The organism is Paenibacillus sp. MB22_1 (genome assembly GCF_047200555.1).
Lineage (GTDB): Bacteria > Bacillota > Bacilli > Paenibacillales > Paenibacillaceae > Fontibacillus > Fontibacillus phoenicis.
The window spans coordinates 2,455,707-2,513,377 of sequence record NZ_JBLADV010000002.1 but is presented as its reverse complement, the minus strand read 5'-3'; the positions used below and the strand labels follow the sequence as shown (position 1 = coordinate 2,513,377).

The 57,671-nt window shown below is 54.7% G+C and carries 45 protein-coding genes and 2 riboswitches (2 of these 47 cut by a window edge); of the genes, 12 read left to right on the top strand and 33 right to left on the bottom strand.

Going from position 1 to position 57,671, the window contains the following annotated elements; translation table 11 throughout:
* Positions 1 to 1,296, bottom strand: the 5' portion of a protein-coding gene (locus tag ACL02P_RS23175) for an ATP-binding protein (RefSeq protein WP_412838168.1). The gene continues 624 nt to the left of window position 1, outside the view; 1,296 of the gene's 1,920 nt are visible here — the first part of the coding sequence; the start codon lies at positions 1,294 to 1,296; its stop codon lies off the left edge, out of view.
* A gap of 342 nt (positions 1,297 to 1,638) precedes the next feature.
* On the opposite strand from ACL02P_RS23175, the gene ACL02P_RS23170 reads away from it, so the two are divergent.
* Positions 1,639 to 2,832 carry a transposase gene (locus ACL02P_RS23170; RefSeq protein ID WP_016311143.1) on the top strand — a complete coding sequence of 398 codons (1,194 nt, stop codon included), beginning with the start codon at positions 1,639 to 1,641 and terminating at the stop codon, positions 2,830 to 2,832.
* Positions 2,833 to 3,070: 238 nt separating this feature from the next.
* Here the strand turns inward: ACL02P_RS23170 and ACL02P_RS23165 are convergent, their stop codons facing one another.
* The 3 genes from ACL02P_RS23165 to ACL02P_RS23155 form a co-directional block, all read right to left on the bottom strand.
* Positions 3,071 to 6,304 carry a cellobiose phosphorylase gene (locus ACL02P_RS23165; protein WP_412838167.1) on the bottom strand — a complete coding sequence of 1,078 codons (3,234 nt, stop codon included), beginning with the start codon at positions 6,302 to 6,304 and terminating at the stop codon, positions 3,071 to 3,073.
* Between the two features lie 36 nt (positions 6,305 to 6,340).
* A complete protein-coding gene (locus ACL02P_RS23160) occupies positions 6,341 to 7,684 on the bottom strand; it encodes a glycoside hydrolase family 30 protein (protein ID WP_412838166.1) in 1,344 nt (447 codons plus the stop codon).
* Positions 7,685 to 7,845: 161 nt separating this feature from the next.
* Complete coding sequence (locus ACL02P_RS23155) at positions 7,846 to 8,850, bottom strand: LacI family DNA-binding transcriptional regulator (protein ID WP_036646091.1); 1,005 nt, start codon at positions 8,848 to 8,850, stop codon at positions 7,846 to 7,848.
* Between the two features lie 385 nt (positions 8,851 to 9,235).
* Here ACL02P_RS23155 and ACL02P_RS23150 point away from each other — a divergent pair, with 385 nt between their 5' ends.
* Positions 9,236 to 9,487 (top strand): hypothetical protein, encoded by a 252-nt coding sequence (locus ACL02P_RS23150; protein ID WP_412838165.1) that lies wholly within the window; start codon positions 9,236 to 9,238, stop codon positions 9,485 to 9,487.
* 94 nt (positions 9,488 to 9,581) lie between these two features.
* On the opposite strand, the gene ACL02P_RS23145 is transcribed toward ACL02P_RS23150, so the two are convergent.
* Positions 9,582 to 9,896 (bottom strand): GGDEF domain-containing protein, encoded by a 315-nt coding sequence (locus tag ACL02P_RS23145; protein WP_050769805.1) that lies wholly within the window; start codon positions 9,894 to 9,896, stop codon positions 9,582 to 9,584.
* A 203-nt stretch (positions 9,897 to 10,099) separates the two neighbouring features.
* On the opposite strand from ACL02P_RS23145, the gene ACL02P_RS23140 reads away from it, so the two are divergent.
* The gene (locus ACL02P_RS23140) at positions 10,100 to 10,858 is read left to right on the top strand and encodes a threonine/serine exporter family protein (protein WP_260071813.1); all 759 of its coding nucleotides are present in this window, start codon (positions 10,100 to 10,102) and stop codon (positions 10,856 to 10,858) included.
* A gap of 28 nt (positions 10,859 to 10,886) precedes the next feature.
* A complete protein-coding gene (locus ACL02P_RS23135; protein ID WP_009226241.1) occupies positions 10,887 to 11,345 on the top strand; it encodes a threonine/serine exporter family protein in 459 nt (152 codons plus the stop codon).
* 15 nt (positions 11,346 to 11,360) lie between these two features.
* On the opposite strand, the gene ACL02P_RS23130 is transcribed toward ACL02P_RS23135, so the two are convergent.
* Positions 11,361 to 11,837 carry a GNAT family N-acetyltransferase gene (locus ACL02P_RS23130; RefSeq protein ID WP_009226240.1) on the bottom strand — a complete coding sequence of 159 codons (477 nt, stop codon included), beginning with the start codon at positions 11,835 to 11,837 and terminating at the stop codon, positions 11,361 to 11,363.
* 174 nt (positions 11,838 to 12,011) lie between these two features.
* On the opposite strand from ACL02P_RS23130, the gene ACL02P_RS23125 reads away from it, so the two are divergent.
* Positions 12,012 to 12,935 carry an AEC family transporter gene (locus ACL02P_RS23125; protein ID WP_009226239.1) on the top strand — a complete coding sequence of 308 codons (924 nt, stop codon included), beginning with the start codon at positions 12,012 to 12,014 and terminating at the stop codon, positions 12,933 to 12,935.
* Between the two features lie 63 nt (positions 12,936 to 12,998).
* On the opposite strand, the gene ACL02P_RS23120 is transcribed toward ACL02P_RS23125, so the two are convergent.
* From ACL02P_RS23120 to ACL02P_RS23110, 3 genes are all read right to left on the bottom strand, one after another.
* Entirely contained in the window at positions 12,999 to 14,330 is a 1,332-nt protein-coding gene (locus tag ACL02P_RS23120) for an extracellular solute-binding protein (protein WP_009226238.1), read from the bottom strand.
* Positions 14,331 to 14,467: 137 nt separating this feature from the next.
* Positions 14,468 to 15,265, bottom strand: coding sequence for a response regulator transcription factor (locus tag ACL02P_RS23115; protein ID WP_009226237.1), 798 nt, complete (start codon positions 15,263 to 15,265; stop codon positions 14,468 to 14,470).
* Positions 15,262 to 17,022: a sensor histidine kinase gene (locus ACL02P_RS23110; protein ID WP_009226236.1), complete on the bottom strand. Its 1,761-nt coding sequence runs from the start codon at positions 17,020 to 17,022 to the stop codon at positions 15,262 to 15,264. Before ACL02P_RS23110 ends, ACL02P_RS23115 begins: the two co-directional genes overlap by 4 nt.
* 201 nt (positions 17,023 to 17,223) lie before the next feature.
* Between ACL02P_RS23110 and ACL02P_RS23105 the strand changes: the two genes are divergently transcribed.
* Positions 17,224 to 17,955 carry an HAD family hydrolase gene (locus ACL02P_RS23105; RefSeq protein WP_009226235.1) on the top strand — a complete coding sequence of 244 codons (732 nt, stop codon included), beginning with the start codon at positions 17,224 to 17,226 and terminating at the stop codon, positions 17,953 to 17,955.
* A 58-nt stretch (positions 17,956 to 18,013) separates the two neighbouring features.
* Positions 18,014 to 18,211 carry a spore germination protein gene (locus ACL02P_RS23100; RefSeq protein ID WP_323075914.1) on the top strand — a complete coding sequence of 66 codons (198 nt, stop codon included), beginning with the start codon at positions 18,014 to 18,016 and terminating at the stop codon, positions 18,209 to 18,211.
* Here the strand turns inward: ACL02P_RS23100 and ACL02P_RS23095 are convergent.
* From ACL02P_RS23095 to ACL02P_RS23080, 4 genes are all read right to left on the bottom strand, one after another.
* Complete coding sequence (locus ACL02P_RS23095) at positions 18,159 to 18,446, bottom strand: hypothetical protein (RefSeq protein ID WP_412838164.1); 288 nt, start codon at positions 18,444 to 18,446, stop codon at positions 18,159 to 18,161. The genes ACL02P_RS23100 and ACL02P_RS23095 overlap by 53 nt on opposite strands.
* A 461-nt stretch (positions 18,447 to 18,907) precedes the next feature.
* Positions 18,908 to 19,657: an amino acid ABC transporter ATP-binding protein gene (locus ACL02P_RS23090; protein WP_311202306.1), complete on the bottom strand. Its 750-nt coding sequence runs from the start codon at positions 19,655 to 19,657 to the stop codon at positions 18,908 to 18,910.
* Between the two features lie 12 nt (positions 19,658 to 19,669).
* The gene (locus tag ACL02P_RS23085) at positions 19,670 to 20,329 is read right to left on the bottom strand and encodes an amino acid ABC transporter permease (protein WP_009226232.1); all 660 of its coding nucleotides are present in this window, start codon (positions 20,327 to 20,329) and stop codon (positions 19,670 to 19,672) included.
* Between the two features lie 87 nt (positions 20,330 to 20,416).
* Positions 20,417 to 21,202 carry an amino acid ABC transporter substrate-binding protein gene (locus tag ACL02P_RS23080; RefSeq protein WP_412838163.1) on the bottom strand — a complete coding sequence of 262 codons (786 nt, stop codon included), beginning with the start codon at positions 21,200 to 21,202 and terminating at the stop codon, positions 20,417 to 20,419.
* Positions 21,203 to 21,714: 512 nt separating this feature from the next.
* Here ACL02P_RS23080 and ACL02P_RS23075 point away from each other — a divergent pair.
* Positions 21,715 to 23,367, top strand: a complete 1,653-nt coding sequence (locus tag ACL02P_RS23075; protein ID WP_412838162.1) for a glycoside hydrolase family 9 protein — start codon at positions 21,715 to 21,717, stop codon at positions 23,365 to 23,367.
* Between the two features lie 347 nt (positions 23,368 to 23,714).
* Here ACL02P_RS23075 and ACL02P_RS23070 read toward each other — a convergent pair whose 3' ends face one another.
* The 3 genes from ACL02P_RS23070 to ACL02P_RS23060 all read right to left on the bottom strand — a co-directional run bounded on the left by ACL02P_RS23070 (position 23,715) and on the right by ACL02P_RS23060 (position 28,254).
* A complete protein-coding gene (locus ACL02P_RS23070) occupies positions 23,715 to 25,079 on the bottom strand; it encodes an ISNCY family transposase (protein WP_019007868.1) in 1,365 nt (454 codons plus the stop codon).
* 431 nt (positions 25,080 to 25,510) lie between these two features.
* Positions 25,511 to 27,196 carry an alpha/beta fold hydrolase gene (locus ACL02P_RS23065; RefSeq protein ID WP_412838280.1) on the bottom strand — a complete coding sequence of 562 codons (1,686 nt, stop codon included), beginning with the start codon at positions 27,194 to 27,196 and terminating at the stop codon, positions 25,511 to 25,513.
* A 32-nt stretch (positions 27,197 to 27,228) separates the two neighbouring features.
* A complete protein-coding gene (locus ACL02P_RS23060) occupies positions 27,229 to 28,254 on the bottom strand; it encodes an AraC family transcriptional regulator (protein ID WP_412838161.1) in 1,026 nt (341 codons plus the stop codon).
* Positions 28,255 to 28,410: 156 nt separating this feature from the next.
* Here ACL02P_RS23060 and ACL02P_RS23055 point away from each other — a divergent pair, with 156 nt between their 5' ends.
* Both ACL02P_RS23055 and ltrA read left to right on the top strand, forming a co-directional pair.
* Positions 28,411 to 30,546: a glycoside hydrolase family 52 protein gene (locus ACL02P_RS23055; RefSeq protein ID WP_009226226.1), complete on the top strand. Its 2,136-nt coding sequence runs from the start codon at positions 28,411 to 28,413 to the stop codon at positions 30,544 to 30,546.
* An 801-nt stretch (positions 30,547 to 31,347) separates the two neighbouring features.
* Complete coding sequence (gene ltrA / locus ACL02P_RS23050; protein WP_009226730.1) at positions 31,348 to 32,640, top strand: group II intron reverse transcriptase/maturase; 1,293 nt, start codon at positions 31,348 to 31,350, stop codon at positions 32,638 to 32,640.
* A gap of 49 nt (positions 32,641 to 32,689) precedes the next feature.
* Here the strand turns inward: ltrA and ACL02P_RS23045 are convergent, their stop codons facing one another.
* From ACL02P_RS23045 to ACL02P_RS23005, 9 genes are all read right to left on the bottom strand, one after another.
* Positions 32,690 to 33,001 carry a diguanylate cyclase gene (locus tag ACL02P_RS23045; RefSeq protein WP_412838160.1) on the bottom strand — a complete coding sequence of 104 codons (312 nt, stop codon included), beginning with the start codon at positions 32,999 to 33,001 and terminating at the stop codon, positions 32,690 to 32,692.
* Positions 33,002 to 33,129: 128 nt separating this feature from the next.
* Positions 33,130 to 34,146, bottom strand: coding sequence for a DMT family transporter (locus ACL02P_RS23040; protein WP_323075903.1), 1,017 nt, complete (start codon positions 34,144 to 34,146; stop codon positions 33,130 to 33,132).
* A 134-nt stretch (positions 34,147 to 34,280) separates the two neighbouring features.
* Positions 34,281 to 34,437, bottom strand: a riboswitch (FMN riboswitch).
* 106 nt (positions 34,438 to 34,543) lie between these two features.
* Positions 34,544 to 35,830 carry a LysM peptidoglycan-binding domain-containing protein gene (locus tag ACL02P_RS23035; protein WP_009226223.1) on the bottom strand — a complete coding sequence of 429 codons (1,287 nt, stop codon included), beginning with the start codon at positions 35,828 to 35,830 and terminating at the stop codon, positions 34,544 to 34,546.
* A gap of 112 nt (positions 35,831 to 35,942) precedes the next feature.
* Positions 35,943 to 36,812 (bottom strand): MetQ/NlpA family ABC transporter substrate-binding protein, encoded by an 870-nt coding sequence (locus ACL02P_RS23030; RefSeq protein ID WP_036646083.1) that lies wholly within the window; start codon positions 36,810 to 36,812, stop codon positions 35,943 to 35,945.
* Between the two features lie 17 nt (positions 36,813 to 36,829).
* Positions 36,830 to 37,498 (bottom strand): methionine ABC transporter permease, encoded by a 669-nt coding sequence (locus tag ACL02P_RS23025; RefSeq protein WP_036646124.1) that lies wholly within the window; start codon positions 37,496 to 37,498, stop codon positions 36,830 to 36,832.
* A 17-nt stretch (positions 37,499 to 37,515) separates the two neighbouring features.
* On the bottom strand, positions 37,516 to 38,280 hold the full coding sequence (locus ACL02P_RS23020) for a methionine ABC transporter ATP-binding protein (RefSeq protein WP_260069808.1): 765 nt from the start codon (positions 38,278 to 38,280) through the stop codon (positions 37,516 to 37,518).
* A 335-nt stretch (positions 38,281 to 38,615) separates the two neighbouring features.
* Entirely contained in the window at positions 38,616 to 38,762 is a 147-nt protein-coding gene (locus ACL02P_RS23015) for a hypothetical protein (protein WP_412838159.1), read from the bottom strand.
* Between the two features lie 69 nt (positions 38,763 to 38,831).
* A complete protein-coding gene (locus ACL02P_RS23010; RefSeq protein WP_316010094.1) occupies positions 38,832 to 39,593 on the bottom strand; it encodes an SDR family NAD(P)-dependent oxidoreductase in 762 nt (253 codons plus the stop codon).
* Positions 39,594 to 39,682: 89 nt separating this feature from the next.
* Positions 39,683 to 40,021, bottom strand: a complete 339-nt coding sequence (locus tag ACL02P_RS23005; protein WP_339301620.1) for an ArsR/SmtB family transcription factor — start codon at positions 40,019 to 40,021, stop codon at positions 39,683 to 39,685.
* Positions 40,022 to 40,153: 132 nt separating this feature from the next.
* Between ACL02P_RS23005 and ACL02P_RS23000 the strand changes: the two genes are divergently transcribed.
* Positions 40,154 to 40,351, top strand: a complete 198-nt coding sequence (locus tag ACL02P_RS23000) for an MFS transporter (protein ID WP_232282344.1) — start codon at positions 40,154 to 40,156, stop codon at positions 40,349 to 40,351.
* Between the two features lie 266 nt (positions 40,352 to 40,617).
* Here ACL02P_RS23000 and sdaAA read toward each other — a convergent pair whose 3' ends face one another.
* On the bottom strand, positions 40,618 to 41,499 hold the full coding sequence (gene sdaAA / locus ACL02P_RS22995; RefSeq protein WP_009226215.1) for an L-serine ammonia-lyase, iron-sulfur-dependent, subunit alpha: 882 nt from the start codon (positions 41,497 to 41,499) through the stop codon (positions 40,618 to 40,620).
* Between the two features lie 17 nt (positions 41,500 to 41,516).
* Entirely contained in the window at positions 41,517 to 42,188 is a 672-nt protein-coding gene (gene sdaAB / locus ACL02P_RS22990) for an L-serine ammonia-lyase, iron-sulfur-dependent subunit beta (RefSeq protein WP_009226214.1), read from the bottom strand.
* Between the two features lie 163 nt (positions 42,189 to 42,351).
* Positions 42,352 to 42,478: riboswitch (glycine riboswitch) on the bottom strand.
* Between the two features lie 496 nt (positions 42,479 to 42,974).
* Between sdaAB and ACL02P_RS22985 the strand changes: the two genes are divergently transcribed.
* Positions 42,975 to 48,407: a S8 family serine peptidase gene (locus ACL02P_RS22985; RefSeq protein WP_412838158.1), complete on the top strand. Its 5,433-nt coding sequence runs from the start codon at positions 42,975 to 42,977 to the stop codon at positions 48,405 to 48,407.
* A 136-nt stretch (positions 48,408 to 48,543) separates the two neighbouring features.
* Here the strand turns inward: ACL02P_RS22985 and ACL02P_RS22980 are convergent, their stop codons facing one another.
* The 6 genes from ACL02P_RS22980 to ACL02P_RS22955 all read right to left on the bottom strand — a co-directional run.
* Positions 48,544 to 48,753 (bottom strand): hypothetical protein, encoded by a 210-nt coding sequence (locus tag ACL02P_RS22980; protein WP_323075894.1) that lies wholly within the window; start codon positions 48,751 to 48,753, stop codon positions 48,544 to 48,546.
* A gap of 419 nt (positions 48,754 to 49,172) precedes the next feature.
* On the bottom strand, positions 49,173 to 51,281 hold the full coding sequence (locus tag ACL02P_RS22975; protein ID WP_412838157.1) for an alpha-galactosidase: 2,109 nt from the start codon (positions 51,279 to 51,281) through the stop codon (positions 49,173 to 49,175).
* A 7-nt stretch (positions 51,282 to 51,288) separates the two neighbouring features.
* Entirely contained in the window at positions 51,289 to 53,367 is a 2,079-nt protein-coding gene (locus ACL02P_RS22970) for an alpha-galactosidase (RefSeq protein WP_412838156.1), read from the bottom strand.
* 173 nt (positions 53,368 to 53,540) lie between these two features.
* Entirely contained in the window at positions 53,541 to 55,178 is a 1,638-nt protein-coding gene (locus ACL02P_RS22965; RefSeq protein ID WP_036644921.1) for an ABC transporter substrate-binding protein, read from the bottom strand.
* A gap of 159 nt (positions 55,179 to 55,337) precedes the next feature.
* Positions 55,338 to 57,164, bottom strand: coding sequence for a sensor histidine kinase (locus ACL02P_RS22960; RefSeq protein WP_009224681.1), 1,827 nt, complete (start codon positions 57,162 to 57,164; stop codon positions 55,338 to 55,340).
* A protein-coding gene (locus tag ACL02P_RS22955) for a response regulator transcription factor (RefSeq protein ID WP_009224680.1) crosses the window boundary here: on the bottom strand, positions 57,142 to 57,671 show its 3' end. Its footprint extends 1,072 nt past the window's final position; 530 of the gene's 1,602 nt are visible here — the last part of the coding sequence; the start codon falls outside the window, past its right edge; the stop codon is at positions 57,142 to 57,144. The genes ACL02P_RS22960 and ACL02P_RS22955 overlap by 23 nt, the downstream gene beginning before the upstream one ends.

Below are 57,671 nucleotides of genomic sequence, written 5' to 3'. Positions count from 1 at the left end.
CTCGTGGGCGACCGAAGCGGCTAATTCGCTGATGATCTCCATTTTCTCCGAACGCTGCAGCTCGTTATTAAACATCTCCAACTGCTTGGAGTATTCCACGACTTGCCGGTGATTCTCCGCAAATCTTCGGCCCAAGATGATAATCAACGAGGTCAGGAAGCAAACGATGCCTAATTTCCACAAAAACAGCTTATAGTATCCGTCGTAATAGTAATACCAAATCAATTCGCCTGCGGATAGCAGCGTGAACGAGAGTACCCCGGCCAGAAAGATCAGCGCCTCTTTGTTCCCTTTCGCTACATAAACGGTTAAAATGCCAGCCAAGATCAGAAATTGCGCAATAATCAGATAACCTGCAAATTGAGTCGTAATGAGCTTATAGACATCATAGTAGCGATTACCGGACAACTCGTTCGCTAACAGCAATAGCATACAGAGCGCGGAGAAGACCACAAACACTTTGCGCGAACGCCGGATTAAAGCAAAATATCCGGGACCAAAGATTTTTTCAAAGAAAAAGATAAACGAAGGAAGCAGGATGAACAAAGCCAGGTCAAACATCACCACCAGTATTCTGCCCGCCGTCGTATAGTCAAACAGCCAAAATACAAACGGAGAATACGTCAGCACAAGCAAGCCGCTGGAAAAAATGACCGCACACAGCGAGAACCACATCGGCATATTCACATACTTCAGAAAAACAGAACAGAACAGCATAATCACCGCGATGAAGATCAGCGTGCTGCCCAAAATTAAGTCGGTGATGTTGCCGCGCACAAAGCTCTTGATCAATTCCTGGTTATTTCCGATTCGAATCGGGTCAAAGATCCCGATCGTATTTGTCGTCGAGGATACGCCGATATACAGCGTTTGACCCGAATTGTGCGAAGACACCGGCACCAGCACGCTGTTGATGCTAAAGTTAAATTTGCGCTGGGATTCGAAGACTTTGGCTCCATCCAAACTTACCGTAATGTGTTTACCATATATTTTATCGATCAATACGACCTGGGAATTTTCCGTTATTTGGGGAAGCGTGATTTTGATCCACTGAACCATACCCTTATCCGGCTTCACCGGGCTCTCTTCTCCCGCGCTTACACTCGTCCAGCCGTCCAGTCCCTCAAGCCATCCCTTGCTCGGATTAGGATCCAGCCGGTCCGTCCAAGTGACCTGCCAGTTTCTGATTTGCTGTACCTCCGAGCCCGCTGCACCCGAATTTCTAAAAATGATGCCGTAAAAAGCAGCAATGAATATGACAAACAAGACGACAAATCCTTTGATCAAAGACTTCATTAGAGCACCTCTGGAGATATTATAAAGGGTTAACCCGGTTGACGCGCCTCAGTTCGAAAGGATCTGAGTAGGGCTACTTTAAACCATTCGATTAAAATCTCGCAATAACCTTCAATTTATGGAAATAGTGATAATTTTTTTTAGAAGAAACGTGCCACAGTTATTTTACCTTGGATAAGTGGTTTTATCTATGAATAGTTTTCATTTTCTATTAGAGCGTTTTGCAGTAATCTGAGGCCTTGAGCCGTAAGGATTTTCGAACATAAAAAAGGGACTTCACCCCAACTTGGAGAAGTTTTCAAGTGACCAAACCCAAAAACCTCAAGGATGGAGGAAGTCACTTTGTATATTCTCCAAGAATGTCTGTTTTCCTTCGAAGAACTTTTAAAAATTCAACCCAAGGAGAGATTGCCGATCTTCTTCAGCTCTCTCGATCTGAGACCGTATGCCAAGGAACTGAGAAGCCGTTCACCCCGAGGCGCTGAGGGATACTGCAGACAAGGTATTCTACGAGCACTCTTGGCTGCGCCGCTTGAAGGAATAAGTACCTTTTCAGGGTTGCATAAGCGTTTGGATACGGATCTCCGGTTTCGTTATCAGTGTGGTCTTCCGCTGGATCGAGAAGCTCCTTCCATATCCACATTAAGCCGAGTTTTCTCAGAACTGACGAGAAAGGACTTGGCAAAACGGCTTTTTGAGGATTTGGTCACACGCTGTCAGCAGGAAGGTATCATAGAAGGCAGTAACGTCGCCATAGACAGCGCCGCTCTCCGCGCTTACGAGAAAAAGCAGCCCAAACGCAAAAGCGAGCAAACGGGTAATGCGAACTGGGGCGCAAAAATTGATTCCTTCGGCAATAAAATCACATGGTTTGGTTACAAAATTCATCTGGCGGTCGATACGAAAAGTGAATTGCCGATCGCCTTGGAAGTAACGCCGGCGCATGTCAATGATGGAGAAATGGCGCCGGGCCTGATCGAGAAAACAGCGTCCAGGACGAGCACACGATTTTTCATACTCGATGCGGGCTATGACCAAATGAAAGTTTATGAGGCCGCCCGCAACGTCAAGGCACAAGCCATCATTCCCCTTAATCTTCGGGGGGAGAAGGAACCGCCTGCTGGGATGACCTCGAACGGAACACCGTGCTGTTCCATGGGTTATGCGATGACATACTGGGGAGTTGACGGCGATATGCATAAATTTCGCTGCCCGCATGCCACGGGTAAAGTCGACTGTCCGCTTGGCATGGCTGCCTGCTCGTCTTCAAACTATGGAATGGTCGTCAAAGTAAATGCGAAGGATGATCTCCGGCGATACAGCATCCCTCATCGGGATACAAAGCGTTGGAAGGAACTTTACAATGAACGAACCAGCGTAGAACGCTGCAACTCCCGATTGAAAACCTATTTGACGGCAGACGCCGCACATGTCCGGGGCATTCAGAAAGTCACAACTCACCAGTATTTGAATGCCATTGTTCTGCTTGCATCTGCGCTCGCCGTTTCTCATCATTCAAAACGGGCTGCCGCTTAAAAAAACGAGCTGTTCTAAAATTCTGCAAGTCTGCCCTTTTCTTCATCCATATAATACCATTTTCGAAAATTACCCCTTAACGACAGTGAATATGCTATCGCTTCTTCTCTGAAACGGAATTATGCAAAACACTCTATGAATAGTTTTCATTTTCTATTAAAAAAACTCCGGAAGGTAGCAGGCATTGCTGTCCATTACCTATCCGGAGTATTTATTCATGACGCTGTTATCCGTTCTGTTAAGCCAACTCCGCTTCAATCCGCCGCACCTTGCCGGTGCGGATCTCCTCGGCCAACTCGCCATCGATGACAGCACCGTCTACCGCAAGCTCCGATCCATCGTGCTTCTGCACCATCAACCGGCGAATCACTGCAGCATTCGGGCCATAAGTGTCCTTCTTCTGCGGGTTCCGGTAGATGACCTCCGTCGTACCCAGGAAGCGGAACGACACCTCGCCTTGCGCATCAAAGAGCCAACCGGGCAGGCGCGGATTCAGCGCAAGCCGGAGCTTGCCTTCATGCAGGCGGAAGATCCGTTTCCCCGCCATCATCGTCATCCACATGCTGAGGAACTCGGCGGTGGATCCGCTAAGCCGGGCGACATACCCGCGGCCATGGGTATCCGGATCCGGATTTACGCTCGTCGCGATAAAGGAGGAGTTCTCCAGCGTGCTGCGGCCATACACTGCCGGATCGAGGAACGGAATTAACGAGGTGCGAAGCTCGGAGAAGAACTCCTCGGTCAAACCGCTCTTAAGCAGCGCCAGTAAGTACTTATAGCTCATATGCAGGAACACCGATTCCCGTTCCAGCCACCCCGGCGTAAAGGCGCGAATGCGGCCAATCTCATGGGTCTCCGTATCCAGGCTGACGGAGGTTTTATACATTTGAAGCTGGGTGTCGAACAAGTCGCTGCGGCGAATTTGCTCATAAGTCCGCTTGGCTTCGTTAGGGTCCTCAACCGTCTTCAACCATCGAGCAGGACCTTCCAGGAAATGCGGCAGCGGGCGCACTGTAAATTTCTTCACGACCGCCTTCGGCAGACCGTATCCGCTGATCACCGGGTTTCCTTGGGCATCGGTCACCGGCTCAAATTCCGCTGCTTCGTAGGCGAAATACGTAGGTGTCACGCCGCCGCCCAGTCGGATCGCCTCCCGGATGCCGCGCTCGATCTGCTCCAGCATGCGATCCGCCAGCCGGCCGATCGCCTGAAGCTCCAGCGGAGATTCCGTCCCGCTGATCCCGAAACGAATAGCATCCCGGTATTTCTCACGCGCCGTCGTCACCTGATCCCAATAGTCAAACGCCTCCAGGCTCCCTGCCAAACGCGCTTCCAGCAGCCTTTCCACTTCGCTGAGCAGCGCAGCAACTTCCTCGGGCACTTGCACGACTAGGTCGTTGCCAGCGGCTACAGCTTCAGTACAAACTTCCTGAACGAACTTCAGCAGCCGCTTTAACTCAAAGGTTTCGCTCATCCCCGAGCCAAACAGCCCAGGCAAGCCGTTCATCGCATCGTTCCATCCCGGCTTGTTCGCTTCCATCTCCACGCCCATGCCAAACGGATCTAAGGTGGCAAATTTGACCAGTCCCAGCGACAACAGCTTGACGAACAAGGTCGTTCGGTAAATTTCACCGCGGCCGTGTTCGGTTTTTAGCCAGTTGGTGCTCTTGAGTGTCAGGCCGAATTGGGCCATCTTCTCTTCATCGTGCACCAGCGAGCCGTATTGGCGTACTTTACCACCGCTGATGACATATTTCTCACTGCGCGGCAGGACGCGGGCCGGACTGTCGAAGTACGTATACTCCCGTTCTCCAAACAGCAGCTGTTCTTTACGATCTGGAAAAATATCAAGATAACTGTCAATCAAGTCCATATTGTAAGTCCAATGGTCCGTCCAGTAGCCTTCTCCAAAAGAGGCTTCAATTTGCTGTTCAGCGAGCGACAGCACGCCGGTCAACAGCTCATTCTCCTGTACAAACAGCCTTACGCCACGATGATTCACGAGCGAAATCAGCTTGCCCGGAGTAAACGATCCCAAGCACAGAGCAGCCAGCTCCTCTCGATGATCGGCCGCCGCCTTCTCCAGGAAGGCGGATAGCTCTGCCGCCCGTTCAGCCGGAACCCGGAAGGTAGTGCCTTCCACGCCCAGCGGATTATAACCATCTGCCTGTATCAGGCTGAAGAACGTGCGGATATTAAACGTTCCAACCCGAGGATTAAAATAGACATCGTTGCGCCGGTTTTGGTTGGCATCGCGGAAATTGCCGTTGCCCTGCGAATAATATTCCGGCGCGATCGAGAAGAAGTTGTAGTCCCGCTCCAGATCCCCGTGCTTCCGGGAATACAAGTGAACCACGAACCCTTCCCGGCCATTCTCGAAAATAAACGGATACCCGCCGCGCAGAAAATTGTCCAGATAGCTCTGCCGGCAGTAAGCATCAAACAGCGGCAGAGCTGTTTTCGTGGCGATGTCTGCGGTCAAATCCTCGGTTAACTGGCTTGCCTCCGCATGCTTGTGGGCAATGTAAGCCGGGTTGGCAATCTCGGCCGCTTTGCGATTTAACCGTTCCACGCTTTCGATATGCCCGATCAACGTGTAAATGTGGCGGCTTTCGCCGGGGGCAAGCTCGGCAGCAAATGCCGAAAATCCGCAAGGTACCTTATTGGTACAATACTGCGGTGCCGCCGTTAATGCGGCCAGCGGCTGCTCGGCAAAACGGTCGGGATACGCCAGCGACGTATTATCGCCGAAAATCACCGCAAAGTCGGCTATCGTCTGCAGCAGCTTCCCGTCTTCTCCAAAGGTGAGGTAGAAATGTCCGCTTTGCACCTCGCTCACTTCGGCCTCATCATGGATGCTGGAACGGACCCGATAGAACGGAATCCCATTCTCGATATTGTCGACCTCCATCCAGCTGCGTAACAAATTCCCGATTTCCTTGTAGCCGGCGTTCTCTACCCCGTACGGAAGAATCTCCGGCATCCCATCCAGCATTTCCAGCTGCACCGGCGTTCCGGAAATATTCGTAACCTCTACCTGACGGGCCAGTGCCGCATAATCATCATTAGGAACCTGAAAATAACTCACCTTCACCCGCAGCCCCTGCGCTTCATGGGTTTCCTCAATCGTCAGCTCATTGGTCAAAATGTGCATACGGCGAACGGCTGACGCATCAGGGAAGGCACTTTGGAACGGCTCATAGATCCCCGCTTTCCCTGCGGTTTTGATAAACGTCCGGAAGCCTTTCATCGCAACCGATTGATACGTAATGCTGGCCGGGGAGAATTCCATGATCGGGCTGTTTTTGTCCCGGATCCCGAAGCTGCAGACCGCCTGCCCCCGGTTCACATAAAACGTCCACATTGGAATCCCCTTCAAGCCGGCAAGGCCGGGAAGGAAGCTGGAGAACGGCTTGGCCCGGTCAAACTGCTCGATCACGAACGCCTTTCCCTCAAAAGAATAATTCGACATAAGGACTATCCCTCCGTTCATTAAATAAGGATGTAACTAACCTTGGATGATATAGGTCGCAATCGAATGCGCCGGCAACGTTTCGCTTGCAGCCTCGCCGCCCAGTTCCAGGGCAAACGGCTGTGCCTCATCGCTTTCGTTCTGCACGACAACCGCAATGCTGCCGTCCGGATTGCGGAATGAGGTAGCCAGCAGCGCCGGAGCGTGGGCTTCTAAACCGATGCGTACCGCCCCCGGTTTGATGTATTTGCTGAAATGTCCGATGTAGAAGTACGAGCTGTTGTAGTGGAGCGTATCGGTTGTGGTATCCGCGATGATCGGCGCATCACACAGGTTGCCCACATGGTTCGGACCGCCCGTTTCGTCCAGCACCAGGTTCCAATCCAGGAATCCTTCGTTCCAATTGTTCAAGTCGCCGATGATGTTCCGGCCATAACGCTCGCCGGTGAACCATTTGCCAAGCTTCACGCCGCCTTCCTGGCAGCCTTCCGTGAACAAGAGATGCTTGTCAGGGAACAGCTCATGCACTTTGCCGACGTTCTCGAACGCTTCGCTGACGTACCAGTGGAAGCCGGTACCCCACACGTATTTAGCCGCTTCGGGATCGCTCAGCACGGCGGAGGCCCGCTCGACGATAATATCCCGGTTGTGGTCCCAAATGAGAATTTGGACGTCCGCCAGGCCTTCCCGATGCATCACCGGCCCCAGGTAATCGCGTACGAAATCGCGTTCTTCCTCGCCGCTGTAAATACAGGAATCCCAGGTTTGCACCGCCGCCGGTTCATTCTGTACCGTGATCCCCCAGATCGGGATGCCTGCTTCACGGTAAGCTTTGATGAACTTCGTATAATACAGCGCCCACACCTCGCGATATTCCGGCTTCAGCTGGCCGCCGTGGTTCATATCGCCATTCGTTTTCATCCAAGCCGGAGGGCTCCAAGGAGAGGCCAGCATGGTAATGTTCTTCCCGGCTGTTTTTGCCGCATCGTGAACGAGCGGGATCACCCATTTGTGATCGCGGGAAATATCGAACGTTTTCAGCTCCACGTCGCCGTCCTCGATATACGTGTAGTTCTCCAGCGCGAAGTCGCAGCTGTGGATGTGCACGCGACCCAGCGTATACCCCAGCCCCTCCTCCGGATCGAAATACCGGCGAATCACTTCTTCCCGCTTCTGCGGGCTGATCCGGGACAACGTATAAGCGGCCGCTTCGGTGAACGCACCGCCAAACCCCATCACCGTTTGGTAAGTCTGCTCCGGCAGGACCTTCAGCTTCTGTCCCGCGCCAGCTGCTGCGCTAGATTGAACCGCCACTTCCCCTTGCGGCTGCAGACGGTCCGCCGAATCACGCGAAGTGAGCACCTTCACCCATTTTGCCATCGTTAATCCTCTCCTTGGTTTCCGAAATTGGTGTTTCTGTAATCGATTACAAAACATACAAGAGCAGCGCCGGCAAAACGCACCCAATCTTCAACAAATTGAAGAAATACGCGGGACGAAACCGGTTTCGATCTCTTGTAAAAAAATAGAGGCCAAGCTGTCTACAGCGATCGGCAAGAATCGCGAATAATCAGCTCCACCGGGATTACGCCTTGTTGCACGTCTTCCCCGCCTTCTATCGAATAGATTAACATGTCGGCTGCCCTGCTGCCAAGTACATCTGTGTTTTGTCGTACCGTCGTTAACGCAGGTGTTAAATATTTCGCCATTTCGATGTCGTCGAAGCCTACCAGCGAAATGTCTTCAGGCACGCGCAAGCCATGCCGCTTCATCGCCATCATGGCCCCAACCGCCAAATTGTCGCCGGCTGCAAACACGGCGGTAGGCCGTTCGTCCGCCTGCAACAGCTCCTCCATCGCTTTGCTGCCGCTCTCTACGGTATAATCGTAGCTTCCTTGTACGATATGCTGGGGATGGATCGTCAGCCCAAGCTCTTGCATCGCTTGCCGAAACCCGTTTAACCGCTGCTCGCCAGCGAAGGTTGGACCACCGCCGATATGCGCGATTTTCCGGTGGCCCAAGGAATGCAAATAAGCCACGGCCTGCCGGGCGCCTTCCATATTGTCCGAATACACCGTACTCTTGTCGGAAGATTCCTGATCCAACAGCACGCAAGGAATGTCGGACTCCAACAGCTCCTGAAAATACGGATCGGTTGCATCCGGCAACACCACGACCACGCCGTCGATACCGCGGATTTTACAGTGCTCCAGATAGCTGCTTTTCTTGCCGCCGATATCCTTGGAAAGAAACATCAGATCATAACCCTTGGAGGTAGCCACCCGCTTGAAGCCTTCGATCACACCGCCAAAAAACGGATGCAGGATGCCCGCGCCGGAAGGCTCAATAAACAGCACGCCAATCGTCCAAGAGCGTTTGGTGGTCAGCGAACGGGCGTGAGCATTGGGCACATAGCCGAGCTCATCCGCAGCGTCCAGAATTTTGCGGCGCGTCTTCTCACTGACGTCGGAATATCCGTTAAACACCTTGGATACGGTCGTAGGCGAAAAACCGGTCCTTTGTGCGATATCATAAATGGTTATCACATTTCTCATCTCCTCTGCCCGGATCCAAGCCAGCTCGAAACCGGGATTCACAGGCCATTGTAGCCGCAGCTTGGTCGGAAGTCAACCAGTCTATGTCAAGCGCATGAATCCTTCGGTCAGGAAAAAATCGCAAGGCCCGGGAATTTCCTGAACCTTGCGATTGGGTTTCGTTTTACGGTGATGCCTATGGCATGATGGCCCGACATAGAATATTTCCGGAAGCGTCCGCCGCCAGTCAGCATCTGGAACGCAGATTCCTCCTGAGGACCGTCAAGGAAGCCGCCGATCGGTTCTTTCGGTAAAATCTTCCTCAAAGTAATACTCTTTATTTTGGGGTAAACTTTTGGGGGAATCGCAATTTAAAAAAGAAAGGCGCTGATCTGACGTGGACCCCAATATCAACAAAAACTCCGCGGACTTCGAATATGAGCGTTACAAGCTGCTCAAGGAGTATCGCCCGGAGAATGATATTCCCGGCGATGACCTGCTCCCGCATGATACGCGAATTGTCCAAGGCATCAGTGAACCTAACGATGCGTTCGTCAGCGAGGATGATCCGCTTCCCGATGTGCCCGATGCGGACGCGATCCAGAAGGACAGTCCCATCGACCCTGCCGCTCCCGATTTTGACGAATGATAATGAAATCTGTCGACTCACGATGATATGCCTCCTAAAATCGCTTCAATAGTCATTGGAATCCGTCTTGAACAGGTAATTCTTAGCGCGAGATCTAGGTCACGTACACCCGGTTTCGTCCATCCTCCTTCGCTTGATAAAGTGCCTGATCCGCCTTGACGAACAACTCCACCTCATCAACATTCGGGTAGGTCGCACTCCCTCCCGAGATCGTTAGCTTTAATTCCCCTCCATCCGGTAAAATAAAACGATGGTTCTCCACATTGCGGCGCAACCGTTCGGCGATCACTTTAATTTGCTCGGCATCGCAACGATCGACCAAAATCACAAATTCCTCGCCGCCCTTGCGGGCAATATGATCCCGCGGCGAGAACGTCTCCCGCATCACATCAGCGATTTGCAGCAGCACAGCATCACCTGCCCAAATGTTCCTCTCAGATGGATAAAGCATTATGTAAGTAGTGCTAGCATAACATATAAATGCGACAAAAATAAGATATTTTTACTAATTTTCGATTATATTCGACACATTTAGACAGGTTCTGTCGAATCCGTTTTTCTGCTCTCCTGGTCATGATATAATGGCGTCAGATTGTTGAAAGGGTGACGGTGATGAACGACATGGCTGCGGTACAAGGACAGGAGCCTGTACAGGTGTGTCTATTGGCGGGAAAAATCATGCTTCAAAGCGGAGCAGAAACATACCGCGTGGAGGATACGATGACCCGGATGGCCAATGCGCTGGGACTCTCGGGCTCGCATAGTTATGTGACGCCGACGGGGATCGTCTTTCAATCCGGAGAAGCGGAATCCGCCAAGCTGATCCGCATCGTGGAGCGGACAACCGATCTGCAGAAGGTGTCCGCGGTGAACGACATCTCCCGGAAGCTGCACAACGGGGATATCACGGTAGCAGAAGCGCATGCCTTGCTGCGCGAGATCGAGTCGGAGAAGCACGCCTATCCGATGCCGCTGCAAATGGCGGCTGCAGCCTTGTCCAGCGGCTGCTTCACCTTAATGTTCCGCGGCCAGGCGGAAGATTTCCTGCCGGGCATATTGTGCGGCGGTGTGGGGTTTGCCGCGTATCTGCTGTTCCATCGGTTGGTGAAGGTAAAATTTTTCGCCGAGTTTACCGCTGCACTGATCATCGGCCTGTTGGCCACGGGTTTTGTGCAATTATCGCTAGGCCGGGACTTGGATAAGATCATTATCGGTTCGGTGATGCCGCTCGTGCCGGGACTGCTCATTACCAATGCGGTCCGGGACCTGATGGCCGGACATCTCGTATCCGGGTTGTCCCGCGGAGCGGAGGCCTTTCTCACCGCCTTTGCCATCGGAGCCGGGATCGCCGTCGTATTTACTTTGATTTAATTCGTATGTAAAGGGGACCTACCGTCCGATGTATATACTCGTTCATCTGCTTATTAGTTTTATTGCTTCAGGGGCTTTTGGCATCCTCTTTAACGCTCCTAAACGAACCCTGCTCCAATGCGGCCTGTCCGGCATGCTTGGCTGGCTCGTCTACATCCTGCTGGAGCCAAGGATGGAGAGTGTATTTTCGACCGTTGCGGCTACGTTCTTGGTTGGCGTCCTTAGCCAGCTGTTTGCCCGCGTTTACAAGAAGCCTGTCATTATATTCAGCGTGGCCGGGATTATCCCGTTGGTTCCGGGCGGGCTGGCGTATGACGCGATGCGGCGGTTCGTGGAGAACGAATACAATTTGGCTGTGGAGCTTGCCGCTAAAGCCTTCCTCCTATCCGGTTCGATCGCGATGGGGCTCGTCTTGTCCGAGGTGCTCGGCCAGCTCTTGATCCGGCGGATCCCGCAGCGGCTTCGCAAGCGAACAGCCAAACCATAAACAAGCGCTAACCGCTTATCGCGGCAGCGCCGTTTTCATCCAAAACGTATTGACATACACCAGCTCAAAACCGCATTTCAGCATGTTCGCATGGCTGGCCGATGCAAACTCCACATCGGTGTAAACCCGCTTCAGTCCGAGCTCCCTTGCCGTTTGCAGCCGGTGCCGGATCAGCGCCGTTTGGATGCCGCGCTTCCGGTACGCTGGGAACGTAAAATCGTTGGCCAAATACCCGGTATCGCCGCGCATAAATAAAGAACCCATTCCTGCAGGCTCCCCGCCAAGATAAGCGACGAAATTTTGAAAATCGTCCCGGTAGTAGTACCGGATCTTCCGCTTCACCATTCCCTCGTCCAACGCAGAACCGTCCCCGCCGCGCGACTGCTCGATCAGCGAGCGTTCGTTATTAAACTTCGTCAGCTCCGTCTCCAACTGAACCAATCGTTCCACGTCGCGAAGGACGGGATGGGACTGTCTGGAGAGGGTCATCATAGGCGTTTACTCCTTTTCAGGTTCTCGCGCAATTCAGCAGCAGTAGATCAATTTGCATCTTCTACGCAGCGGCAGGCGTGATATAATAACTAGCGACTGCCATTAAACGGTATTCGATTCCATATAAGCGTCTAATTCCATATTAGCGCATAAGAAAGAAGTGAACAGCAAGAGATGATCGGCGATATTGTATTGGATGTCGTTTTGCCCATTTTTATCCTCATCGGATTAGGCGCCTTGATGCAGCGAGCCTTTAAGCTTGATTTGTATACGCTGGCCAAAATCAACTTCTACTTCGTGACGCCTGCCGTCGTCTTCGTCAGCATGTACGAATCGGAGATGTCCGCGGATCTTCTGGGAAGCGTTACGGGGTTTTATATTTTGTACGTCCTGCTGCTCTATGGGGTCAGCCGGCTTGTCAGCTGGCCTCTGAAGTTTGGACCCGGCATGCGGGCCGCCTTCACTAACAGTCTGATCCTCGACAACTCCGGCAATTACGGGCTGCCGATTAATCAGCTGGCCTTTAAAGGCGATCCATTGGCTGCTTCCGTTCAAGCGCTGGTAATGACGTTCCAGAGCCTGGTCACGTTCACCTATGGCGTGATGTCCGTGCAACGGGCCAAGTCCGGCGGCACGCTGAAGGCCGCGTTGATCGGGTTTCTTAAGATGCCCGTCCCTTACGCCTTGGTGCTTGGGATGGCGCTGCATTTGCTTCAATGGCCAATCCCTTACTTTGTGTCCAAGCCGCTTGGGTACATCGCCGACTCGATGGTGGCGATCGCCTTACTAACGCTTGGCGCACAAATTGTAAAATATCCGCTGCGGCTCGATCGGATTGACGTCTACGTCAGCGTCGCGCTGCGTCTGCTAATTGGCCCGGTGATCGGGTTCATTTTGGTATGGGCGCTGGGCCTCAAAGGAATTCCAGCCCAAGCGCTGCTGATCGCTTCCGGCATGCCCACCGGCGTCAACAGCACCATCCTTGCGGAGGAGTACGACAACGAACCGGATTTTGCCTCGCAAACCGTGCTGATCTCCACGCTGCTGAACATCATTACGATGACTGCCCTGATTTCCTTATCCAAATACGTCGGATAGTCCCCAAAAATAAAGAACCTTGCGCCATTAGGGCGGAAGGTTCTTGCTTTATGCTCGGATGCTTTATTCGTCTTGCTGCAGCGCGGCTTCATGCTCCTTCACGAATTGCTCCGGCGTCACCGCCTTACCGAACAAGGCTTGAATCATATTTAAGTGCGTCTGGGCCGCATTCCATTTCATTTGCACGTCGGCAAATAAGGTCAGGTTGCTGGCATTGTTCAGCTCATCCAGCAAATCGATGTAGAGCTGAGGCAAATCCGAAGCCGCCGTATCCACCTTGGTTGCCGGAATCACCCCGGCCGTACTGACCGATTCGGCCCCCCACTTGCTGATGAAATATTCCACAAACTTCTTCGCTTCGTCTTTGACTTTGGAGTTCTCCGCAACGAACAAGCCGACCCCCGGTCCGCCTACCCAGCTGTTAATGTCCCCTTTACCGCCGGTAAAGGTTGGGAATTTGAAGAACCCGACATTGTCTTTAAATTGCTGAGGCACGTCCGGGTTACTCGTAAAGTTAGGCACCTCCCAGGTCCCAGCCAGGAACATGGCAGCTTGTTCTTTCATGAATACCATTTTGCCTTCCTCATTGGACAAGCCGTTAAAGCCTTTATTAAAAGCGTTCATATCCACCAGCTTCTGGATTTCCGCCGCCGCCTGAATCAGCGCCGGGTCCTCGAAGCTGCGGGAGCGGTCGATCGCCTGCTTCATCGTTTCCGGTCCGCCGATCCGGTCGGCCAGGTACATATACCAGATCGAGCCCGTCCACCGGTCCCGGTTCCCCAGCGCGATCGGGGTTACCCCCTTGCTGTTCAGCGTGCGGATCACGTCCAGGAACTGATCATAGGTTTGCGGCACTTCCAAATCGTATTTGTCAAAAATCGCCTTATTATAATAAATCGGCGAGATGTTCAGTTCGATCGGCAAGCCGTACGTTTTGCCCTGCACCGCATAAGCATCGGTCGCCCCCGGGACGAACTGGTCCTTCAAGCCGCGTTCCAGCAAATCGTCAAGCGGGGCGAACAGGTCACCCTTCACGTAGGGGTCCATGAAGCCGGCAGCCCAGGTGACGCCAACGTCAGGAAGCTCGTTCGCCGCGGACAAAATTTTTAATTTATTTTTGTATTGCTCATTTTCCATCACTTCTTGCTGAATTGTGATATTCGGATGCTCGGATTGATATTGGTCGATGATCTCGTTCACCAGTCTATTTTGCTGCGGAGAGGCACCTGCCGGCCACAAATGCATAAATTGAATCGTTACCTTCTCGCTGGCCGCCGATGCTTCTTGGTCATCCGCCCCGCCGCCCCCCGCCGCCTTGTCGCCGACGCAGCCGGAAAGTCCCAGCAGCAGGAGAAGCGCAATCCACAGGGTAGATGCTGTTTTCTGGTTGGACATGCTTTAGCCCCCTAGTTATCCCGGCTATTCGTGTAACCGCTTCAACCCAAGTTTATCACGTTGATGATTCCGCTTCCATAGCAAGCAGAGGGCAACAAACCGTTCGCCGCAAATATCCGTGATTGAACGGCTAAGGCTTAGGCGTCATCTTCCGTCTCTTTCGTCCGGCTGCGGTATTTGCTGGGACTCATCCCTTCATAGTTTTTGAACACCTTGATAAAATATTTGTCGCTTTGATAACCTACACGCTCAGCGATCTCCCCAACGGACAACGTCGTCCGCAGCAGCAGCTCCTTAGCGCGGAGCACCCGCAATCGGGTGATATATTCGCTGAAGGTAAGGTCGGTCTGCTCTTTGAATAGCACGCTGAAGTAACTCGGATTCAGATGCAGATGGTCGGCCACCTGGCGCATCGTAATCGGCTCGTGCAAATGCTCGTCCAGGTAATTCAGTGCCTCCCGCACCTGGGGCGTATATTGCGTATCCGTATCCTTTGTCTCCAGCAGCCGCGGGTCAACCAGCTTCTCCATCGTTTCGATTCGATGCCGGTCGTCCTCCACCCGCAACGCCTGCTCTACGGCCTGAACCAGCTTGTGCTTGTCCACCGGCTTCAGCAAGTAATTGACGACGCCGAGCTGCATCGCTTTTTGCGCGTATTCGAATTCCGCATAACCCGAAATGATAATCGCCACCGGCTTGAACTGCTTATGGCGCTGCTGCATTTCGATCAGCTCCAGCCCGCTGATGCCGGGCATGCGGATGTCCGTGATCAGCAGATGAGCGACATGATTCTCCAGCCAAGCCAGCGCCGCCTGCCCGCTGTCCGCCGCCTCGATCCGGTACCGGCCGGCAGACCAGGCTTCCAATGTTTTCGTAAAGCCCTGTCTTGTTCTCGGTTCATCTTCCACCACAAGTATGGTTTTTGTCTGCTTCATACCGTTCCCCCGTAATCACTAGGTATTTCAAAGCTTACGGACGTTCCTTCGCCCGGGCGGCTGGTCACTTGCAAACCGTGCTTCTTCCCTTGCTCCTCATCATAATACAGGCGAAGTCGCCGTTGTACATTTACAATCCCGACGCCTGTCCCCTTCGAGGAAATGGAAGGTCCGCCTTCCATCGCCTGCAGTAGGCCGTTTAACGTTTCCTCATCCATGCCGGGACCGTTGTCCCGCACGGTGATTTTCACGTAACCTTCCTTGTCTGAGGATTCGACGCATACGCTTACTTTGCCCTGGCCGAGTTGCTTTTCAACCCCGTGCAAAATTGCGTTTTCCACCAGCGGCTGAATCAGAAGCTTTGGAATTTTAACATGGCGGAATTCGCCGGCATCAATGGACCAGGTTAACCGTTCCGCAAGTCGGATAGTCATCAGCTGCAGGTATCGTTCCACATGCTCCAGCTCGTCCTCGATCGTCACCCACTCGTCCTGGTTGGGGCTGCTGATAATGTACCGGAACAAGTTGGACATGCCGACGACCAGGTTGGCCAGCTCCTCCTCCCCCTTGTCCTCCAGCGACCAATAGAAGGCCTCCAGCGTATTAAACAGAAAATGAGGGTTGATTTGAGCTTGCAACGCCTTTAATTCGGTCCGGCTTTGCAGGAGCTCCTTCTCGTAAACGACACGGATCAATTCGTTCATATTGTCGACCATTTGGTTGTAGGAATTGTTCAGCTCGTTGATTTCCATCGTGCTCGAGAACATCGGGTTCCGCTGCAGCACCCCGAATCTCGCCCCGCGCATCGCCTTGATCAACCGGAAGATGGGCCGGGTGATCATCGTGGACAGCGACAGCGACATGATCAGGAACAGCAGCACCCCTATGGCTCCCGAAGCGAGGACAGCTGTTCGCAGCGCGGAGATCCCGCTGGTGACGTAGCTCATGGGCGTGAAGAAGACCAGCGTCCACCCCGTAGCTTTGGAGGCTTGTTTGACCTCAATAAACCTCTGCCCGCCGATGGTGATATTTTTTCCTTCGTTGCTCAGCAGCTCCTTCAAATTTAATTCTTCCGCAGGAAAGCTGAAATTGGATGCCACGGGACGCTGATTCCCGTCAACCAGCAGGATATACTCCCCAACCTCTTCGTCGATCTGCTCATGGATTTGAAAATAAGTCCGATCGAGCCGCACCATTAAATATCCCCCGGACGAAAACCAGCGGTCCAGCAAGCTCACCCGGCGCAGCGCCAGCACGGTAGACGGATCGCGCGGATCGATGCCAATCCAGACGAGCGCACCTTTGCCCCAATTCGCGGCGTTAATCCATTCCGAATCGATCGTGTCGATCAACTCGGTTTCGTTCAGCGGGAACAATCGGCGATAATCGTTAGTATATAACTCAAGCGACTTGATGCCGGTCACATAGGCCTGATAGTCACTAAACAGCGGCAGCAGCGATTGGCGCGAGCTAAAGGGCGTCTCCTTCCCTTGCACCTCAGCGAGCAGCAGCTTCTGGACGTAATCATCGGTGGCGACCTGCGTGGTCAGCGTATTGATCTGGGCAATCAGCGCATCCAATCGGCCGTTGGCCTGCATCGCGGTTTGACTGATATGCTTCTCAGCATTGGTTTCCAGCAGTGCGGACATCCGATAATAAGTGAGTACGCTGGCGATTCCCAGGACAAAAATCATCAGCAGCATAAAACTGATGAAGATTTGATTTCTTAAGGTAAACCATCGTTTCGGCTTTTTCACGTCCGCTCCAAACCTTTCCACCCAAAGTATACAATCCGATCCCATCATATCCGAAAAGGACCGGGTGAACTATGGATTTTTCGAAATTGTCACGTATAATGGGAAGGCGACGGCTCCCGTAGCCAGTACAATACATAAGCATTTTATAGGAAAAAGCCAAGGTTTTCTACTGCGGCTGGTAAAGAGAAGGGGATCATCACAATGAACACAATTACGCCAAACCACGCGGTCTTTTTTGACGTGGATGATACGTTATACGACCACCTGCAGCCTTTTCGCGAGGCACTGGAAGAGATCCTGCACACCGGGCCGAACTTCCCCTATGAATCGGCGTATCACCGGATGCGCTATTACAGCGATTATCTTTCCGCCCAAGCCGGGGGTACGCCCACCTACGGGCAGGTGCTGGAATCGATGCGCACCGAACGTTTCGTGCGTTCTCTAGGGGAGTTTGGGCTCTCGCTGACAACCGAACAAGCCGCGGCGGTACAGGCCGCTTACCTAGGCCGTCAATTTGACATTCGGCCGTTTCCCGGAGCGCTGGAGCTGATCGGCGAACTCCAGGCGCGGGGCGCCGTCGTCGGAATCATTACGAACGGACCGCCGGACCACCAATGGCGAAAGATCCGGGCACTGGGGGTCGATCGGCTGATTCCCGCCGAGCTGGTGTTCATCTCGGGTGCGGTTGGCTTGACGAAACCGGATGCACGCTTGTTCAACCTGATTGCAGGGAAACTGGGCATAGCACCGGATCAGTGCTGGTATATCGGAGATTCCTGGCGCAACGATGTCGTAGGGGCGGCCGGCGCCGGCTGGCACTCCATTTGGTTCAATCACCGCGGAATCCCGCCCGAATCCGATCCGCATCTCCCCCATACCCCGGTTGCCAGTTATGCCGAATTATCCCGGCTATTATTGAGCGAATCCATGTAAAGACGATCACGCACAGAATGCTGCGAGCAAAGGGCAGCATTCTTTTTTTGCGGAGACCGTGATCGTCGGACCGCATGACGCCTTTAATGAATCAATAGGGACCAATCTGTCCATTATCCGTCGCAGGCTGAAAGTCGAACAATCCGAAGTCGGCGAAGTTTTCAAATCGAAGGTATCCATGCTTTATATTGATCGGCAAAGCGTTAGCCCGCCGCGGATTCTGGCAGTATTTGGATACCTTTATGCGCGACCCTAACATTTTTGGTATACGAACTAAGTTCAATCGGGTAATCGAGCGAAGTCGAGAGCGGCACATGTCCCTCAATCAATACGCGTTCCCCTTGCCGCTGCGGCGGCTCGAAACGGCCGCGCATCTGCACGAGGTCGTTCATCACCCGGCCGGCATTCTCTTCAGGAACAACGATACGGCCATGCAAAATGGGCTCCAGCAGTTGCGTGCCGGTATTGGCCAGCCCATTCATCATTCCCATCGGTGTGGCGACGGCAAAATCCAGCGGATGGGTATGCCAAACATGATGCTGGCCATAGGTAGCGAACGGTCAAGTTCAAGGTGAATAGCACGACCATGCTTGTTAACGGCGAATCGGTGACACCCGGATACGCTGGCGGTCCACCGGCCAGGAGAAGAAGCTGGCTGCCCTGGCGCCCGGAGCTACTGCTGATACGACCTTCGAGGTCAACAAGTCCGGCGGCTACTATGTATCCCATGGCTACGAGCCCGGCATATACCATATTGCTGTCGACGGCAAACAGCGCCGCTTGTCCAAGGATGCAGTGGACCAATACGTTCTGACCGACTCTGGCATGATCTATACGTTGGTTTACAAAGAAGGGGTTTACTCGGTGAAATAAAATAGGGTGGCAAAAAAACGGCGGCAGCCTCGGAACTTCAACTACGAAGTTTGAGGCTGCCGCCGTTTGAATTTGTACGTCACAGTACCCGCTGCAAAAAAGACCGCGTCCGCTCATGCTGCGGCGCACTAAACAGCTGCTCCGGCCGGCCGGATTCGATCATCTCCCCGTCCGCCATAAACATCACGCGGTCGGCCACCTCCCGCGCAAAGCCCATCTCATGCGTGACGACGATCATCGTCATCCGCTCTTCGGCGAGCTGCTTCATCACCTGCAGCACCTCGCCCGTTAGCTCGGGATCCAGCGCAGAGGTCGGCTCGTCGAACAGCAGAATCTCCGGATTCATCATCAGCGCCCGGGCAATGGCGACCCGCTGCTTTTGCCCCCCGGACAGGTTAGCCGGATAAACCTCCGCTTTATCGGAGAGCCCGACCTTCTCCAGCAGCTCCGTGGCCTTGGCGCGGATGTCTGCAGCCGGCTGCCTTTTCACCAGCTTGGGTGCGAGCTCCAGGTTCCCGCGCACCGTGAGGTGCGGGAACAGATTGAAATGCTGGAACACCATGCCCATACGGGCGGTAATTTCCTTGAGCTTGGCACTGCCGGCATACCGCCCATTGTCCACCAGCGACTCGCCTCCAATCCGGATCGTCCCCCCGTCGATTTCCTCAAGATGGGCCAAGGCACGCAGCATGGTGCTCTTGCCCGAACCGGACGGCCCGATCACCGCCAGCACCTCGCTCGTAGCGACGTTAAAGGAGACGTTTTTCAGCACCTCCAGCTGGCCAAACGATTTTCGTAAATGCTCGACTTGAACGATTGCTTGATCCATGATTCCAGCCCTTTACTCAAATTTGAACTTCCGTTCCAGCGCCTTAAACAGCACGGTCAGTACCAACGTCATCAACAGGTACAGCACGCCCGCAAGCACAAACGGTACGATCGTAAAATCCCGGTTGACCGCCGTTTGCGCAAAATGCAGCAGCTCGGGAACGGCCACTGCATAAAGCAGCGCTGTATCCTTGACCAGCGTAATCGACTCATTGGAGACAGCGGGCAGCGCGATGCGCAGCATCTGTGGCAGCACGATCCGCGTTGTCGTCTGCCAGCGGCTGAGCCCCAGCACCTTCGCGGCTTCATATTGACCCTTATCGATCGCCAGCAGGCCGCCGCGGAAGATCTCAGCGAAGTACGCCGCGTAATTCAGCGTAAAAGCAACGCAAGCGGCGACGAACCGATCCATCACGAGATACTCGCCGATCACCGGGATGACCGGCAGCCCGAAGCAAACGAACAGCATTTGCAGCAGCAACGGCGTACCGCGCATGACATAAATATAAGCCCCGGCAAACCAAGCGACTGGCTTGATCCGGCTGCGAACCATAAAGGTAAAGGCGAAGCCCAGCGGAATCGATGTCACGATGGCCAGAAGAAACAGCCAAATCGTGGTTTTCGTCCCTTCCAGCATCGGCCCCAGGATACTTAACAAATACTCCAGACTCATGATCGCTCTCCTCGGAACATCTTGGATTTTAACACAACCAGCAAAAAACCGGATTCCGAAGCAATCCGGTTTTTACGCGTTTCGTTTCTACTTCAGCACTTTGTCTTCGCCAAACCATTTCTTCGAAATTTCCGACGCGGTACCGTCCTGGTTCAGCTCGTCGAGCGCCTTCTGCAGCTTGTTCAGCAGCTCCTCGTTCCCCTTCTTCACGCCGATGCCGTATTCTTCAGGCGCCAGCGACTCATCCAGCAGCTTAAACGTACCTTCTTCCTTCGCCATATAGTATCTCGCCACAACTTCGTCGATCACGACCGCATCAAGCCGTTTCGTTTTGAGATCCGTAAGCGCAAGTACGTTATCCGGGAATTCCGAGATGGTTTTGATCTCGCTCTTGATCGGAGCCGCGTCCAGCGCATCCGCTGCGGAAGACAACGCCTGCAAGCCCACCGTCTTGCCAGCTAGATCGCTGAGCTGGGTGATTTCCGAATCGGCCAGCGTTACGACCACCTGGCTATTTTTCAAGTAAGGCTTCGTAAACAGGACCTTGCCCTTACGCTCCTCCGTAATCGTATATCCGTTCCAGATCAGATCGATCCGTCCGCTGTTCAGCTCAGATTCCTTAGCCGACCAGTCGATCGGCTGGAAGGTGGCCTCCATCCCCATTTTCGCCGCCGCCGCTTTGGCGTAATCAATGTCGAAGCCGACAATTTCGTTATTTTCGTCGCGGAACCCCATCGGTGCGAATTTATCGTCGATCCCGATGACCAGCTTGTTGTCGTCCTTCCCGGAGCCCGAGCCCGAACAGCCGGCCAGCATCGTCAATACCAGCGCCATCACAAGGCCCAACATTGCCATCTTTTTGTTTGTTTTCATCCTGTCTCTCTCCCCCTGAAGTTAGCCACTATGTGTGCAAGCATATTTTAGCGCGCTTCTTATCATGTACCTTTACCTTGTGCTGCTTCCTGTGCTGGTTCATCCTGCACATGCTTCCACGCACACTTGTATCGTGCACCTTTAACCTTGTGCATGTTTCTTTCGCGTGCACGCTTCGATCATGCTGCTTTTTCTTGTGCTTGCTTCTACAAGTAGGCCTTTCGTTTGCTTTAGTTCGCTAATACGTTATCAGACTATCATGATACCATACTACCAAGAAAGAGTCGATAGGATGTATAGCGTTTGTCAGAATCTCCCGGTTATTGTGACAATACTTCGAACGTTCCAACAACGTTAAAATTATGACGATCGATCCCTAAATTTCGAGTCTTGTTATTCGGGTCGGAACATGCAAGGATAGAAGAGTAGGTAGAGACAACACGACTGTCGGCCAAAGGATATGCCGTATTTTTGTAAACGTTTACTTTACTGATCGAAAAGAGGGAAATGTCATGAATCAATCCAATACCCCTGCATTGCCGTGCCGGAACATCGCCGTCAACCAGCTCGGTTATCCGTCCGAAGCCGCCAAATCATTTGTTTGCGCCGGACAGGGGGGCGAGTACGAAATTGTGGATACCGCTTCGGGAGATGTGGTTTACCGGGGGATCACCGGCCCTACGCAGCCGGACGAAGCGTCGGGAACAAGGGTCTGCCGGGGCGATTTCGGCGATCTGAGAACGCCGGGAACCTACCGGATTTTCCTGAACGGCGAGAGCTCGGCGACGTTTGCGATCGGCAGCAATCCCTATGCCGATTTGCAGCAGGGCCTGCTGAAGGCTTTTTATTATTTGCGCTGCGGCATGGAGTTGGAGGAGTCCTTCGCCGGCCCGTGGAAGCATCACGCCTGCCATGCTTCCGAAGGCATCGTGTACGATGATCCTACCCTCCGTCTGGACAGCCGGGGCGGCTGGCACGATGCCGGCGATTACGGCAAATACACCGGGCCGGGAGCCAAAGCGATTACCGATTTGCTATTGGCTTACGAAGGGAATCCCCTGGCGTTCGAACGGCCGATCCCGCTGCCGGAGAGCGACGGCCGGATGCCGGATGTGCTGCACGAATGCCGTTATGAGCTGGATTGGCTGTTTAAGATGCAGGATCCCCGGTCGGGCGGCGCCTTTCACAAACTGACGACGAAGCAATTCCCGGCGCTGGACATCATGCCGGAGGACGACCGGGCAGACCTGTATTTCCTGCCGGTCTCCGCCACCGCTACCGCTTGTCTGGCCGGCGTGATGGCGATGGCGGCGCGGGTTTACCGCTCGTTCGACGACGCCTTCGCAACCCGCTGCCTGCAAGCGGCTGAACGCGCCTGGTCCTGGCTGGACCGTACGCCGCCTCACCCGGACGGGCCCGGTTTCAAGAATCCGGCCGACGTCGGCACGGGAGAATACGGCGATGCCAGCGACCTGGACGAGCGGTATTGGGCAGCGGCTGAGCTATTCCGCACGACCGGTGAAGCGAAATATCACGAAGCCTTCCGGGGGCTGGCAGCCCAACCCTTCGCCAAATACGAGCTGGGCTGGACCAATATGAGCGGCTACGGGACGATCGCTTACCTGCTCGGCGCAGAAGCGGGAGCAGACACGGATGCCGCACTGCTCGCCGCGCTGCGGCAGGGGCTGCTCGAAGAAGCCGAGCGATTGGCCCGTCGTTGCGCGGAAGATGGCTATCTAACCTCCTTGCGCCCGGAGGATTACATTTGGGGCAGCAACATGGTGCTCATGAATAACGCGATGCTCCTCATCCTCGCCGGCCGCATTGGCGGAGAGGAACGTTACCGGGAGCTGGCGCTGGAGCATATCCATTATCTCCTGGGCCGCAACGTGCTGGATCTCAGCTACGTGTCCGGATTCGGCGACCGTCCGGTCAATCGCCTGCACCATCGCCCGTCCGTAGCGGACGGGGTCGAGGCGGCCGTTCCCGGCCTGGTGTCCGGGGGCCCGAACCGCAACCTCAACGATGACTATATGATGGAGCATCTGCAGGGCCAACCGCCGGCAAAGTGCTTCGTCGACCATGAGTTAAGCTACGCCGGCAACGAAGTGACGATTTACTGGAACTCGCCGGCCGTATTCGCCGTATCTCAGTTTGTGAAGTAACCTTTCACTTCAAAGGACGCCGCAGCGCTTGCGCCTGCGTGCGTCCTTTGTTTGTTTGGCTCGGTTGTCTGCGGTGTCCCCGCAGGCGTTATTCATGGCTCCGCGTTCGTGGCCGCGCCTAGCCCGGGCGATCTATATGAAATTTCATTCTCATTAGGCCGTGATGACGCCAAACGCCAAGGATATGTATGAAATTTCGAGCATACGCTTGATTATCGTCAAAACGAGGAATTGTATATGAAATTTCACACTAATTAGTTGCTCCTGAAAAAGTCGATTTTCAAAAATAGTTTCGGGTTGCTGGCTGGGTTGTGAGGGGGAACTTTCCCTAATGATCGGTTTCCATGTTAGTTTTGGAGCATTTTTGCCGCTCTTTGCAGGTTGTGGGTCAGAATCCCGAAGCCGACCCAGCATTTTGAGCCGACAAAGCCCCGATACCTGCTGCGGTTCAAACCGTACTTCCGCTTGAGAAGACTAATCTTCGCTTCTCCAGCTGCACGGTAACGCTGCAAGTCTTTGAACCATAATTCGTTTTCGTACTCGGATCGGGCAATGCCTTTTTTGCCCTTTCGCGGCAAGCTAGCTCGCTTCACACCAAGTTCGGTAATGGCCGTTTCGTTCTTCTTGCTTGAGAAACCGCGGTCGGTCGCTACAGCTTGCGGCGCTTTGCCGAATTGCTTGATATGCGCCTGTACAGCGGGAACGAGCAGTTCATCATCCGAGGGGTTCCCCTCGTAGACAGCGTAGCCGGTCACAAAGCCGCTTTCCGTCTCGTCGATTCGCACCTTGTAGCCGAACTCAGTTCCTTTGGCCAGCTTACCTTTCTTAATCGGTCTTGCTTCCGGGTCAAAGAAACTGACGATCCGATCTGCGATGATTCGATTGCCGGAAACGACCTGTTTGGCTTGTTCCAACAACTTGCCGGTTAGCGTGACCGCCTCGGTCAGTTTGGTTTTACTTTGTCGAAGAGCAGCTTTGCCCTTGTCTTGCAGTTTCTCGATAACGGCTTGCGCCTTGTTCACAACGTTCTCGGCTACTTCGATTACGCTCCCAGTGATCCGGTCAACTTCTTCCCAAGATTCACGGGTGCGGCGACGTAGAACTTTCGCGATGGACAGAATCTTTTCCTTGATTTCTGCCGTACGATCTTCAAAGCCTTGAACAGTGTGGGAGGCGACTTTCCGGATTTTCTGAATCGTTCGAGTGATGACTTTTACGCCATCTTGCAACAGCGTAGCGTCTGTCGGGTGATGGATGTCGGATTCCACAACCGTCGTATCCGTGCGCAATTTGCGGGTTTTCAGAACGGCTTTTTCCTCACACTGCTTTACGAGTGCGGCATTGATGTCTTCGACGATCTTGTCGCCGTAGCGTTTGCGGGCATAGATGAGCGTAGACGGGTCGGGCATCGGTTCGTCGATGGCAAACCGGCAGAACATTCGCCATGTGATGCTGTCACCGACTTCCTTCACGAGTGACTCGTAGCCCAAATTGTATTTATGCTTCAGGACCATAAGACGGATGTACTTTTCAATTGCAAGCGTAGGACGGCCGCTTTTCTTGCCTTTCGGGTGCAACTCAGTAAACGGTTGAAGAAAACGGTCGTCGTCCAGTAATTGATCTATGATTGCAAGCTCGACCGGCAACTTTCTAACAGATTCCGGGAGAATGGCATCCCAGATGGTCAATTGCTCGTCTCGAAGTTTCAACATTTTCTTCACCTCTTGGAAGGATTCCCGAGGGCTTCTGTTGAACTCCTATAGCAAAGGAATTCTTCCCTCGGGGTGTGGAACTTTGTTATCTCGTCAATAACAATTTCCATTTTGAGGTGCTGAATTCCTTTTAATTATGCTCAAAACACCCTGACTTTTTCAGGGGAAACTAATTAGTCTGTATAGGCGCCTAACGCCATAGATATGTATGAAATTTCGAGTATAATCGCTTGTTTGACGGTCAAATGTAGAAGTTCATGACTTGTGCCTTAAGCGGCGGGCGGTATCGGGAATCGATAGGTTCTTCTTCCATACCAAATAACCCGTCGCCTACCCCGTCGATCAACTTGCGCAAGCAAGCCCTTCTCCCCTCCTGTCCCTCGTATGCAAAAACCGCCCGATTCGCATCGGACGGTTCTCGGTTGCTGCTGCTAGCGGTTCGTAACCGCGGCAAGGGCAAACTGCACGATCGGCGTGACGTCGGGCAAGCTGTGGGGATGATGGCCCCCACCCGGCTTGAGGATCGTCGTCACCGTGCCGCCATAGGCTTGGTAGGCGCGCTCCAGCACCGCGCCGTTCTCGTCGAACGGCACGTCGACGTCGGCGTCGCCGGAGACGAGCAGCACCGGCACGCCGGCACGGGCCGGTGCGTCCAGCCCCGCCAGCAGGCGCTCCGTCTCCTCGCCGGCAAGGCGGGCGACGTCTGCCGGAGAAGACGCGGCTTGGGCGATGCCGTACGCCGCCAGACAGTCGCGCCACTCCTCCGGCGCGCCCCGACCCGCACCCTGGCCCCCCGGCCAGCTGCGGATGTCCACCACCGGCGCGTCGAGGTACAACGCTGCGACGCGATCCGGGTACAGCGCGGCGTAACGCAGCGCGTACAGGCCGCCCCGGCTGAAGCCGAACAGCACCGGCTTCGGGGCGAGCCCGTATTTCGCGGCCAACTCGGCGCGAAAGGCTTCCATCTGCCCGGCGGCGAACGGGCAGCCGTAGAGGTGGCTCAGTCGGCAATAGGCGACATGCCAGCCTTGCTCGAGCAGGGCCAGATCGGCGTCCGCGAACGCGCCGAAGAACTCGCTCCGCCACACCCACGGCCGACCGGGCGCGGCCTCCCGAGGAGCGACCGCCACGCATTCGCGGCCACCGAAGTAAAAGTCGGTGCGCGTGAATCCTTCCCATTCGCGCACCTCCTTGCTCTCCGCGCCGCCTTCCGCCGCGGCCGCCCGACTGATCGCCGGCAGCAGCGCCTCGGCTTGCTGCAGCGCTTCCGCCAGCGGCGGCGTCTCCATCTTGTTCGGGTTCGTGTGCCCGACATGCTCCCGCCATGCCGCGTTCAGCACGGCCCGGCGCTCGCCGACGAGCCGGATGAACGCGCTGTCGCCGCCGTCCGCCCAAGACGGCATCCGCTCCAGCTCCAGATGGAAGACGCGGCTCAGGATCGTCCGTGCGATCACCCAATGTCCGTCTTCGTTCGGATGGATGCCGTCCCCGTAACGATAGCCGGGGTCCGCTTCGCGGCGCGCGCGAATCAAATCGCCAAGCGGCCCGCGGAGATCCACCACCGTCAGCCCTTCCGCCTCGCCGTACTCGCGCACCCAAGCCGCATAACGATCCAACACAGCGTTATAATCGATGTAAGGAAGCTCAAACGAGTAGTCGTCCATGCCTTCCGGCACTGCCTCCCCGCCGATCGAGGCAACGTCGAACGGCGGCGGCGTCATCAGGATGACGCGGGCTCCCGCGCCGCGCACCCGCTCAACGGCCCGGCGCACCCCGTCGCGATAAGCCTCGAAACGCTGCTCCCCAAACGGATGGTAGATGCCGTCGTTCATTCCGTAGCAAATGAACGCCCAATCCGGCTGCACTTCCGCCAAGGCGCGCTCCAAACGCTCGTGCACGCAGGGACGGGGAAACGGATGATCCGCTTCGCTGGTTCCCGCCGCGGTTTCGCTGCTTACCCCCAAATTGATCCACTCCAACCGGCGTTCCGGCAGATGCTTCAGGAAAAAAGCCTCCAAATTACGGATATACGTCCCATTCTCCGTGATGCTGTCGCCAAAAAAGGCGATCCGCTTGCGGAGCGGCAACGCGAGTAAGTCAGCGCTTTCAATTTCCATGGTCAAAGCAGCCAACCCCTTTCTATATAAAGTTAAATATGAAACCGGCTCCGGAATTTGCCGGGCGATTCGCCGGTCCAGCGTTTGAACTGCCGGCTGAAATGGGCAATATCCTTGTAGCCAAGTCGTATCGAGACGGCTTCGACCGATAGCTCCGGCTCCATCAGCAACAGCTTGGCCTTCTTTAGCTTCAGCGCCGATAAATACTGGCGCGGCGACATCCCGTACACGCTGCGGAAGATCCGATTGCAGGAGGACGCGCTGTACCCAAGTCCAGCGGTAACCGCCGCAACGGTCTCACGCGACCGGTCCCCGTCCAGAACGTCGACGGATCGACGACCGTGGGAGCCGTTACCACGGGAGACGCTACTGCCGGAACTCCTTCCGCCGGTGATGCTGCCATGGGAGCCATCCCCGCCGGCGCCATTGCTGCCGGAGCTTGCGTTCCCCAACGTTGACGCGCTCCAGGCCGTCTCCGGCTCCTCGACGCTGCGCTCCAGCGCGGCGGCGATCTCCGCCGCGATCCGGTTCATCCGGCTGCTCGGCGCGCCGGACTCCTGCTCTGCCAGCCCTTCGCTCAGGCCGGCAAACAGCTCGAACACCGCAGCCATCGCCCGCATCTTGTCCGCCAGCTTCGCACCTGACCCGTCCGAGGTAAGCGCGATCAGCTTGTCCAAGCTCGGCCGAATGACTTGGGCCAGCGGCCCGTCTGCGGTGTGAAGCGGTGTCTCGCCTCGGCACAACAGCTCGCGAAGCACGGGCTCGTCGACGTTAAAATGCAAGCAATAATACGTCATTGGCTCCGTCCCCAGCGCCCGGCTTTCATGCACGTCTTCAGGGCGAAGCAGCAGGAAATCGCCGGGCTGCTGCACATAACGTTTGCCGCCGACGATCATCTCCTGGCTGCCTGCCAGCAGCAAGTTCACCTCAAACAGCGGGTGGCTGTGGCGCGGATACGACCACTCCGGCGTTACCGTACGCAAATGCGCGGCAAAGAGCTTAAACGTCGAATCCATATTTGGCAGCATATACTCGGTAACCTGATGCTCTCTAGCCACCCTTATCCCTCCGCTTTTCTATGATCGCTTTCCCCCGCCTCGCCACCGTGAACGTTTTGGATAAATCAATTGGCGGTTTGGACATGGGCGTTCCTCCAAAGCCTTGTTATAATCAAACTAGCATAACCGCTGTGAATTGAACAGGAGGTAATTAACTTGGGTAAAAATATATTTTTTAACGCGCATCACTCCCCGATGGGAGCGTTCGCCAGCTTTACGCTAGGTTATCCCGGCCAAAGCGGCGGCTTCGACCTTGAGCTGGGCAGCCCGCCAAAACAGAACATCTACATTGGACTGCAGGATGATGGGCAAGAGCGTTACCGGGCTTTACCGTTCTTCGGCGAAGGTCTGGACGAGCGGGATCGTTATACGACCGAGGAGAGCGGTTCAGGCTCCAGCCAGCAGCATTCCGTTCAGCAAAAAGAAAGCGATCTCATCACCCCGTACAACCGGAGCGAAATCGACCGCCGGTTTGGTGCGGCGATTGACGAATGGCAAGCCGGCGATTTGACGTTCCGCCTGATCTCTCCGTTTGAAGGCGTGCCTGACCCCGAGACGGCAACGGAAGAGCAGCTGCGTTTCGCGCTGATGCCGGCCGTGCTTGCAGAGATCACGGTGGACAACACCCGGGGAACGTCGACGCGCAAAGCCTTCTTTGGTCTGCAAAACAACGACCCTGTCAGCGCCATCCGCCGCTTGGAGGACGTGACGGGCGGACGTATTTGCGGCATTGGCCAAGGCCGCCATACCGCTATTGCGGCGAGCGATCCGCGGATTACCAGCGCCGGATTTTTTAAGATGGAATCGATTCTTAAGCCAAAGGTTCCGGAAAACCTCCGGTTTGGCCTTGGGCCGGTGGGCGCGCTGCTTATGGATACCCCGGCCGGCGAGAAAGCCACCTACCGCTTTGCGCTTTGCTTCTACCGTGCCGGTTACGTCACGACCGGGATGGATGCGTCCTACTACTATACGCGGTATTTCGCGAACATCGAAGAAGTGGCTGAATATGCGTTAGCACAATTCGACCGCAAGCTGGAGGTCGCCCGCCAAGCGGACGCGCTCGTTAACGACGCCAAGTTAAGCGAGGACCAGAAGTTTATGCTCGCGCATGCCATCCGCAGCTATTACGGTTCCACTGAGCTGCTGGAGCATGACGGCAAACCGCTCTGGATCGTCAATGAAGGCGAATACCGGATGATGAATACGTTTGATTTGCTGGTTGACCAGTTGTTTTACGAGCTAAAAATGAATCCATGGACGGTCAAAAACGAACTCGACCTTTACACCAGCCGCTACAGCTATCGGGATACGGTGCGGATTCCCGGGGATCCGACCGAATATCCTGGCGGCATCAGCTTCACGCATGACATGGGCGTGGCTAACTCGTTCTCCCGTCCCGGCTATTCGTCTTATGAGCTGCATGCGATCGATGACTGCTTCTCTCACATGACTCATGAGCAGCTCGTCAACTGGGTGCTAAGCGCCACCGTTTACGTGCATCAAACGAACGACCGCGAATGGTTGGACCGCAACCTGCCGATCCTAGAGCAATGTCTGGAAAGCATGGTGAACCGCGACCATCCTGACCCGTCCCAGCGTACCGGCATCATGGGCCTCGACAGCTCCCGAACGATGGGCGGAGCGGAGATTACCACCTATGACAGCCTGGATGTCTCGCTGGGGCAAGCGCGGAACAACATCTATTTGGCCGGCAAGAGCTGGGCGGCGTACGTCGCAATGGAGAAGCTGCTTCGCGACAACAGCCGCGAAACGGCGGCTGCGCTGGCCGGACAACAAGCCGAGCTGTGCGCAGGCACGATTACCTCGCACCTGTTGCCAGGCGGTTACATTCCGGCCGTCATTCAAGAGAACAATGACTCCAAGATCATTCCTGCGATCGAGGGGCTCATCTTCCCGCTTTACACCGGCTGCGAGGAAGCGCTGGATCCAAACGGTCGGTTCGGCGCATATATCGCAGCGCTCTCCACGCATCTGAACACGGTGCTGCAGCCGGGGATCTGCCTGTTCGAGGACGGTGGCTGGAAGCTGTCCTCGACGAGCAACAACTCCTGGCTCAGCAAAATTTATCTCTGCCAGTTCATCGCCCGCCGGATCCTCGGCCTCCCTTGGGACGAACGAGGGCAAGCAGCCGATGCGGCGCATGTGGCCTGGTTGACTTCCGAGAAGAACGCCTACTGGAGCTGGAGCGACCAGATGATGGCCGGCGTGATCTGCGGCAGCCGGTATTATCCGCGCGGTGTAACAGCGATTTTGTGGCTGGACGAGAAATAAACCCGCCTGCAACATAAGAAAAACGTCTGTCGACGTACATTCAAAGTAGACAGACCGCGTTTAGCGGAAGTTTTTCTTGCGATATCAGGATGCCAGTGCCCCGAAGTTTATACTTTCTGAAATCTTAAGAAAAACGTCTGTCGACGTACATTCAAAGTAGACAGACCGCGTTTAGCGGAAGTTTTTCTTGCGATATCAGGATGCCAGTGCCCCGAAGTTTATACTTTCTGAAATCTTCAAAAGCCGGGCCCTAATGGGCCCGGCCTTTCGCTGTTATGGCGTGCCCAGCTAAGCACGCATCTTCTAGCCGGTGAAAGTCCGGTCGCGGGAAGGGCCAAGCCCCCGCGTAGCTAGGATACCTACGTATGGCGAAATCTGTACGTAGAAGCGTATCGACGAAAGTACCTGTCAGAGGCAGGGCGAGCAACATACCAGGCCGTAACATGAAAGTGAATCCTGCCGCGTCGTCAAAAAGGCCTCGCAAGAGGGAAAAGAGGAAGCCGAGTCCCGCGTACATGGACGAAGGCCATGGAAGCTGCCTAGAACTTGGAGCGGCAGTGAAGAATCCTCCGGCGTAGAGGGAACGGCATGGTATGAAAGAGGATGCAGTGAACTGGGGAGGCCCTCCCCTGCACGGTTGCAGAAACCGTAAAGAGGCCTTCTATAAGCCCCAGAGGTGAAGTGAACGGTCTGCAGGAAGGGAGTCCGAGGGGCTCATAGTACCGTGGAACGCAGGACAACACAACCTGCGGGAGGGAAGGAGCCCTGCTTTGTTCAAGTTTCTTGAGGAGGTACGAGTCAGTGAATGCCAAACGGCTAACAACACCAGAGGAAAACGTTCAAGAACTCCAAGGGAAACTCGGTCATGCGGCCAAGGAGAACAAGAAGCGAAGATTTCACGCGCTGTACGACAAGGTCTATCGGGTAGACATCTTATGGGAAGCGTGGCGAAGGGTACGAGCCAACGAGGGCTCGGCAGGAGTGGATGGAGAGACGTTGGCAGACATCGAGAAACAGGGAGAAATGCGTTTTGTGCTTGAATGTCAACGGCTACTGAAAGAAGGGAAGTACCATCCACAACCCGTTAGACGCCACTACATCCCGAAGAAAGATGGCAAACTGCGACCGCTGGGGATCCCGACGGTGAGAGACCGCGTCATCCAGATGGCGACCAAACTCGTCATGGAACCCATTTTCGAGGCGGATTTTCAGGACACGTCTTTCGGTTTTCGGCCTAAGCGGAGCGCGAAACAGGCGTTGGAGCGAATCCGGAAAGCATGCAACCGCAAAGGAAATTGGGTGGTCGACGTCGACATCCAAGGCTACTTCGACAACATCAATCAGGAGAAACTGATGAAGCTGATCGAAATGCGGATCAGTGACAGGCGAATCTTGAAGTTGGTGAGGAAGTGGTTAGGTGCGGGAGTGATGGAAGAAGGAAACATCCGACGCTCAGACTTGGGTACACCGCAAGGGGGAGTGATCTCACCACTGCTGGCGAACATCTACCTGAATTACTTTGATCTTCTGTGGGAACGACATGGCGGTAAGCTTGGGGAACTGACGCGTTATGCAGATGATCTGGTGATCATCTGCAAGACGAAGAAGGACGCACAGCGGGCCTATGAACTCATACGAGCGATTATGGAACGCCTGGAATTAACCCTGCACCCCACGAAAACGCGCATCGTTGGACTTTGGACTGGGGAAGAAGGCTTCGATTTTCTGGGCATGCATCATCGAAAGACGAAGGCCGAAACATCCAAAGGCCAAGTGTACTACACAACCCAGCAGTGGTTGTGCCGGAAGGCGGAAGAGCGAATACGGGAAGGGGTAAAAGAGCGATTAGCTCCGCCAGGTATGCGACGCCTGAGTTTCGAAGAGCACGTGGAGTACCTGAATCCAAAGATTCAAGGCTGGCGCAATTACTACTACACAGCTTACAGCCAGAGGAAGATGGCGAAGTTGGATTGGTATATCCGGCAGCGGTTTGCGAAGTGGTATGCTAAGAAACACAAACGCAGACGATGGTTGAGTTCGCTGCGCGAAGTGAAGTCTTTGTCTATTCAATATGGACTTAAAACGCTCTTGTAATCTGCATGCTCATGATGACGAACATCGGAAAGCCGTATGAGGGAAAACCTCACGTACGGTTTGATGAGGAGGGGCTGGGCCCCGCCCAGCCTTTCACTCTAGCGCCAAACAAATCCCCCTCCCGCAGTCGAGGATGGACCTTCCCGGCGAATTCCTGCAGCAGCTCGTTTCCGATATGATGGCCAAAGGAGTCGTTAATCGTCTTACAGTGGTCGACATCGATCAAAATAAACGAGGCGGGAATCCCCTCCTTCCAGCATTGCCGCAATGTCTCCCGCGTATGGTGCATGAAGGCCCGCCGATTCTTTGGAAATCCAACATGAAACTTTCCACCGTCTCCATCCCGCCAAATGATCTTCATCCTTTTTTGATACTTTTTATTATCACATAACAAATTTTACCAAAGAGGGGTGTGGAGAATGAAAAAAAAGCGAGGATTTCCATCCTGTGGGACAGGAGGAAATCCCGCTTTTTCATCGACTTGCTGGATTATTGGTTGGTATCTCCCTGACGGGAGATCAGGAATAACGTGCCCCAAATCAGCACGAATCCACATGCCTGGGCTACTGTAATCAACTGCTGGAACGCAATCCAGTTGATCAGAACGCCAACCATTGGGAAGCTCAGCTCCGCCAGAGTGGCGACCGACGCTTTGGTTGTTGTCAGCCCTTTATAATAGACGAGCAGGCTTAGCAGCCCCGGCAACAACGCTTGTCCAAGCATATTGAGGGAAAATGCGGCGATTTGCGAGGTGCCGGTCGGCAGGCTCCAGGCGGCCCCTTCATTCCAAGTGATAGCCAGCAGCAGCGGCAGTGCCAAAATAAACCGCAACGATGTCACCGTCTCATATTTCATCGTCCCTACCATCAACCGGCCCATCACCGTGGATCCGCCCCACAATGCGGCAGCGCCTAGCGACAACAGGCTGCCGATCTGCACAAAATCGCTCCAATGCCCAATCGGCATCGTAAACCCGAAGGTCAGCAAATACGTTCCAAGCAACGCGATCAGCAGATATCCGAAAAAGTGGCGCGGCAGCTTCTCTTTAAGCAGCAATCCGGCCAGCAGGATGGCAAACAGCGGCTGCATTTTTTGCAGCAGCAGGACTGCATTCAGGTCACCGCTTGACAAGGCCAACGTAAACAGAATCGTGGCGATGGCCGAACCGCCCCACGAAATAAATAGCAGCGCGCCCCCTTGACGCCAACCAAGCCCTTTAAGCTCGGTGCGGTTTTTCCATAAGACCGGTATGGCAAAAAGCGCGATAATCAGATGCTCAATCAATACGATTTGCGCCGAGGTCAGCGACTTCAGCAGGATCACCCGAAACAACGGGTCTACGCCCCACAATGCTGCACCCAACACGACAAGCCAGAAACCGCTGCGCGATTTGCGTGCTTGAGCCGTTCTGGGCGAGTGCTGAATCTGACCGGATGCGCCCGTAAGTGCCCCTGCATTCAATCCAGCAGAAATTTGGATACCACTGCTTACTTTGACTTTCTCCATGGTGTCTGTCCCCTTCTTGAATAGAGGGTCTACGTAGAAAACCCCCGCATCGACCTTCCTAAAGGCTTTGCGGGGGCTGACCAAATAAGCTTGGCAGGCGACCATGGCAGGTCCCTGATTCAAACTTCAGCTTCATTGATCTCCTCCCATCCGGACTTTACCGTCGGCCTTGGATTCTCACCAAGTCAGTCGCTTCGGGCCGTGAAGGCCATCTGCGAGTCGCGGGCTGCGGTTCCCTCTTGCCGAAACCTCACCGCCGGTCGGGAATTTCACCCTACCCCGAAGATCTCTATTCATTTAATTTTGGATTACTTAAGTTGTTTCTATCATAACGCAGGTTGTCAAGCGACTCTGTTGCAAAAATCACAAAGCCTGATCATGTCCCAACAATTCATCTTTATCCCCGCTTGACCACCTCGAAATTGTCTTCGAGCAGCAGCCAATTTTGCGGAAAACTTAAACCCAGCTTCCAATAACTCATCCCGCGCAGCCCCAGCTCCTTGATCAGGTTAAACTTGGCTTGGATCGAGCGGGCGTCCTCGAACCAGACTTCATGTTCCCTTCCTTCCGCATCCCAATAATGGAAGAACGGTGCCTGATCCCGCTCGCTGTATTGAATGGCGACTCCATGCCGCGCGGCAATTTGGATCGCCTGCTGCGGACTAATCGCCCGTGCGGTGCTTCCCGGCACAAATGGCAACGTCCAGTCGTACCCATATAAGTTTTGCCCCATCATGATTTTGGAGCCTGGCATTTCCGTCAGCGCATATTCAAGAACCCGGCGGACTGGACCAATAGGCGACACCGCCTGGGCCGGTCCACCGCTGTAGCCCCATTCATAGGTCATGATCACGACAAAATCGGCAATTTCACCGTGGGCCCGGTAATCATGTCCTTCATACCATTTGCCTTGCTGACCGGCACTGGTCTTGGGCGCCAAAGCCGTCGACATCAGCCAGCCCTGCTCCGCGAACCGCGCTTTGGCTTTACGCAAAAAAGCGTTGTATGCCTCCCGGTCTTCGGGCCGCAAATACTCGAAATCAAAGTGGATGTCGCGAAATCCGTATTTGTTTGCTGTCGTGACGATGTTGTCCAAAAAACGATCTTGAATCGGGATATCGTTGAGTAAGATCCGGCCAAGCTCGTCGCTGAACTGATCATTCTCCTGATTCGTGATCACCATCATCAGCACGACCCGGTTCGCCCGGGCAATTTCCGGAAATTGATTTAGCGGAGGCTCTCGAAGCGATCCGTCCCGTTGCGCTAAGAAGCTAAACGGAGCCAGGTATGTCAGGTGCTGCGCTGCTTCCCGCGCACTTTCCTCCAGCGCCGGAGAAACCGTTCCGCCGCGCGGTTCTACATAAGCGTTAAATTCAGCGCTTCTTCGCGGCCGCGGCGGAATGTACAGCCGAAACCCGATCGAAAGGGGGCGCTCTACGCTAATGGCGTTAACGCGGGCTAACTCTTGATAACTTAATCCAAATCGCTGGGCGATCGACCATAAGCTGTCCCCAGGCCGAACCCAATAATAGCTGCCGACAATCGGGATGACCAAGGTTTGTCCAACCACGAGCTGTTCCGGATTCGGCAATTCATTGGCTTCAACGATATCCTCATAAGGTACGCCATAGGCTTGTGCGATACTATACGTCGTTTGGCCTGGCTGGACGATATGAACCTGCATCGACTCCCCTCCTCCATATGGATCATATGCTAACATCATCCTATGAAGAGGGAAGTTTGACCTATTCCGATCAGCAAGGCGCCGTGTCGAGATTTCGTGTCAGGACACTGAATTAGAACGCCGGAATCGCAATCTCGTCGTAATTGTCCTCGAGAAACTTCTTGACCTCCGGACTGGAAATCGCCTTTGCCAGCTTCTGAATCGGCTCGGAATCACGGTTGTCCTCACGAGCCACCAAAGTGATTGCAAATGCCGATTCGACGGTTTCCGTCAGCAAGGCATCCTTCTTCGGCGTAAGTCCCAGCGGGCTGGCATAAGCCGGGGTCATCAGCACCAAATCGGCATCGTCCAGCATCCGGGCCAGCATGAGCAGGTCAACTTCCTCGAATTTATAGTTATGCTTGTTCTCTACGATATCCGCAAGAGTCCCGTTAATCCCTACGCCTTCCTTCAGCTTGATCACGCCGGCTTTGTCCAGCATGTCAAGGGAGCGTCCTCCGTTAGACGCGTCGTTTGCGATCACGATCGTTGCTCCGTCCGGGAGCTCTTCCATGGATTTATAACGTTTGGAGTAAGCGCCGTATACCGCATGATACACCGGCTGAACCGGAACGAGGTTGGCGTTTTTGTTTTTATTGTACTCCTCCATCCAAGGGACGTGCTGGAAGAAGTTCGCATCCACTTCCTTGTTCGCCAGCGCATCATTTGGCTGCACATTGTCGGACAAGATCACAACTTCCAGGTTGATGCCCTCTTCCTTCAGCTGCGGTTTGATCAGCTCCAGGATGTCCGTCATCGGCGGAATCAACGAAGCCACCTTCAGTGTAGTTTCCGTGGTTCCGTTCTCTGTCGTCTCCGTATCCGCCGCTGCCGGTGCTCCCACACCTGTCCCGTTATTTGAGGTGTTGCTGTTATTACCGCAAGCGCTCAGCACCAACATCAGCAGTACGAGCGACATGATCCATTTTCCTGTTTTCAGCATGGTTTCTCCCTCCATTGTTAGCGTTTATCCAACCATCGGGACAACGCATTTCCTATAAATTGAATTCCTTGCACCAAAATTACCATCAGCACAATCACCACAGCCATCAGCTCGGTTTCGAACCGCTGATAACCGTAACGGATGGCAAAATCGCCAACCCCTCCGCCGCCGACCACACCCATGACCGTCGAAAAGGAAATGAAGCTGATCGTCGAGGAAGTTAACCCCAACACCAGGCCGGGACGGGCTTCTACATACAAAAATTTCGTGATGATCTGCAGCTTGGACGCCCCCATGGACCGTGCCGATTCAATTACGCCGCGCGGCACCTCCAGCAGCGATTGCTCGACAAACCGCGCATAAATAGCGATTGCCACAACGGCCAGCGGAATCGAGGCGGCCAGCGTCCCGATCGCCGTGCCAACGATCAGGCGGGTGAGCGGAATCATAAACACCACCAACAGCAGGAACGGAAAAGAGCGAACGACGTTCACGATCCCGTTTAGCAGGCCGTACCTCAGGGAGTGCTCATATAGCTGGCCTTTACCGGTCAGATACAAGGCTGTACCTAGGGGCAAGCCAATCAGTAAGGCCGCCAGCAGCGCGATCCCAACCATCACGAAGGTCTCGCCGATCGCTTCGCCAATTTGACTGCGATACTGGACGAAACCATCCCACATCATCATGAGAAAATCCAACGCCCTTACACCTCCATCCCGCCAAGCAACTGCTCCCGATACGAAGCGTGGTAACCAGCCATTGCGGCGGTGCCCACTTCCGCATCGTTCCGCTGGAGCGTAAACGCATCGGTGATCCGGCCCTCTTCCATCACCGAAACCCCTTGGCAAATGCTGCGCACCACGTCCATTTCATGCGTGACGATCACGATCGTCATCCCTAATGTCCGGTGGATATGCAGCAGCACCTCGAGAATCTCTGCCGTGGTTTTCGGGTCCAGCGAGGAGGTCGGCTCATCGCACAGCAGGATGCTTGGCCGGCTCGCCAGCGCCCGTGCAATCGCCACCCGCTGCTTCTGCCCCCCGCTGAGGGAAGCCGGATATTGGCCGGCCTTGTCCTCCAGGCCGACGAAACGCAAACATTCCCGCACGCGTTCGGCGCGCTCCTTCTTGGGCAAGCGGGCGAGCTCCAGCGGTACCGACACGTTCCCACTGACCGTCCGGTTATTCAGCAGGTGGAACTGCTGAAAGATCATGCCGATCGAGCGCCGCACCTCGCGCCGCGCAGTTTCAGGGAGCGCAGTGAGCTCCTGGCCCAGAACCGTCACTTTCCCTTGATCCGGCAGCTCCAGAGCGTTCATCATTCGCAGCAGCGTTGATTTTCCTGCCCCACTGGGCCCGATAATGCCGTGGATGGTGCCTTCCGGGATCTGCAGGGAGACATTGCGCAACGCTTCAAATCGCCCGTTTCGCAAGCTGTACGTCTTGCTGACATGCTCCAACGTGATGATAAGCGTCCCTCCTCTCACTCCGGCGACTGTATTACTTATTTGATCATTCTGTTACATTATGCTTTCTTCCGTTGATTATAGACCATTTATGCATCTGTGTCACTAATTTTTCAAGTTTATTATAAAAGAGAAAAAAGAAAGAACCGCCAAGACTCCCTTAGCGGTTCTTACCCTAATCTCATGTTCCACACTTCCTGCAGGACAGAAATGAACACTTCATCCAACATGACAAAGCCGGGGCCGTATTTGGGCTTTGGGATTCCCAGGTCGATGCGAGTTGCTCAAATTTTTCTATCCGGTCGGACAAATAGCTGTCTACTCGCAGAAGACACGGCTCAGGCTCCGCTCCGCTTACGCGCCAGCAGCAGGCCGATCTCCTCCTGAAGCCCGCTGTCTAAGTCCGGCAATGCAGCTTCAACCAGCAGCTCTATCCCCAAAGGCGGCGGTGTACCGCAGCGCTCGATCCAAGCGCAAGCCAGCACAGGCCGAGTACCGATAGGTATGCCTTCGGGGTGGCTTGCTTGCCCGAGAGCTTGGTCGTCGTCATGGGCCTAGATGGCCGGCATGACATTTCCACCGGTCACCGGGAGGTACGCCCCCGTGATAAAACCGGCTAACTCGGAAGCCAGGAACGCAACCGCATTGGCAATATCCTGATCTTCCCCCCGCCGCTTCAGCGGAACTCCAGCGATATAAGCGGCATCATTCCGATCCGCAAGCTCGCGGTCGCGATCGCTGATCGTCCAGCCCGGGGCGACCTGATTAACGGTAATCCCGTACTCCCCAACCTCCTTGGCCAGGACGCGGTAAACGCCGTCCATGCCTCTTTTTCCTGCCGTATACGCCGACTGGTTGGGGAAATTCTGCATGGCGCACTCGGTATTAATTCCGATGAAGCGACCTTTTCTTTTGCCCATCATCGCCGGAATAAACGCCTTGGCCAGAAACACGCTCTGCAGAACGCAGGATTCAAATTGGCTCACATAATCCTCTGCCGGCTGCTCCAGAACCGAGGTCCAGTTATACTGCACCACGGCATTGGCGACGACGATATCCGGATCGCCAAGCTCGGCCGCTACCTTCGCTTTCATCGCTTGGATATCCGCTTCCTTCGTGATATCGCCTCGCACGATCATCGCTTCTCTGCCGGCTTCGGTAATCTCCTGCAGCAATTCCTGGGCTTTGGCTTCATTATTCACGTAGTGAATCGCCACTTTCGCTCCGCAAGCGGACAACGTCCGGGTGATTACCCGGCCTAACTGGCCGGTTGCTCCGGTAATCAGCGCGATTTGTCCTGAGAGATCAATATTCAACACGGGTACGCTCCCCCTTGGCTCCGATTTATAGCTCAAGTCTCTACCTAATCGGATATTCGTATTATTTTAACGATCAGCTTATCATCTTACTTCGATTTGACGTTTAGCTCTTTATGTTCTGTTTTCTCATAAGCCTCCAAGATCGAGGTCAGCAAACCTGGGAAGCGGGACTCCAAATCCACTTCCCGCAACGAAATAAACCGCTGCGTGCCTTGGATCCGAGTCGATATGACGCCGGCTTCCCGCAGCGTCCGGATATGGTGCGACAACGTCGATTTGGCGATGGGAACCTCGAAATGATTGCAAGGCTGTTCGCCGCAGCGGCGCATTTCCGCCACAACGCTAAGCCGAATCGGGTCACTTAAAGCGTACAACACGGAAGACAATTGGATTTCATCCCGTTCGGGGTGATATAGAACCTTCATAAGGAAAACTCCTTTATATCTAAATTTCGTGATGAATTCATTCTCCCCTATTTATATCATAAGGTAAGGCATGATATATTTCAATCGTTCGATAATTTTCGAACAACACTAGGCCTCGCCGCCGTCGCCGGGTTGTTTAGCCCGAGCTTCTGGATTCTGCTCGCCGTTCGCGTCGTGCAAGCATCCGGTGCCGGAGCGGTCGTTTCGTTGTCGATGGTTACGTTATCCCGTTACGTTCCGATCCAGCGGCGCGGCAAAGCGATGGCCTTGATCATGTCGGCCGTATCGCTGGCAGCTTTGCCACCTTGTTTTTGCTGCCGCAAATTTTAGTGCATCGCTTCGGATTAACCGCCAGCCATGCCGGACTGGTCATCTTCCCGGGCTCGATCCTCGCGATGGTCGCTTCCCGCAAAGTGGGTTCGGTCATCGACCGTCACGGGAAGCTGCTTGCACTAGTCTCGTCGTTCGTTTATTTGCGCAGCGTTGTTGTTGCATTGCAGTCAACAAGAAGCAATGCAACACCATGGAAGCCCAACCGGAATAAACCGAATCCATACCCTACCTCTGAAAAAAGAAAACCTTTGGAGCAACTCCTTCTACTTCTTCCGGCTTCGCAGCTCCTTCATGATTTTGCGGCCGGTAGGCGTTTGTGCCAGCCCGCCCTGCGCGGTTTCGCGATGGCGGCTGGGCATCGCCGAGCCCACCTCCAGCATCACGTCGATGACTTCGTCCGACGGGATCGCACTGCGCACACCGGCCAAGGCCATATCGGCGGCAGCCAGCGCATTCACCGCCCCAAAGCCGTTACGCACGATACAAGGAATTTCGACGAGACCGCCAACGGGATCACAGATCAACCCCAGCGTGTTCTTTAACGCGAGGCCAACGGCGTGCACCGCCTGCTCCGGCGTCCCGCCGCGTAGCTCAACCATTGCACCGGCCGCCATCCCAATCGCCGATCCGATTTCTGCTTGGCAGCCCCCTTCTGCACCGGAAATAAACGAGTTGTTGGCGATCACGTACCCGATGGCCCCCGCGCAAAACAACCCGCGCACAAGATGCTCATCCTCCCAGCCGAAGCGCTCTTGGGCGCTGACGAACACGCCGGGGATGATGCCGCACGAGCCCGCCGTCGGCGTGGCGACGATCCGGCCCATCGAAGCGTTCACCTCGGACACGGCCAGCGCATAAGCCATGGCCTGACATGCGATGTCACCAACCGAGGTCTCACTGCGATTGCGGTAAGCCTCCACCCTTTTGGCATCGCCGCCGGTCAGCCCGCTTGTGGAGACGATATCCTCCGTCAGCCCCTTATGCACCGCCGTTTTCATGATTTGGTAGTATTCGTTCATGGCGGCCAAAATTTCTTCCTCCGATTGCCCGCTCTCTTCCACCTGGTCCTGAATCATAATGCTGGAAATCGTGCGAGATTCCCGCTCACAGAGCTGGGCCAGCTCACGTAAATTTTTAAAACGCATCGTGCTCCCTCCTCGCTTTACTTCGTCAGATCAATATAGGACACTTGGCTGACATGCTCCAACGCACGGATCGCCTCCACTAATTCCGGCGGAATGGACGAATCGGCTTCCACAACAGTCAGTGCCTCAGCGGTCCGCCCTTTCCGATCGGTAATAATGTAGCCGATATTGACGTTCTCCCGGCTGAACAAGGCCGTAATCCCTGCCAGTACCCCTTGCCGGTCTGCGTGGGAGATGACCAGCGTCGGCAGCTCGCCTGAGCATTTCACCTCAAAACCGTCGATGTTGCGAATGACGATCGTCCCTCCGCCAATGGATGCCCCCATGACCTCGATATGACTTCCGTCTTGGCGGGTTAGTTTTATTTTTACCGTATTCGGATGGGCCCCAGGCAGGACTCCGGTGGCAAACACCACCTCAATCCCCTGCTTTTCAGCGTCCTGCATCGACTGGCGGATTCGCTCGTCGTCCGTACGGTAATCCAGAATGCCGCCAACGATGGCCAGATCGGTACCGTGCCCGCTGTACGTTTCGGCAAAGGAGCCGTAGAAACAAATCTCCGCCTTGACCGGCGCGGTTCCGAGCAGCTGACGGGCAAATCGTCCAATCCGTACAGCCCCGGCCGTATGTGAGCTGGAAGGCCCAATCATCGCCGGACCGATAATAGAAAATACGCTTTTAAATCGCATCGCTACATCTTCCCCTCATTTTTTCTATGACGAAAAAGAGACAGAGCAAAAAGGCTGCTGCCTTTCGCTCTGTCCCCGTTACCTGAAAGTTTAATGTTCCCGGTTCAACTTAACATCCGGGTCCATGTACCTCTTGGGTGGCTGTTCGCTCTCTCCAGAGTGGCGTCCGATCATGGTCCTTGTACCTGAGAGATTCGGCTGCCGGCTGCAGGACCGGCCCTTGCTCCTTCGGTGCCGCTAAGCTGGCGTCCCTTTTCGGATCAGCCCGCGGACTCTCCCATCATCCTCATTCGCCGATATGAATTTGTGCTTAATGTAAACCGAAGCTAGCAAGATGTCAAGATATCTTACATAAATTCCGGTGGTTCACGTTGAATTCTAGTTATTTTTTCCTATTTTTATAAGAAAATATGTATATTTTACTCATCCACCCACTTGTATACCTGATTTTACAGATATATACTGTCCGTAACAACCCCAGATTTTACCTTATTTTATGAATTGTTGAAAAATAAGGTGCGCTCCGTGTTAACTTATCTTCACTCTATGACCCCTGCTAAACTAAAACGATTCTCTCCACAGCATTGGCTTCAACTCACATCCACATCCACCATGACTTACTTACACCCGCTTCCACTATTTTACATGAAGGAGGTGATGTACCCAAGAGGCACTTGCTTCAATTTTTGTCAGGCGTAATGCGTCCGGACTCAGCTATTCGTTTCTCCGGGCGGCCGTCACAGGATGGATGTTGGGCTTAAAACTTAATCAAAGGGAGTGAAGAAGTTGATAAGTCTCAAGAGATTTCGCAAACCTTTCTCGCTTGGCATGTCGATCCTTCTTGCGTTAACTCTCGTTCCCGTCGCCTCCGCCAGCAGCAGCAGCGTATCGGGACAAAGCAGCCTGAGATCGAGCGCGCCCCAAGTGGCCGAAGCCAAGATCGACGCTAAATTGCAGACCCAGTTTAAGCAAGACGACTTCGTCACCTACCTGGTCAAACTCAAGGAGCAGACCGATACAACTTCGGTCGCCAAGCTGGCTCTTCAGAAAGCCCAGCTGGAGAAATCCACTCCTTCCGCCGCGAAGCTGTCCGTACGGACTTCCGTTGTCAGCGCCCTGCGCGAAACGGCCTCCCGCACCCAATATGCGCTGGAGGAATACTTGCGGAAAGCCCAGCAATCCGGAGAGGTGAAAGACTACAAAAGCTACTTTATCGTAAATGCCATGGCGGTGACAAGCTCGAAAGAAGTACTGGAGCAAATCGCCCTTTTCCCCGAAGTGGAGAAAATTCTGCCGAATGAAGAACGACATCTGCAAAAGGTTGAAATCCACAAAGATGCGGCTGCAGAGCCTGCCGTGAAACCGGCCGACGAAATTTCTTCTTCGCTGGGCGGTACAAGTCAAGCTCCCTCCGACGTTACTCCAAGCAGCGTCGAGTGGAACATCGCCCAGGTCAATGCCCCCGAGGTGTGGAATATGGGCATCGACGGCACCGGCATCGTTGTAGCTAACCTCGATACCGGGGTAGATTACAACCACCCGGCTCTACGGAGCAAATGGCGGGCCCTTGATGCTTCGGGCAATATCGTGAATCCCGAACTCAGCTGGTATGATCCGCACAGCCATGCTTCGCTGCCTACCGATAGCCACGGCCACGGCACGCACACCATGGGAACGATGGTTGGTTCGGAGCCGGACGGCTCGAACCAGATCGGCGTTGCGCCTGGGGCGAAATGGATCGCAGTCCGTATCTTTAACCCCTCCACCACGGATGCCATCATTCTGGACGGCGGCCAATGGTTGCTCGCCCCGGTGGATGCCGAAGGGAATCTGCATCCGGAGCTGGCTCCGGACGTGGTGAACAATTCCTGGGGAGGAGGCCCCGGTATTGATGAATGGTTCCGCCCGATCGTACAAGCTTGGAGAAGCGCGCAAATCTTCCCTGAGTTCTCGGCGGGCAACACCGATATCTTCAACCCCGGCGGTCCCGGTTCGGTAGCTGCGCCAGCTAACTATCCTGAAGCGTTTGCCACCGGTGCTACGGACATCAACGGGAATTTGGCGGATTTCTCTTTGCGTGGACCTTCGCCTTACGGTGAAATTAAACCGGAAGTTTCCGCACCAGGGGTCAACATTCGGTCCTCCGTTCCCGGTGGTGCCTATGAAGGCGGCTGGGACGGCACCTCGATGGCAGGCCCGCATACGACAGCCATCGCTGCCTTGCTGCTGCAGGCCAACCATTCCCTCACGGTAGACCAGCTGGAGGAAATCCTGACCAGCACGGCCACACCGCGGACAGACGCCGAGTATGAGACAGTCCCTAATAACGGGTATGGATACGGCATTGTAAATGCGTTGAACGCCGTAGGCTCTGTTCTCCAAGGGATCGGCAGCGTCTCCGGTCGCGTGGTGACCGGCGGAGAAGACTTGGACGAACCGGTCCTAGAGCATACGCCGCCTACCTTAATATATGAAGGCTTTGATTTGACATTATCCGCCCGTGTCAGCGACGAGGTGGCGGTCACGTCGGTCGATTTTTATGCGAAAGAAGCTGGAACCAGCCATTATTTATATATTCCGGCCACACGGGTATCCGGAAACGAGAAGGATGGCGTATATGAAGCCACCATCCCCGCTTTCCTGATCGGAACAGCCGGCCTTGAATATTATATCCACGTGAATGATTACGGCAATAACGGATTTGACAGCGAGCACTATTCTGTGACGGTGTCAGCCGGGATCGAGCCCGGATATTTGCAAGATTTCGAGTCGGAACCCATCGGATTCCAGTCTGGCGGAGCCGGCAACACTTGGGCTTGGGGAACGCCAGTCAGCGGACCGGGCAGCGCCTACTCCGGTGAGAAGGTGTACGCCAGCAATCTGACCGGCACCTACGCCCCCAACAGCAATTCGTATCTGCTTATGCCGCCGATCAATTTGACCGATAGTCCGCAAGGGGCATTGCTCTCTTTTAAGCATTGGTATGACCTTGAGGAGGGCTACGATATCGGCACGGTGTATATCGCTTCTTTAGACACCGATTACGCGTTCGTACCGGTAGCGGAATTCACTGGCACAAGCGACGGCTGGAAAACACAATACCTGGACCTGCGCGACTATGCCGGTGAGCAAGTTTACCTGCAGTTTGGACTGACCAGCGACGGCTCCGTGCATAAGGCCGGTTGGTACCTGGACGATCTGTCCCTGCAAGTACCTGACGCCACCGCACCTGAAGCACCTGCCGATCTGACCGGCTCCGTGAACTTTGCCGGCAGTGCCGAGTTGTCCTGGTCTCCGTCCGCCGATGAGGACGTGAAATTGTACACGGTGTACCGCTCGACCACTTCGGGCTCCGGTTATGAGGTGATCGGTACAAGCGGCCAAACGGAATTTACCGACACAACAACTGAAACGGATCATACCTATTATTATGCGGTCACCGCTACGGATTACAGTGACAACGAAGGCCCTAAATCCAATGAGCTGGAGCTGACAGTTGTACGTCCGGTGACGGTATTCAGTGATAACTTCGACGGCAGCAGCGATAACGGCTGGACGCACAGCGGCACGCGGGACGAATGGGAACGCGGCACCCCGGTGGTACCCGGTCCGGCTAGCGCTGTCTCCGAGCCAAACGTATGGGGAACCGATCTCGACAGCAACTATGAGAATGGAACAAATGCTTCGCTCATCTCCCCGACGATCGATTTGAGCACCGTCGATAATGCTACCCTTGTGTTTGATCATTGGTTTGAAATTGAAACCAATTATGATAACGGTTATGTGGAAATCAGCTCCGACGGCGGAACGACATGGAACGAGCTGGGCAAATTTTCACATAGCACCAATGGCAAGGTTTGGAGCACCGCTTATTACGATCTCGAAGATTATGTCGGAGAGCAAGTTCAGGTGCGGTTCCGTTTAACGACGGACGGCAGCGTTGTGAAAGCCGGCTGGTACATCGACAACGTTCAGGTGCTTAGCGTAAATACACCGGAAGATCAGGTGACGCAAAACGTGCTTGGCGAAGCCGGAGCAAAAACGGACAAGGCCGTAAAATCCGGGCCGGCCTACAAGCTGACCCGCACAAGCAAGGCCGAATTCGAGCAGCAGGTGAAACAAGCGAAGCCAGCCGGTGACATCGGCATCAGCAGCCTGCCGGCCAGCGCAACCGTGACGGTGGTGGAAACCGGGCGCTCTGTAAAAACCGATCCAGCCACCGGACGCTACAGCTTGAATCATGTTGCTGGGGATTACACGCTGAAAGCGGAAGCCTACGGCTATTATCCGCAAACGGCCAATGTGACCATCGCCGATCAGGTAAACGCCAAGGTCAACTTCACCCTGCAGCCGATTCCGAAAGGTACGCTCACCGGAACGATTACCGATAAACGTACTGGGGAGCCGATTGAAGGCGCAACGGTAATGGTGCATGAAGATGCGATGGTTGCACCGCAAATCACCGGGGCTGATGGCAGCTTCTCATTAGAGCTTCTGGAAGGCACCTATACCTTGTCGGCAAGAGCGGCCGATTATTACGCGAATACGTTAACCGTTACGGTACCGCCGAACGGTACAGCCGACGGCTCGTTGGCGCTCAGGCCGTTTGTGGGCTTGCCGGGCGAAATCGCCTACGATGATGGCACGCCGGAAAATGCTTGGGCCTTCAACGCGGCAAACAACGCCTGGGCGGTACGCATGACGCCGGAAGCCGGCGCGGTGCAAGTCACCGGCGCATCGATCCGATTCTGGAATACCGAATGGCCTGTTCCGGGCGGAACCGAGTTCCAATACGCCGTTTACGACGCATCCGGCCCTGACGGAGCGCCAGGTCGGCAAGTAGCCGGTCCTTTTGACGGTACCGCATTGCGTAATGACCAATGGACCGTGCTCGAGCTGCCGGAACCGGTCACTGTCGAAGGCGACTTCTACATCGTGTACATTCAAACCTTGGCCGGAACAAACGCTCCGGGGCTTGCAGCCGACGAATCCAGCCCGAACGCCCGTCGCAGCTGGAATCGAATCAATGGGGCGTGGAGCTTGGCGGAACAAGCACAAGGCAACTTCATGATTCGTGCCATCGTGCGTTATCCGGTGGACGCGCCGGTCATTACGTCGCCGGAGGACGGCTCTTATACGAATCAATCTACCTTTACCGTGACCGGAACCTCTCCAGCCAACGACGCTGAGGTGAAGGTGTACAACGGCACCGAGCTGGCGGGTGAAACTACGGTTGAAAACGGACAATTCAGTCTGCCGATCGAGCTTCATGACGGAGCCAACGCGTTGTCCGCCGAAGTCATCGTGAACGGAAAAGCAACAGATCGTTCACTGTCAGTCACAATTACACTGGACACCACCGCTCCGGAACTCGAAGTAGTTTCACCGGTGGACGGCTTCCGAACCAATTCGGAAGTGCTGAACGTGACGGGTTCTGCGCTTGATGAGTTCATCAACAAGCTGACCGTAAACGGACAAGAAGTTCCGCTGGAAGGCAGCGGCGCGTTCGCGTACCGTATGTTGATTAATGCCGGTGAGAATCTGATCACCGTAACCGCGACGGACCACGCCGGAAACGAAACCACGGTCACTCGGACGGTCTACGTGGATACCGAGCTGCCGGAGATCACTAATCTGACACCGGCAGAGGATGTTCATTTAACAGCAGGTGAAGCGGTGACGGTATCCTTTGACAGCGTTCCAGGGCTGACGGCTTCGTTCCGCATCGAACTGCCGTTATCGTTATCGGGCGGTTCGAGCAACGGAATTTCGATGACGGAAACTGAACCAGGGCACTATGAAGGAACGTACACGACACCTGCCTCGCTTGTCTTGGAAGGCGGCGTGATCGTGGTTACAGTTCGCGATGCGGCTGGAAACAGCGGCGATTTCCAAGCGCCGGGCCGTTTGTTCGTCAGCGCGCCGGGTGAAAATCCGGGCGAGGATCCCGGAAATACGCCAAACGTCCTGCCGGTAGCCGTCATTCATGCCGTGGAGCGTGCGGCCAAGAATAAGCAAATTGACTTTGACGGTTCCGCCTCCTCGGATGCCGACGGCCGCATCGTCCGCTACAGCTGGTCATTCAGCGACGGCGGCACCGAGCTCGGCCCCAAAGTCAAACACCGCTTCTCCGCTGCTGGATCGTACACCGTCACCTTGACGGTGACCGATGACGCCGGCGCGGTGAACAGCGTGGTTCACAAAATCGTGATCCGGTAAGTCTCGGACACGACCCAAAAAAAAGATCGGCCCCAAGTGGTTTATGCCGCTTGGGGCTGATTTTTTTACCTCGATCAATTTTTCCCGAAACCCTTCACTTTCCCATATGGTAGACACTAACGTCCCTCCCCGGTTTTTAGCGTAAGGTCCATTCTCGCTCGCTGTTGATTTGAATGCGTCCTTCCGAAAGACTCTTCAAAAATCGGCTTCTCACGCTTCGTGCTAACAGCTTGATTTCGGCCTCCAATCGTACAGGCTTTAAAGATACCGAAGTACGGATGATCTCCTTTTGCTTCCGTCGGCTTGCCGGGCGAATCATTTCCGATAGATCCACCTGCCGCATCATCCATCCCTCCTTGTCCACCGATTCATCTGATAAGTTACCTCTAAAATAGCTTATCGTGCTTCAAAAGAACAACCACATCAGTTTATGAAGCCGAGAAGCTGCGGATCACCTCTTCGAACACCGGCTTAAATTGGGGAGTATGGCAAGAAAAATTTTCCTTTCAGCGGAAATAGCGGAACTTTTTACCGTTATTGCGGCTTCATCGGCTAGATATCAAAAAATAACGACCAAAAAGGGCGTTATTCTCCGGATGCTGGTCGAAATTCCGCCATTTCGTCGCTCTCTCTGCAAAATAGCACCATAAAAGTCCCTTATTTCCTCGATTTCCAAGGTAGAGTGGAAAATAAGGGACATTTTTACCGCTAAACAGGCAACGTAAAGAAACCCCAACCTCTATCGGCTGGGGTTTCGGTCGCGCACTACGCTTCGCGAATCCGGTACAGCACGCTGTCGAAGTCGCCGCGCAGCGGGAGCTCGATGCCGATTTGCATCAGGCTGCGGCCGCTCCAGGTGCCGGGCAGCCCTTCGATCGCGTAGGCTTTGTCCGGCGCGAGGCCTTGCAGGCGCAAGCGAGGCAGGCGATCGCCCAGCCGCTGCGAATGCAGGAACGCCAGCAGCACGCTGTCCCCGCGGGCCTTATCCACGTATTGGACCGCCGTCACGCCCAGGTGGCTCAGCGCATCCAGCCGGTACTGATCGCCGAACTGCACCAGCGGACGGATCGCTTTGTATTGCCGGACGAACCCGGCGGCCTCCTCAAGCTCCGCGTCGCTCCAATGGTTCAGGTTCGCACCGATGCCCAGCGTCCCCATCATCGCACTGTGGAACCGGTACGGCAGCGACAGGACGCGGCGGTTCATCCCGGTAGGGGACTCCGTCACCCAGCAGGTCATCATCTTCGGCGCATACACATAGGAGAAGCCCTCCTGAATGCTCAGCCGGTCGAAGGCATCGGTATTATCGCTGGGCCAAGCCTGGTCGGCATAGCGGAAAATGCCGAGGTCGATGCGCGATCCCCCGCCCGCACAAGTCTCAAATTCCACGTGCGGGAAACGCCGGCGCAGCTCGGCCCAGATCTCATACAGGCTTTGCACGTGCCGAATCCAAATCTCCTTCTGGCGGTTCAGCGGATGATCCTTCATCCCCGGCTCCGTCACCGTCCGGTTCATGTCCCATTTAATGAACTTGATTTGATGCTGGCTAAGCAGATCGGTCATGAACTCCAGGATGTAGTTTTTGACCTCCGGCTTGGAGATGTTTAAGAGCAGCTGGTTGCGCAGCTCCGTCCGTCCCCGCGTCGGGAAATGGTACACCCAATCCGGATGACTCCGGTACAGGTCGCTGTCCGGGTTCACCGCCTCGGGCTCCACCCAGATTCCGAACTCCATGCCAAGCTCCTGCACCCGATCGATCAGCTCGCCAAGCCCGTTCGGGAACTTTTCCCGGTTGACGACCCAGTCGCCCAACCCGGCCCGATCGTGATTGCGCGCCCCAAACCAGCCGTCGTCAACGACGAACAGCTCAACGCCGAGCTTGGCCGCACGCTCCGCTAACGCCATTTGATCCTGGGCGTTCACATCGAAATACGTCGCTTCCCAGGAGTTGTACAGCACCTTGCGCGGCTCCCGGCTCGGCAGCACGTAATCGTGCTGATAGCGATGCAGCTTCCGGCTCATCCCGCCGAACCCGGCGGCGCTATAACCGCCGACAAACATCGGCGCGGCAAACGTCTCGCCGGGGCCAAGCAGCCACGTGCTATCGAAGTCGTGGATGCCGCCAGTGACGCGAACGTGACCAAACGCGGTTTGTTCGGCGACGATCTTCCAGTTACCGCTCCACGCCAGCGCCCCGAACCAGACGTCGCCGCGGTCCTCCGCCGCCGTCCCGTCATCGACGGCAAACCACGGATTGGCATGGCCGTCGGTGAAGCCGCGCCGCGATTCCAGGACCTTTTTGCCTTCGGATAAGAAAGTACGTCGCAGCTGGAACTCACCCGCCCACTTCCCGGTGACATGCGTAAACCGATAGTTCCGCAGCGCCGGCATCGTCCAGGCAGCCGATTGTGTCGTCTCCAGGAGCACCGGCTCGCTTCCCAAATTCACGAAGCTGGCGGACCGCTCCAGCACGTCGTGCTCGGCAATAGCCGCATAGCTCAAGAGACCCTCAAACGGATACACCTCATCTTGAAACGTCAGCGTTAGCGTATCTTTCCCATTTTGCTGATCGACCCGGCACCCGATATATTTCGGGCAAAAATCACGCACCCCATCCGGCCAAGTCACTTTCAGCGACGGCTCAACATACCCGACACCGCCCCAGAAGCTGTACTCCTCCGCTTCCCGTTCGATCTCCGCGTCGAAGGAGCTATGCCCCCGCGTCCCCAGCAGCGGCAATGCCTCTGCCGGATCGATCGGCGCTCCCCAATACAAATGCTGTAGCCGGCCCTTCTCATTCAGGCCAAACACGTAGGAGCTGCCGTTGGTTTGCAACGCAAATAATCGATTTTGTTCATCCACCCAAATTGCCATGTTCAGATCACCGTCCGCTGAGTTTAAATAGTTTCGCTTCCGCCGGTTTCAGGTCAACGACCAACTCACCTGCGGTTTCATGTTCCGTGCCTTCCCACAAATCATCAACCTTGTACAGCACCTTCGGATCGAGACCCGCACGCGCCAGAGATACCGTCTTTCGGGCTCCCCTCGTCCCGTCGAAGTTAAACACCGCCACATACAGCGCATTGCCGCCGGTTGTCTCTGAAGCGAGAGCTTCCAGCACGAATACATCGGCTGCCCGATCACCAAAGCCCCACTCCAACGGGCGGAAGGTTTGCCCCAAACGAGCGACGTCCATCACCGCGCGGTTGCCAAGCCATGCTTTGGCGCGTTCTGCCGCTCCTTCCTTGCGGAAGTCGTCGCCAAGCAGCAGCAGCGTTCCGGCGATGACCGACGCCGTCAGCCGGCTGCGCCCTTCGTGCCAGGCTGTCTCTTCCTGATTGAAGCTTTTGTACAGTACCGTATGGTCCGGGTCGTTAAATCGGTACAAGCGGTCATTCATCCACCAGCCATAAGTCAATGAATTCAGCAAATATTCCGTATCCCCGATCTGCCCAAATACATCGCAGGAAATGCGGCGGCTATGGGCAAAAGCGTACGGAAACAGCGGTGCAATTGACAGATTGATAAAAAACGGCCGTCCGACCGCCTCCGGCGACAGCTTCGACGCCAGATAAGATAAGCCGTGGCGGTAAGCAGCGATGCCGGTTGTGATCGAAGGGTCATAATGCTTCCCTTCCAGCGCCCCGTGCGCCATGAAGTCGAGCTTCACGTATTCGAAGCCTTCGCGAATGATCTTCTCCGTAAACCAATCGATCCGCTGCAGCGCCCCCGGATGCGTTGGATCAATCGCCAAACCGCCGGCAATGTCGGCTACGATCTCCCCTTCTGCATCGCGAAGCAGGATCTCGCCGTACGTATACTTGCCGTTTGTGCCCTCCACTTCCCGGCTGAATTGCTCCGGACTGCCCCAGAACGCAAACGGCGTCCAATACGTGCCCGGCTTGTGCCCGTTCTCCCGCACCCGGCGCAGCGCATCCGCCATCTCTTCCGCCGTCAGCCGGTCCCAGAAGGCGTCGAAGTTGATATAGAGCGTCTCCCCGCTCTCAAAGCCCAGCGGCTGCACCTCGCGTTTCAGAAAATCACTAGTTGACGTATACAACTCGTAATCCAGCGTACTCATCGCCGCCGACCAGCTGTTCCAGCCAAACGGCACGCCGCCTTCCCACTTCAGCGGCGGCTCCACCGCCGCGTTAGCACGGCCATATGCCTCCAGCCCCTCGCGGTAATCGTCGTAGTATCCCGCAAACACCAGCGGGGAGCTGACCCGCGGCCCATGCACATACCCATGCGGTTGTGTATCCCGCGTCATTTCGCCCGCCGCTCCGGCATAAAGCTCGAACTCGTCCAGCTTGCCAGCCCGTTCGCTTCGGATGCGGATGCCCGATTTCCAAACATCATGGGACACCGAGCCTGTAACGAAGCCCTGCCGGCTGCCCGGATAAAACAACGCTGCCGCTTCATAGCTTTCCGTCTCCCAAGGCAGCGGCTTCGCGATGTAACGCACCCATTTATCGTTGTCGTAGGGGATGCGCAGGGCATGCAGTTGGTCCTCCCCGTTGCCATCGGCTTTTTCGAAATCCAGCTTGGCGGACTGCAGCACCGCAATGCGGTTTAGCTTCAGCCCCGCCTCCCCTGCCACAACGACTCGAATCAAGAAGAAAGGCTGCTGCTCATAAAGGTAAAAATACTGCTCCAACTTCGGTAACCCCGGTTTTTCATGACGAATCCCCACCTGCAGGCCATACCCAAAAGCATCGTTCAGCTCCTTCGGCTCCCCGATCACTTCATGGCGTTCATACTGACCGGTATGGTATTCCCTCCCCTGCCACCGATACGCGCTGCGAATCTCTTGCCAAACCAGCGCTTCGCGGCAGGTCCAGGCAAAGGTGCCGCCGGCCAGATCAAAGCTTAAGCGGCCAAGCCCGTTATCCAAATGCCTATGCGTATCTGATTCCGCCCAGAAGCGAACTTTTTCCGTGATAGGTCCGTTTATGGTCATTCAACTCCACCCCTTCTCCGCTTATTCGCCCCCATTATAAGGTCGAACCTTGCGGGGTTCTATGCAACGATGTTCCGATTGATAACGGGATATGCCTTTTTTGATTAGCAGCTTCGTTCAAAAAAACAAAGCAGCGGAGGAACCCATTCCCCCGCCGCTTCAGTCACAGCGTCTTATTTCCACAATTCCATACGTTCTTGATACTTCTTGTTATACACTTCTTCCAGTTTCGATAAGCCTGCAGCCTCTACTTGCTTCATCATGGTGTTGTACAAGGTTACCACGTCTTGCTCGCTAGGAGCCAGGGCCATCTTCAGGAAGTACTCGTTAATCGTCTCGTTGACCTTCGTCTCCATAATCGCTTCCGGTGTACCGCCGTCCGGGCCAAGGCTGTCATAAGGCGCCGTATCAAACGACGTATCCGCGAGGTTCTTGATCGCCAGGTCCGTCGTCGGATCGCTCATCCCGCGGCCGATCAGGTCATACGGCGTGCCGTCGGAGCCTGGTCCGTTCTTGATCGTCCAGGTCCATTTGCGGATCCCGGTCGTGCGGGAAGCTTCCGCCCAATCCTTCTTGAAGGCGTCCAGCACTTCTTGACGCGGCACGTGCTTGCCGTCCTTCATGTCCCAATGCACGCCTTCCACGCCCCACATCATCAAATACTGCCCTTCCTCGCTGGCAAGGAAATCCAAGAACTTGATCGTACGGACCGGATCCTTGTTCGTCTTGGTGATGGAGATACCGTCCCAACCCAACGAGCTCTTCGGCCCATACGTCGTTTGGTCCGGTCCAATCCCCGGTGCCAGCACCTTATATTGATAGAACTGTCTTTCCTCCGCCTTAGCTGGGTCCGGAGCATCCGCCTTCAGCAAACCGTTCGCTCCGCCCACGTTCCAGCTGGCATCCGCCGTAGCAAATACGTTCCCCGCCGCCAGCTTCTGCTCATACTGCTTCGTCTTCATCGTCACCCACTCTTTGTCGAGCAGGCCTTGGCGATACAAGGAGTTCATAAATTTCATCATTTCCAAATACCGCGGATCGCGGATATCCTTCAGCAGCTTGCCGTCCTTCTCGTAATACGGCATAATGCCATACATTCCTTTGAACGTACCGGTAACTCCACTCATGTTGTCGCCATTTAACGTCATCGGAATGGTTTCCTTGCCGTCAATCGTTGGGTACTTCTCCTTAAACGCCTTTAACAGGTTCTCGAACTCTTCGGCTGTAAACGGCTCGCCGTTGTTCACCTTATCCCCAACGCCCAGCTCCTTCATCAAGTCCATCCGCATCAGGAAGCCAAACACCGGGTACTGCTCCAGGCCGTACCAGTTGGCCAGATAGTAGTTCTTCCCGTCCGCACTGCGCGTTTTCTTCAGCGTATCCCCGTACATTTTCTTGATGTTCGGTCCGTATTTCTCGATCAGATCGTCCAGCGGGATCACGGCTCCCGAGGAGATATACTTGTTCATGATGTCGCTTCCGCGGCTCATTAGCACGATGTCCGGCAAATCGTTACTTGCCAGCATCAGGTTCAGCTTCTCCGCTGGATTCCCGGTGGGCTGCTGGATTTCTACGGTCACGCCGGTTTTTTCTGTAATCGCTTTCGCCACAGGGTTCGTAAACGGATCCCCGGTGTTCTGGTCAAACAACGTCAACGTGATCGGCGACTTATCATCTGCCGCCTCTCCGTTTGTCCCTCCGTTCGCCGCAGGAGAATTTCCTCCCGCCGACGGGGCGTTCCCGGACCCGCAGCCAGCGAGCAGGGCAAGGATCATCATAGAGGATACCATGAATAGCAGCTTCTTCTTCATTTGCGTAAACCCCTCTCTTGTACATTTGCGCTTGGACCTCAAGCTCAACTCAATTGTAAAAAGCGCCCCCATGTATATCCATAACGCAATGTTACTATTCATAATGGAAAACGACTTTCATCGGCTCCCCTCAGTTTGAGCCCCTGCTATAGCTCGTTATCACCCCGTATTCAGCCGCGTTTCCAGCTCGGACGCGTTCGGATTCAGCGGCAGGCGGATCGTCACATTCGTCCCGATGCCAAGCCGGCTGAAGATTTCCACCCCATATCGTTCCCCGTAAGCCAGTTTGATTCGGTCGTCGACATTTTTGATACCATAGCCGGATTGATTGCTTGATTTATTAAACGCCTCCTCCAGCCGCTGGCGGGTCATGCCCTGTCCGTCGTCGATAACCTGCAGCAACAGATCCTCTCCTTCCGCCTTGAGCTTGACGATAATGTTGATGCCGGTCTCACTCCAGATCGCGTGATGGATGCAGTTCTCGATAAATGGCTGCAATATCAACTTGATCACCGTCCGGTTAAACAACGACTCGTCCAAATCGTAGTGCATATGCAGCATCCCGCGGAACCGGATGGCCTGAATAGAAACGTAGTTTTTGACTAACTGGATTTCCTGTTCCAGCAACACCACCCGTTTGCCCTTGTTCAGCGAGATTCGATAATACTTCGATAAATGGTTAACCATCTGATAGACCTGCATGCTGCCTTCCTTCAAAGCCAGCGAGGAGATCGAGGACAACGTATTGTATAGAAAATGCGGATTGATCTGCGCCTGCAGCGTCGTCAGCTCCGAATCCTTTACGGCGATTTCCTTAACGTATACCTCATTAATCAGTTCCTGAATACGCGCCGCCATCTTCTGGAACGCGTACGACAGCTGCCCGATCTCATCGTTTCCCATCGGCATGCGTTGAACCTGGAAATTCCCCCGCTCCACCTTGCGAATTTGCTGCAGCAGCCCCTCAATCCGTTTCGTGATCACCTTCGCCGTCACGAAAATGAGCAGGGCGGCAACCGCGATCACAGTGACCGAAATCCAGACAATCCGTTTAGTCGCTTTATTCGTATTGGCGAGCAGTTCGTCATAAGGGACGGTAATTACCGTCGTCCATCCGTTGCGTAGCTTTTTGTAGGTAAAAAACAACTCCTGTCCGCCAATCCGCTTATCAAATTTCCCGCTGGACAACGTTAAATCCGCTTGAATGGGATAAAGGTCAAACAGCTGATTCCCCTTCATCGCCGCATCACCGGAGCTGATCACGCGGCCGGTCTCGTCGATGATGTAGACGCTCTTATTAACGTTCTCTTTTTCGATCAGGGAATAGATTTCCTTGTCGTCGATATTGATCGTTAGAATGCCGTAAGGGTGCGACAAGCTAAAGTAACTGAGCGAACGGGCCAGCGTGACATAGGACGTGCCGGTTTGCGGATCTTCGATATGGGTGTAAACCGGACTCCCGGCCGCATTCAGCGCTTGCTGCTTCACCGTTTCCGGCAGCTCCTCGGTATATCGGATGTACTGCTTATCGGAATACAACGTCTTGTTATCGATGTAAATGGTGATGCCCTGAATATTCGCGTTGGAAATCATCATGGAGGACATCGTCCGATTGATGTAGCGGAACGCATCGAGATAATAATAGGCCTGTTCGTAATCGTTGGACAAAAAGTTCCGCAGCTGCGCATCCATATACAAAATATTGGTCAGCTGCTCATAATACCCCAGCCGGTTTTCAAGGTTCGTATTGATCTGATTGAGCGTCCCGCTTAACGAAGCGTACGTCTGCTCCGTAATCGTGTTCCGCGTGGAGGTATAGGAATAATAAATCAGCACGGAGCACGGGATAAAAGACACGAGAAGGAAAATAATAAACAGCTTGTTGCGCAGCCGAAGATTGGCGAACCAATGATGCCTGAACAAGGACAACCGCCGAGCGATCGGGTTCATTCCTTCCGTCCCTTTAAAGATTTTTTCGATATTCATTTGGCGTGACTCCTTGGTTTTTCACGAATAAGGAAATGAAATAGGACGTGCTCTCGTAACCGATTTTCTGGGCGATATCCTGTACCTTCAGCGATGGATCCGCCAGCATCTCCTTCGCTTTCTCCAGGCGGATGCGAGTCAGATAGTCGTGAATCGTCATCCCGGTTTTGTCCCGGAAGATCGAGCGCAGATAGTTCGGCGACAAATACACTTGGCTGGACAAGCTTTGAATGGTGATCGGCTCATGATACGTATTATCGATGATCTGGCAGACCTGATGCACCAGCTTGGCGTTCTTGTCCGTGGCCCGCTCCATCAGCAGCTCCAAATAATGCGCTGCCGCCCGCCAAATCGCCGCTTCGATCTCCTGCAGCGTCTGACAATCGTAAACCGATTGATACAGGGCGGCACGTTTGACCGGTTCGGCCTGGCCGTTTAAGCTCGGACTGTGAATCTGTTCCTCCAAGCGGTCCAGCAGGTCGATCGCCCACTCGTACACAAGCGATT

What these genes read in the sequence shown, in the direction of transcription:
- ACL02P_RS23165 (WP_412838167.1), bottom strand. Translation starts at nt 6,304, where the DNA reads ATGTCGAATTATTCTTTTGAGGGAAAGGCGTTCGTGATCGAGCAGTTT.
- ACL02P_RS23160 (WP_412838166.1), bottom strand. Translation starts at nt 7,684, where the DNA reads ATGGCAAAATGGGTGAAGGTGCTCACTTCGCGTGATTCGGCGGACCGT.
- ACL02P_RS23140 (WP_260071813.1), top strand. Translation starts at nt 10,100, where the DNA reads ATGAACGACATGGCTGCGGTACAAGGACAGGAGCCTGTACAGGTGTGT.
- ACL02P_RS23135 (WP_009226241.1), top strand. Translation starts at nt 10,887, where the DNA reads ATGTATATACTCGTTCATCTGCTTATTAGTTTTATTGCTTCAGGGGCT.
- ACL02P_RS23130 (WP_009226240.1), bottom strand. Translation starts at nt 11,837, where the DNA reads ATGATGACCCTCTCCAGACAGTCCCATCCCGTCCTTCGCGACGTGGAA.
- ACL02P_RS23125 (WP_009226239.1), top strand. Translation starts at nt 12,012, where the DNA reads ATGATCGGCGATATTGTATTGGATGTCGTTTTGCCCATTTTTATCCTC.
- ACL02P_RS23120 (WP_009226238.1), bottom strand. Translation starts at nt 14,330, where the DNA reads ATGTCCAACCAGAAAACAGCATCTACCCTGTGGATTGCGCTTCTCCTG.
- ACL02P_RS23115 (WP_009226237.1), bottom strand. Translation starts at nt 15,265, where the DNA reads ATGAAGCAGACAAAAACCATACTTGTGGTGGAAGATGAACCGAGAACA.
- ACL02P_RS23105 (WP_009226235.1), top strand. Translation starts at nt 17,224, where the DNA reads ATGAACACAATTACGCCAAACCACGCGGTCTTTTTTGACGTGGATGAT.
- ACL02P_RS23095 (WP_412838164.1), bottom strand. Translation starts at nt 18,446, where the DNA reads ATGGGAATGATGAATGGGCTGGCCAATACCGGCACGCAACTGCTGGAG.
- ACL02P_RS23090 (WP_311202306.1), bottom strand. Translation starts at nt 19,657, where the DNA reads ATGGATCAAGCAATCGTTCAAGTCGAGCATTTACGAAAATCGTTTGGC.
- ACL02P_RS23085 (WP_009226232.1), bottom strand. Translation starts at nt 20,329, where the DNA reads ATGAGTCTGGAGTATTTGTTAAGTATCCTGGGGCCGATGCTGGAAGGG.
- ACL02P_RS23080 (WP_412838163.1), bottom strand. Translation starts at nt 21,202, where the DNA reads ATGAAAACAAACAAAAAGATGGCAATGTTGGGCCTTGTGATGGCGCTG.
- ACL02P_RS23075 (WP_412838162.1), top strand. Translation starts at nt 21,715, where the DNA reads ATGAATCAATCCAATACCCCTGCATTGCCGTGCCGGAACATCGCCGTC.
- ACL02P_RS23070 (WP_019007868.1), bottom strand. Translation starts at nt 25,079, where the DNA reads ATGTTGAAACTTCGAGACGAGCAATTGACCATCTGGGATGCCATTCTC.
- ACL02P_RS23065 (WP_412838280.1), bottom strand. Translation starts at nt 27,196, where the DNA reads ATGGAAATTGAAAGCGCTGACTTACTCGCGTTGCCGCTCCGCAAGCGG.
- ACL02P_RS23045 (WP_412838160.1), bottom strand. Translation starts at nt 33,001, where the DNA reads ATGAAGATCATTTGGCGGGATGGAGACGGTGGAAAGTTTCATGTTGGA.
- ACL02P_RS23040 (WP_323075903.1), bottom strand. Translation starts at nt 34,146, where the DNA reads ATGGAGAAAGTCAAAGTAAGCAGTGGTATCCAAATTTCTGCTGGATTG.
- ACL02P_RS23035 (WP_009226223.1), bottom strand. Translation starts at nt 35,830, where the DNA reads ATGCAGGTTCATATCGTCCAGCCAGGCCAAACGACGTATAGTATCGCA.
- ACL02P_RS23030 (WP_036646083.1), bottom strand. Translation starts at nt 36,812, where the DNA reads ATGCTGAAAACAGGAAAATGGATCATGTCGCTCGTACTGCTGATGTTG.
- ACL02P_RS23025 (WP_036646124.1), bottom strand. Translation starts at nt 37,498, where the DNA reads ATGATGATGTGGGATGGTTTCGTCCAGTATCGCAGTCAAATTGGCGAA.
- ACL02P_RS23005 (WP_339301620.1), bottom strand. Translation starts at nt 40,021, where the DNA reads ATGAAGGTTCTATATCACCCCGAACGGGATGAAATCCAATTGTCTTCC.
- sdaAA (WP_009226215.1), bottom strand. Translation starts at nt 41,499, where the DNA reads ATGCGTTTTAAAAATTTACGTGAGCTGGCCCAGCTCTGTGAGCGGGAA.
- sdaAB (WP_009226214.1), bottom strand. Translation starts at nt 42,188, where the DNA reads ATGCGATTTAAAAGCGTATTTTCTATTATCGGTCCGGCGATGATTGGG.
- ACL02P_RS22980 (WP_323075894.1), bottom strand. Translation starts at nt 48,753, where the DNA reads ATGATGCGGCAGGTGGATCTATCGGAAATGATTCGCCCGGCAAGCCGA.
- ACL02P_RS22975 (WP_412838157.1), bottom strand. Translation starts at nt 51,281, where the DNA reads ATGGCAATTTGGGTGGATGAACAAAATCGATTATTTGCGTTGCAAACC.
- ACL02P_RS22970 (WP_412838156.1), bottom strand. Translation starts at nt 53,367, where the DNA reads ATGACCATAAACGGACCTATCACGGAAAAAGTTCGCTTCTGGGCGGAA.
- ACL02P_RS22965 (WP_036644921.1), bottom strand. Translation starts at nt 55,178, where the DNA reads ATGAAGAAGAAGCTGCTATTCATGGTATCCTCTATGATGATCCTTGCC.
- ACL02P_RS22960 (WP_009224681.1), bottom strand. Translation starts at nt 57,164, where the DNA reads ATGAATATCGAAAAAATCTTTAAAGGGACGGAAGGAATGAACCCGATC.